A 56,177-nucleotide genomic window follows, 5' to 3' on the forward strand; every position below is an offset into this window, starting at 1 on the left:
ACACGGTTGCGTTTGCTGAAGAAAATGACATTTGCGTCGTGCATGATTTTGCCTATGGAGCAATTGGCTTTGACGGCAAAAAGCCGGTCAGCTTTCTTGAATCCGAGGGAGCAAAAGAGACTGGAATTGAAATTTATACGCTGTCTAAGACGTATAATATGGCAGGGTGGAGGATCGGGTTTGCAGTCGGCAATAAAAGCGTCATAGAGTCGATTAATCTTTTCCAGGATCACATGTTTGTCAGTGTGTTCAGCGGAATACAGGAAGCAGCAGCTGCTGCTCTTCTTGCCCCGCAGGATTGCGTCAGCGAGCTTGTCGCACGCTATGAAAGCAGGCGTGCGGCGTTTATAGACGCACTGAACGGCATCGGCTGGAAAGTGGAGGCTCCTCCGGGATCATTCTTTGCTTGGCTGCCTGTACCCGGGGGATTCACATCGGAATCATTCGCTGACTATCTGCTGGAACACGCTCATGTTTGCGTGGCGCCGGGCATTGGATTCGGGACGTTCGGTGAGGGGTATGTCCGTGCGGGACTTTTAACCTCTGAAGAGAGATTGAGAGAAGCAGCTGAAAGAATAAAATCTTTAAATCTCTTTTCACAGTCAGTTGACAGCTGAGGGAAAAGCTGTCATAATCCTAATTAATTTCAGGTTATTCAGAACATATACAATTCTTATCAAGAGCAGGTGGAGGGACTGGCCCGATGAAGCCCGGCAACCGACTTAAACGATGTTTAAGCACGGTGCTAAATCTTGCAGCAATTGCTGGCAGATAAGGATCTTACCCATTTCAGATAAGGTCTCTTCCGTCAGCGGAGGGGACCTTTTTTATTTTCTAATTCGAAAGGCAGGCATAATCATGAGCGGCGTTACAGCAACTTATCTCATCTATGATCAGAGCAGCATCCAAAAAAAAGCAGAAGGAATCGCCATAGGCCTTACGGTCGGCTCATGGACGGACCTTCCGGAGCTTACACAGCAGCAGCTGAAACAGCACAAGGGCCAAGTTGTATCAGTTGAAGAAACGGATGCTGAAGAACGCATTTCGGAGTTTCTCGGAAAAAAAGTGAAAAAAGGAATTGTAAAAATATTTTATCCTGGTCTTAATTACTCTCATGACCTTCCTGCAGTCCTTACGACGGTTTTCGGAAAGCTTTCCCTTGACGGCGAAGTGAAACTGCTTGATTTGGAGTTTACAGGAGATCTTCTTTCTTCCTTTCAGGGACCTGCATTTGGCATAAGCGGGATCAGGGAAAAGCTTGGAGTCTATAACCGGCCTCTTCTCATGAGCATTTTCAAAGGAGTCATTGGACGTGATCTCGCGTTTTTAAAAGAACAGCTCAGGCATCAGGTTCTTGGCGGCGTTGACCTTGTAAAGGATGACGAAATCCTGTTTGACAATCCTCTGACTCCGTTTGAGCAAAGAATTACAGCAGGAAAAGAAGTGCTTGGCAGCGTGTATGAGGAGACCGGCCATAAAGCTATGTATGCTGTTAATTTAACTGGAAAGACCTTCAGCCTCAAAGAGAAGGCTAGACGCGCTGCAGAGCTCGGGGCGGACGCCCTGCTGTTTAATGTTTTCGCTTATGGTCTTGACGTTTTGCAGGAGCTTGCAGAAGACAGGGAGATTCATGTCCCGATCATGGCGCACCCTGCTGTAAGCGGAGCCTTGTCTTCTTCCGCCCTATACGGGATTTCGCACTCTCTGCTGCTTGGAAAGCTGCTGCGGCAATGCGGTGCGGACTTTTCCCTCTTCCCGTCGCCATACGGCAGTGTGGCACTTGAAAGGGATGCGGCACTGTCCATCGGTGCAGCGTGCAAAGAGACTTCCGGCATAAAAGAAACGTTTCCGGTTCCATCAGCTGGAATTCATCCGGGCCTTGTTCCTGTTCTTATCCAGGATTTCGGCATCGACAGCGTCATTAATGCCGGCGGAGGGGTACACGGGCATCCAAACGGTGCGCAGGCGGGCGGAAGAGCTTTCCGCTCTGCAATCGATGCTGTGCTTGAAGGCATCTCATTATCTGAAAAAGCTAAAAGCGAACGCGACCTTCAGCTTGCACTTGATCTATGGGGTCAGGTGGAGGCGGGCCGATGAGCAAGCCGGTTATTATCTGTGATTTTGACGGCACCATTACAAACAATGACAATATTATCGCGCTCATGAAACGATTCGCTCCTTCTGAGTGGAACACTTTAAAAGATGATGTTTTAAGCCAGCGCATTTCAGTCCGTGAAGGCGTCGGAAGGATGTTTGAGCTGATCCCTTCAAAACTCAAGGCGGATATGATTCAGCACCTGCTGTTCACCGCACAGATCCGGGACGGATTCAGTGACTTTGTTCAGTTTGCAAAAGATCATGAAATACCGCTGTACATTGTGAGCGGAGGAATTGATTTTTTCGTTTATCCGCTGTTAAACGGGCTTGTAGAACATGACCGTGTCTACTGCAACGAATCAGATTTCAGCGGGGAATTTGTTCAAATCCTCTGGCCGAACTCATGTGATGACAGGTGCACAAATGACTGCGGATGCTGCAAGCCGAGCATCATCAGAAAGCTTGCTTCCTCTGATCAGGAGGTCATTGTAATCGGAGATTCGGTGACAGATCTTGAAGCGGCAAAGCTTGCAGATTTTGTGTTTGCCCGGGATTATCTTCTTGAAAAATGTGAAACTCTTCAGCTGCGGCATCAGGCATTTTCAACTTTTTATGACGTGATTGAAGGGCTGAAGAAAAGGCAGGAGGCGGCAGTATGAGCTTATATAAACAGCGCTGGAGTGAGCTTGCAGCTGTGAAAAGGGAACTTGCTGAACGGGACTGGTTTCCGGGAACAAGCGGAAATCTTGCGATAAAAGTTCATTCAGATCCGCTCTCATTTCTGGTCACATCAAGCGGAAAAGACAAGAGACTCCAAACAGATGAAGATTTTCTGCTTGTGGACGGTGCTGGAACACCCCTTGAAGATACAGCACAAAGACCTTCAGCAGAAACCCTTCTGCACGTAGAAATCTATAAGCGGACCAGTGCCGGCTGCAGCCTCCATGTCCACACTGTAGACAATAATGTGATCTCTGAATTGTATGGCGATGAAGGCGGAATCACCTTCAAAGGGCAGGAGATCATTAAAGCTTTCGGGCTGTGGGAGGAGGATGCCGAATGGCATATTCCGATTATTGAAAACCCTGCGGACATTCCTGCTCTTGCTGCTGACTTCGGCAGACATGTCAAAGGCAGCTCTGGTGCCGTTCTTATCCGGAACCACGGCATTACGGTTTGGGGAAAAGACGCGTTTGAAGCCAAAAAAGTGCTGGAAGCGTGCGAATTTTTATTTTCCTATCAAGTGAAACTGCTTGCTCTTAAACAGGCAAAATCGCTCGTGCGATAAATTTACCATACAGGAGGAATGAAGGATGGCGACGATCCGTTTTCAAGAAACGAATGAAAGATTAACAGATCAAAAGGAAGTTTCAGCATTTCTTAATGCGCAGGAGGTCATTTATGAGCAATGGGATATTGAGAAGCTGCCGGAGGCATTGAGAGAAAACTACAGCCTTTCTGATGAACAGAAAGAAGAAATTCTTCAGGTGTTCACAAATGAAATTGCGGATATCTCGGAACGCCGCGGCTACAAGGCACAGGACGTTATTTCTTTGTCTGAAAGCACGCCGAATCTTGAACAGCTTCTTCAAAATTTCCAGAAGGAGCACCATCATACAGATGATGAAGTCCGCTTTATTGTCAGCGGCCACGGTATTTTTATTATCCAGGCAAAAGACGGCTCATTTTTCGACGTTGAACTGAATCCCGGCGACCTGATCTCTGTTCCTCCGAACATCCGCCACTACTTTACGCTTCAGGAAGACCGCAAAGTAGTAGCAGTCCGCATTTTTGTAACGACTGAAGGATGGGTGCCTATCTACGAAAAAGAACAGCAGCAGGCATAAACGGTCTTAATCCCCCCTTCATTTTCAGGAAGGGGGTTTCTTGTGGGCTTAATAATTAGAATTTTCTTTACTCTTGTCCTGTTCTATGGTAAATTTTCAACAATATAAGAGGGGAGGATTGTCCGCATGAAAATTCGCTACAATTTTGTAAAAAAAGAAGATGTCAGGTACTGCAAGGCGGAGAGTACTGTAAAAGAAGCTTACGAATTGCTGAAAGAATCAGGTTACCGCAGCATTCCTGTTCTGAAAGACAACGGGACAGTTTTTGCAGGTTTGATCTATAAAGTTGATTTGCTCGATTATTATGTAGAAAAGCAGGGCAAGGATGAGGATTCAATTCAATCTTTGATTGTAGATAAGGATGCATTTGTTTACGAGGAGGATTCGTTTTTTAAAACGTTTCTGACAATCAGAAGGCTTCCATTTTTAGCTGTTCTGAATGAAAAAGATGAATTTTCCGGAATTATTACACATGGTAACATTATGGATGTCCTTGAAGATTCATTCGGCATGAAAACAGGAGGATATATCCTGACTGTCGGCACTAAGGAACACAAGGGTGCCATCAAGGAACTTGTTTCTGCGATCAAAGATGTAAATATTGAAGGGCTGCTCACTCTGGATAATGGTGATACATATTTAAGACGGATCATCGTCAATCTGTCCCATGATATTTCAGAAAAAAAGCTTCATAAAATCATTAAAAAACTCGAAGAAAAAGATTTCAGAGTGACCGCGGTGGATGATGTAAACAAGAGTGATAAAGTACTGATAAAATAACTGCTGAACCGGTAAATCCGGTTCTTTTTTATTATAAAAAAAGTTGGAAATATAGGTTTGAATGTGGGGGAATATGGGAAAAGAAAGGAAAACGAGTCGGTTCATACAAGTGTGTTAACAGAATTGTCAAAAAGTCCTGTAAAAAAGCTGTCGGATTTTGCTAATCTATTTACAAGTTTAGAAATATCTGTAATAATTTACTTGAATATTTATTCCCATTACAGATATTTTTGGATGAGGCGGAGGGAAGAAAATGTCAACTGTATCAGATAAGACCCAGCTGCTTGAGAGCATCGATACAAAAAGGAAAGAAATGATGGACTCTGCAAGGGCCGGAGGATATACGAGCAGCGAGGCCGTGAAGTGCAGCCAGGAACTGGACATGCTGTTAAACCAATACCAGCAGATTGTTTTTGAAGAAGAAAACCGGACAACCCCCCCTTTTATGCGGTTTATTCATTCTATGAAAAAATGGACAGATCGGGAAGGACTTACTATATAGAACCAAAAACGGCAGAGCTCGCAGCTCAGCCGTTTTTTTTTCGCTTTATTTAGCCGAAGGTCTCAATGAGCAGAATCATGAACAATATTCCTAAAATGAAGGAGTAGGTTGCATTCCGTTCATTTCCGTCCCCGTGGCTTTCAGGAATCAGCTCTTTATAAATAATGAACAGCATGGCCCCGGCTGCAAAGGACAGGCCGTAAGGAACGAGATTTTCCGCGAATGACGTCAAATAAAATCCCAGAAGCGAAGTTATGATCTCAACTGCGCCTGTCATAGTTGCAATGATCAGAGCTTTAAATTTGCCGATGTTCTGATTAAAAAGGAATAAGGCGACGAGAAATCCTTCAGGAGCGTTCTGCAGACCAATGGCGAAAGCAATCAGATTTCCTGTCTCTGACTGCTCTGATGCATAGCTGACACCTACAGAAAGTCCTTCCGGCAGATTATGCATCGTGATCGCAGCGATAATCAGGAACGCCTTTTCGTCAAATTGTATGCCGTATTTTGAATGCTCAAGGTCTATATGGGGGATTTTTTTTTCAAGTGTCGTCAGCACCAAAACACCGAGAAAGAGTCCGGCAAAGACCTCAAGAAACCCTCCCTGATTCAGCGCTTCAGGAAGCAGGCTCATCATGGATGCAGCCATCATGATGCCTGCGGTGAAAGCAAGCAGAATATCTCTCCACCTGTGTGTAATCGTATTTTGCAGGAACAGGATAGGAAGAGCCCCGAGTCCTGTAGCAAGGGCAGACAGTGTGCTGCCGAGTAAAACTTCTGTCATGTTACTGCTCCTTTTTTAAACGGATCTATGTTAGCCATATTATAGCTGATTTTGTCTGTGAAAAGATAGACTTTGCACCTGTTTGATGACGAAGCAGAGAAAAAATGAAGGAGAATGATTGATTTGAGGAGGGGGCGGTGTCAAATTGTGTCGCAAGGACGGCGATTCTCTCTCTTTACGATATTTGAAATTTCTGATAAGTTAAAGATAACGATATTGATCATGCACAACAGGGGGAATGGAGATGCAGTACCGGAGGCTTGGGAGATCGGGGTTAAAAGTTAGTGAAATCAGTCTTGGAAGCTGGCTTACATTTGGGAAAACAGTAGATGAGCGGGCAGCATCTGAAATTATCCATAGGGCCTATGAAGCGGGCATCAACTTTTTCGACAGTGCCAACGTATATGAACGCGGGAAAGCAGAATTCGTCATGTCAAGGGCGCTTAAATCATTTCCGCGCGACTCTTATGTCCTTACGACAAAAGCGTTTTGGCCGATGGGAGACGGGCCGAACGACAGAGGGCTTTCAAGAAAGCATATTATGGAACAGGTTCATGCGAGTCTAAAGAGAATGGACCTTGACTATGTCGATATTTTTTATTGCCACCGCTATGACCAGGAAACGCCTCTTGATGAAACGCTGAGGGCAATAGACGACTTGATCCGCCAGGGAAAAGTTCTTTATGCAGGGGTCAGCGAATGGACGGCTGCGCAAATTCAGGAAGCGCTCAGTGTATCAGACCGTTATCTTCTTGACAGAATCGTCGTCAATCAGCCGCAATATAATATGTTTCACCGGGATATTGAAGAAGAAATCATCCCTATGTGCGAAAATGCCGGTGTATCTCAAGTTGTCTGGTCACCGCTTGCTCAGGGAATCCTGACAGGAAAGTATAAAGAGGGGCTAATCCCGAAAGGCAGCCGTGCTTCAGGTGAAAACGTCAATTCATGGATGAAGCAGATCTTAAATGATATGGTGAACCGCAAAGTAGAGCTGCTCGATCAGCTCGCAAAAGAGCACGACATCACACTTGCCCAGCTTGCCCTTGCATGGACCCTGCGCCAGCATAACGTTGCAAGCACCCTTGTCGGTGCATCTCATCCTGATCAGATCGCTGAAAATGCAAAAGCATCTGATGTAGCTTTAGGCTACAGCACCCTGCAGAGGATTGAGGAAATTATTACAAGCTGACAGGATACATAGGCAAATGCAAATGAGAGTGACAGGCGATCCTGTCACTCTTTCTTTGTGTTTTAATGATGCCTCAGGCTTTTGGCTCTGTCAGAGGGAGCATAATTGTTACTTCGGTGCCTTTGTTTGGCACACTTTTAATTGATATCGTGCCTTTGTACATGGTGATGATGCGTTTGCATACGACAAGACCAAGTCCTGTTCCAGTATCCTTCATCGTAAAGAAAGGGTGGAAAAGTTTGGACTGAACTTCCTGCGGCATGCCTTTGCCTGTATCCGTTACTTTAATTTGCGCATTGCCATCGAACTTCCTGACAGCTATCGTCACTTTTCCTTCCTGCTTATCTATCGCTTCCAGAGCGTTTTTTACAAGATTCAGAAGGACTTGCTTTATGTGATCTTTTGTACAGAAAATATAAAGCGGTTCTTTATTCAGCTTTAAATCCAATTCTGTGTTGTATAAGTTGGCTTCTGATCCAAGGAGCGGAGACAATTCCAGGATGATCGCATTCAGATCATTTACAGCATGGTGATGGGCTGTTGGTTTTCCGAGGACTAAAAATTCACTTACAATTTCATTAATGCGCTGAATTTCGATGTCAATGACAGAAAAATAATATTGATCCTCTGAATCTTTGTATTTTTCCTGAAGCAGCTGGATAAACCCTTTGATTCCCGTAAGAGGATTCCGGATCTCATGTGCGGTGCTTGCAGCGAGTGTTCCGACAAGCTCGACTTTCTGTGCATCAATCTGGCTTTGTTCCAAGAGAGCACGCCTCTTCAGCAAGTAATTCTGAATGAGAATGTAAATGATGTTCATCAGACCGAAAACAATCAGCATGTACACCGCAATGTCTTTCGTATGATCAGCCGTGATGACGGTTTCAGGGAAGCCTTCAAGTTTCCAGGGGATCTGATCTAAATAAACGCGTACAGGTTCGATGCTGCCGGTCGGTTCTGAGCGGCCTGCAGTGAAAATCGTGTGATCGCTGCCATTTATGACACTTATCGTCAGTCTCGGGCTGATCACGTTCATGATGTTCTGAAGATAATCGACTTTAACCGCTGCTACAAGCAGACTCCTGACTTCTCCTTCATCATCAAGTACGGGAGTGCCGATGGAAACGATATAATCACCTGTTATGTTTCCGAAATAAGCATCTGAAACTTTCGACTGTTTTGTAGCCAGGGCACTTTGGAAGAACGCGCGGTTTGATATGTTGACAGATTTCATCAGTTTTGACGTTCCGGCTGTTATTTCACCGTTCTTTTTCACATAATAAAGACCGGAAAAGCGGGGTTCCTGGCTGTGCGCTTCATTCAGAATGCGCTGGATTTTTGCTGTGTCCGTTTCTTCTTCAAGAATGAGGGACATTGTTTCAAGCCTCGCTTTTGTATCCTGTATCAGATTATCAATTTGATTTTTGTGAATGGTAATTAAAAACGCTGCCTCTTCCCTGTGTTCATCCATGATTTTATCCTTTTGATACAAATAAATGCCTGTGTTGATCAAAAGGGAGGGGATAAGCACGATTAAAAAATAGACGGCAGCTTTTCTGTAGTGTGCAGAATCTTTCAGCAAGTTAATCGCCCCAGTTTGATATTGCCGATTAGGCATACTTTCAATTATATACCATTTACATGTTTTCTACTAGGAAGGAAGAATTGGGAAAAGCGTTGTGAGAACCTTGAAACCATCTATTGAAGAAATAGGACTTTTTATGTATGATGGAAAGAAAAGGGAAGAGTTTTCATGGAAAATGCTGCCTTATTAGAAGGAAATAATCCTTCTAAATTGCACGAATGAGCTCTTCTTGACAGCAGAAAACAAAGTCTGTATTATTAATAGTTAGAATTCAAGATATTTAGTTATCGAAGGATTGATGAAAAGTGGAAAATACACAAACAGATATTGAACAGTCACTAAAGCTATTTATCGTACTGTCACGTGCTCACCGTGCCATTAACGATCAAGTGAATAAACAGATTACAAGCTTTGGACTTAATCCGACGGAATTTGCCGTACTGGAGTTGCTGTATCACAAAGGCGATCAGCCCCTGCAGCAAATCGGCGGGAAAATTCTCCTTGCAAGCGGAAGCATCACCTATGTAGTCGATAAGCTGGAACAAAAACAGCTGCTGACTAGAAAGGCGTGCGAAAAAGACCGCCGTGTGACGTTTGCTCAAATCACCGAAAACGGAAAACAGCTGATTGAACGCATTTTTCCTGCTCATCAGGAACGGTTGAATGAGATTGTCGGCATATTATCGGAAGAGGAAAAGCAGACTGTCATTGATCTTATGAAAAAAGTCGGATATCATGCCCGCGACAGTCATGAGTGAAAATGCTGGGATAAAGTCAGATAGCCAAAGAAAAATCCGGACTGGGAGTTAATTAGTCCGGATTTTTTTCTGTTGGTATAAAAGCCTTTGTGATTGGCAATTGATGTCACAGACACTCGATTGAGACGGGAGAGTGCTACCACATTTGAGGTGAAGACCCCCGCAAAAGTGGCGCCATTCAGTAGAGTGCTGCCACATTTGAGGTGAAGACCCCCATAAAAGTGGCGCCATTAAGGAGAGTGCTGCCACATTTGAGGTGAAGACCGCTGGAAAAGTGGCGCCACTCACGAGAGTGCTGCCACATTTGAGGTGAAGACCCCCGTAAAAGTGGCGCCAATCGCAAGAGTGCTGCCACATTTGAGGTGAAGACCGCTGCAAAAGTGGCGCCATTCAGTAGAGTGCTGCCACATTTGAGTTGAAGACCCCCGCAAAAGTGGCGCCATTCAGTAGAGTGCTACAACTTAGAGTTGAAGACCCCCGCAAAAGTGGCGTCACTCACGAGAGTGCTGCCACATTTGAGTTGAAGACCCCGTAAAAGTGGTGCCACGCGCCTGAGTGCTGCCACGTTTCATATGAATACCCTGTAAAAGTGGCGGAACTCGTCGCAGTGGCGCCATTTCTCCTTAACCTTGCCTGTACGTTCAATCAATTAATATTTCAAACAAAAAAACGCCTGCAATCAGGCGCTTTTTACTGGTTTTGTTCAATTGGAAGAATCAGAATTTCAACACGGCGGTTTTTTTGCTGGCCGGCGTCTGTTGCATTGTCGGCAACGGGGTTATATTCACCAAATCCTTTGGCGGAAAAGGCTCTTGGATCAAGCTTTTCATTTTCGAGCAAGAGCTTCATGAAATTCACGGCTCTCATTACGCTCAAATGCCAGTTAGAATCATAGTCCGCATTGGAGATCGGAACATTGTCTGTATGGCCGCTCACGATAATATTTCTCGGAGGATTCATGACGAGCAGATTTGAAATTTCTTTTGCCAGTTTCTCATCTTTGCCTCGGATGGCTGATTCGCCTGAATCAAAAAAGATATCGTTCAGAATCGTAATCAGCAGACCTTCATCTGTAAGGGTCGTTTTGAGCTGGCTCTCGAGGTTGTTTGCTTTAATATATGCATTTACTTTTTCCTGAATTTCTTTAAGCTTTTTCTGTTCCATTTCTTTTTGTGCTTCCTGCTGATCCTCTTTTACTTCCTTTTTATCATCCAGCTGCTCCATATCCCCGTCCGGCACAGGGCTTGGATATTCAAGGACTCCTGTTCCGCCTGTAAATGTGCTGTTGAATGCGCGGGCAAGCATCTGGAATTTCTGCGCATCAACGGAGCTCATGGCAAACAGGACAATAAAAAGGGCAAGGAGCAGGGTCAGCAGGTCTGCATATGGCAGCAGCCAGGACTCATCAACATGCTCTTCTTCATGCTTCTTTTTTTTCTTTCTAGCCATCGAGCTTCTCTCCCTCAGCGAGCAGCCCGTCCCTTTCGTGAGCTGGAAGGTAGGTTGCGAGTTTTTGCTCAATCGCTTTTGGAGCCTGTCCTTCAAGCACTGACAGCACCCCTTCAATCATGACGTGCTTTACTTTAGCTTCCTGCTTTGATTTTCTCTTAAGTTTATTTGCGAATGGATGCCAGAGGACATAACCCGTAAAAATCCCCATTAATGTGGCAACAAACGCTGCTCCTATTGCTTTTCCGAGCTCATCTGTATTATCCATATGGGAGAGTGCGGCAATGAGGCCGACAACTGCTCCGAGCACTCCGAGAGTAGGTGCGTACGTGCCCGCCTGGGAAAAGATTGATGCGCCGGCAAGATGCCTTTCTTCCATTGCATCAATTTCCTCCGTCATGACGTCACGGATAAACTCAGCGTTCTGACCGTCTACAGCCATGCTCAGTCCATTCTTTAAAAACGGATCTTCCACATCTGCAATTTTTGCTTCAAGGGCAAGCAATCCTTCGCGCCGTGCTACTTGAGCCCATTCAGAAAACATAGGAATCAATTCCTGAATGCTGAGCGATTGCTGCTCTTTGAAAATAACCCCAAAGAGCTTTGGAACTCTTTTAATCTCGCTTGTCGGAAAAGCAGTGACAACCGTGGCAATTGTTCCTGCAATGATGATGAGCAGAGCTGCCGGATTGAGGAGTACAGCAGGACTGACCCCTTTCATGAACATGCCGACGCCGACTGCGATAATGCCTAACAATAATCCAATGAGGGACGTTTTATCCATAGAATTCACCAAATCCTTTTTCGAAACTAGTTCTTATTAGTAATATCGTCTGTTTTTCTTTAACTTTAAGGAAAGTTTCAAAAAGAGATAGAAAGGATTCAGCACTTTTTTCGCGAATAGTAAACCGTGGCAGGCAATAATTAATAGATGAAAGCGGGGACCATACATATGAAATTTCAGGATTATACATACAGCCGTCCTGTGAAAGAAGAAGTAGAAGCTTCCTTCCACGAAGCACTGGAGCTGTTCAAACAGGCGGAAACACTGGAGAAGCAGGAAGAAGCACTGGAGAAGATAGGAGAAATCAGGGGGCATGTTTCAACGGCATTCAACCTCTGTTCCATCCGTCATACGATTGATACGAATGATGAGTTCTATAAGGAAGAACAGGACTATCTGGATGAGCTGGATCCTCATATTAAAGCGCTGGAAACGGAGTTTTACAAAGCTCTTACAGGTTCAAAATTCAGAAACAATCTTGAAGAAAAGTACGGCAGACAGCTGTTCCTTCTTGCTGATGCCCAGCTGAAAACATTCTCCCCTGAAGTACTTGCAGATCTTCAGCAGGAAAATAAACTGGTGACGGAATATACAAAACTTGTTGCCTCTGCAAAAATTGATTTTGACAGCAAAGAGTATACACTCGCCCAGATTGAACCGCTTCTCGAAGCAAAGGAGAGGGACATACGGAAACGCGCTTCTGATGCCTATTTTGGATTTTTTGCAGAGAACGGTGAAAAGTTCGATGACATTTTCGATAAATTGGTTAAAGTCCGAACGTCGATTGCCAAAAAACTTGGTTTTTCCAATTTTACAGAGCTTGGGTATCAGCGCATGCAGCGTGTGGATTATAATGCTGAGATGGTGAAAAACTTCCGTGATCAGATTCAGGAATATATTGTTCCGATTGCAACGGATCTCCGCAAAAGGCAGCAAAAACGGCTTGGTTTGGACAAGCTTGAGTTTGCAGATGAAAAACTTGCATTCACAACAGGAAATGCAGCGCCAAAAGGCGATGCAGAATGGATCATTTCTCACGGGAAGAAAATGTATGAGGAATTATCACCTGAAACAAATGAGTTCTTTGATTTTATGATCGAGAAAAACCTGATGGATCTGCTTGCCCAAAAAGGCAAAGCCGGCGGCGGATACTGCACGTATATTGAAGATTACAAGTCCCCTTATATCTTTGCGAATTTTAACGGGACAAGCGGGGATATTGATGTGCTCACACATGAAGCAGGACATGCGTTTCAAGTTTATATGAGCCGTCATTTCAATCTGTCTGAATATCATTTCCCGACCTATGAAGCGTGCGAAATTCACTCAATGAGCATGGAGTTCTTCACATGGCCATGGATGGAATCCTTCTTTAAGGAAGATGCGGAGAAGTATAAGTTCAGCCACTTGAGTGCAGCTCTTCAGTTCCTTCCATATGGAGTAGCTGTAGATGAGTTCCAGCACTTTATCTATGAAAATCCGGAAGCTTCTCCGCAGGAACGCAAACTTGCCTGGAGAGATATGGAGCGGAAGTATTTGCCGCACCGTGATTACGGAGACAACGAATTCTTAGATGGCGGAGGCTTCTGGCAGCGTCAGGGCCATATTTACAACTCGCCATTTTACTACATCGATTATACGCTTGCTCAAATCTGCGCTCTTCAGTTCTGGAAAAAAATGCACGAAGATAAAGATGCCGCATGGGCAGATTACCTTCATCTCTGCAAGCAGGGCGGAAGCAAGTCGTTCCTTGAGCTGGTGGAGGATGCGCGTTTAATTTCTCCATTTGAAGATGGCTGTGTGCAGTCTGTTACAGGAGAGATCAGGGAGTGGCTTGATCAGGTGGATGATACGAAGCTGTAATCTTTAAACCGTCAGCGGTAAGCTGGCGGTTTTTTTAGTCTAATGAATGAAGTGAATTTCAGCACAAAGGCTGAGCAAAGATGAAGACAAAAAACCTATACTTGAAAAGGTGATTGATTAACCGCCGGCAGTAACCGAAAAATTCTGCCGCATCAGTTTATTACTATTAAGGGAATAGGTGGCCAAATGAAATTCCTCCACATTAAAATGCACGCAAAAAACCTTTTAAAGCTCAAAGAATTTTACACAGAACCACTGAGTATGAACTTAATCTCCGAAGACTCTGACTCCTTTACTGTTCAGTCTGGAAAAACGCTTTTGACGTTCACACATTCAGAGAAATCCGCATATTACCATCTCTGCTTTAGGGTAAATGAGTTCTTTTTTGACATGATGGCCGAAAGACTGCCTTTGCTTTCAAATGAACAAGGCGAAGAAATTATGGATTGGAAAGGGAAACAGGCTTACTTTTACGATTCTGAAGGCAACATACTGGAAATGGTTGTAAGGGAGGAGATCTGCGAAAAACGGAATGGCTGGTTTGATGTCTCTGAAGTAGGTATGCCATGCACCTGTGTCAAGAACATGCAGGAGGATTTAAATTTTTTGAAGGATATCCATAACGGGGAAGACCGCATGTTTTCATTCTATGGGGATCATTACGGTTCATTTGTTCTTGTGAATCAGGGGAGGCCGTGGTTCCCAACTCAAAGAGGGGCAGAAATCCACCCGCTTGAGATTGAAATAGAGGACCGGATAGAAATTGAATTCCTTCACCCGGTCTATCCATATAAGATTAAAGCAAAAAAAAGAGCTGAATTCCTGTGAATTCAGCTCTTATCAATGTTTAACCTTGTGTTACTGTCAGCGTATCATGGTCAAGCGTTAAAGTAAGTTCTGAGATTTGGCTGCCGTCAAGCAGTACATCGGCAATGGCATCTTCTACATGCTCCTGAATGACTCTGCGGAGCGGGCGGGCACCAAAGGCAGGATGGTAGCCGAGCTCTGCTATTTTTTCTTTTGCTTCATCTGTGATGTTCAGCTTAATGTGCTGTTCATTGAGCGTTTCCTGAAGCTCATCAAGCATAATGTCTACGATTTGCAGCAAATCTGTTTTTTCCAGAGACTTAAATTCGATGATGCTGTCAAAACGGTTGAGAAATTCAGGTTTAAAAAATGACCCAAGTGACTCAAGCAATGAGCTTTCGTTCAGTGCTTCGCTGTTTCCGAAGCCAACTGTAACTTTCTTATGGCCGGCTCCGGCATTGCTTGTCATAATAATGACGGTATCTTTAAAGCTTACCGTTCTGCCCTGGCTGTCTGTCAGGCGGCCATCCTCCATGACTTGAAGGAACATATGCTGCACATCGGGATGCGCTTTTTCAATTTCATCAAGCAGGATGATGCTGTACGGGTTGCGGCGGACTTTTTCGGATAGCTGTCCTGCTTCCTCATGGCCGACATAGCCCGGAGGTGATCCGATAATTTTTGAGACAGAGTGTTTTTCCATATATTCACTCATGTCCAGGCGGATCAGTGAATCACGCGTACCGAACAGCTCGGATGCAAGGGTTTTAGTCAATTCCGTTTTTCCGACTCCTGTAGGGCCGACGAACAGGAATGAACCGATTGGACGCTGTTTTGATTTCAACCCTGCCCGGCTTCTTCTGATTGCCTTTGCCACTTTCTTTACGGCTTCCTCCTGACCGATGACTTTACCGGAGAGCTTGCTTTCAAGGTTTTTCATTTGCGCCTGCTCATCTTCCTGCAGCTTGCCTATAGGAATGCCTGTTTTCTTTTCGATAATGGCCGCAATATCTTCTGCTTCCACTACTGCATGTGATGTTGTCTGCATGCTTTCAAGCTTTATCTCCTCGTCACGCAGTTTAGCTGCAAGCTCATAGTTTTCTTCTTTAGTAGCCTGTGCTTTCTTTCGTGCGATCTCAGCGAGTTTTTCGCTGATATCTTCACCGCCGCCTGACTGAAGGTTCTTTTTAGATCCCGCTTCATCAAGAAGATCGATGGCTTTATCTGGCAGGTAACGGTCCTGGATATAGCGGTGCGATAGCATAACAGTTGCTTTAATCGCATCTTCCGAATAAGAAACTTCATGGTATTTTTCGTATTTGTCCTGGATGCCTTTCAAAATCTCGATGGCTTTTTCCAGTGAAGGCTCTGTAACCATGACAGGCTGGAAGCGGCGTTCAAGAGCTGCATCCTTTTCAATCTGCCGGTATTCTTTCAGAGTAGTGGCTCCGACAACCTGCAGCTCTCCGCGCGCAAGTGCCGGTTTTAAAATGTTGCCTGCGTCCATTGAGCCTTCTGCTGAACCCGCGCCTACAAGCTGGTGTATTTCATCTATAAATAGAATGATGTTTTTCTTTTGCTGAAGTTCTGAGATCAGCTGCTTCATTCTCTCTTCAAATTGCCCTCTGACCCCGGTGTTTGCTACAAGTGAAGCAACATCAAGAAGATAGACTTCCTTGTTCTTAAGTTTCGCCGGAACATCGCCCTCTGCAATTTTAAGAGCAAAGCCCTCTACTACAGCCGTTTTGCCGACACCCGGCTCTCCAATCAAAACAGGGTTGTTTTTGTTTCTTCTGTTCAGTATCTCAACTAATCGTTCAACTTCCGCATCTCTGCCGATGACAGGATCAATCACGCCGGCTTTGGCCGCATGTGTCAGGTTGCGTGCCAGCTGATCAAGGATCCCGTTTGCGCCTTGTTTTTGTGCCGTTTGTTCAGCACGCGGACCGAATGGCTGTGATGGCGGAACATGATCGAATCCTCCGCTTGGAACGGCGCTTCTGTACTGAGCGTAGCAGTCAGAGCAGATCATGACTTGATGGCGCTCCTGGTTGATTTGCATAGTTAAATGAACAGATGCTTTCTTAGCTTGACAGTTTTGACATAGCATAGTGAAAACCTCCATACAGTAAATTTATGTTTGACTTTGACTATCTTTGACTTTTGGTTAGTAGAAAAATCATCTCAAGTGGATGATCTTGATTCTTATTATAGTTTGACCTATTTTGACTTTCAAGTATTTTGCTTTACCTTTTTTTTCATTTCAGGATTGAGCCATTCCTTTCCTCAAACAGTGACAATCTGTCCTTCTTTCCTGGCACCTTGTCTCATATACATATGAAAAGACCAGGGTTCGTATCGGAGGCATAACAATGAAGAAACAGTGGTTTCAGGTCGTGCAGATAGCAGCTGTATATGTTGGAACGGTAGTAGGGGCAGGATTTGCCACCGGCCGGGAGATTGTTGAATTTTTTACGCAGTATGGCGTTTATGGAATGTTTGGCATTCTTTTATGCGGTTATTTCTTTATGCATCTTGGCTCCAAAATAATGATTATTTCAAAACGGATAGGTGCAAATTCGTATCAGGACCTTAATTTTTTCCTGTTCGGAAAATCATGCGGTACAGTCGTGAATCTATTTATGCTTGTCGTTTTGTTCGGGGTTACGTCTGTCATGCTTTCAGGGGCGGGCGCTATTTTCGAAGAGCAGCTTAACCTTTCAAGCCGGTTTGGCGTTATGCTGACGATTGCGCTGACGCTGATTGCCATGTCATTTGGGTCAAAGGGTCTTTTCAGCGTGAATATCATTGTTGTGCCGATGCTGATTTTGTTCAGTGTTCTTGTGGCAGCCTCATCTTTTGATGCCCATTCGGCAAAGAGTCTCATGTCCGGTCATTCATCCTTTAAGTGGATCATCTCTGCCGTTTCGTACGCGGCGTTTAATCTTGCTATGGCGGAGGCTGTGCTTGTCCCGCTTGCAAAGGAAATTGAGGATGAACGAACGGCAAAATGGGGCGGGATTGCAGGCGGAGCCATTCTCACATTTATTTTGCTCAGCAGTCATTTTGCGCTGTCTTCATTGCGGGATGTCATCTCCTACGACATCCCGATGGCAGAAGTCATGAAGGCATCTGTGTTTTCGCTTTTTATCATTTATATTCTTGTGATCTACGGGGAAGTGTTTACATCTGTAATCGGGAACCTGTTCGGTCTCGAGCGCCATCTAGTAAGCGTCGTTCCTCTTCCTGGCATGTTGATTATTGCCTTGCTGCTGTGCGGTGCGTTTTTTATCAGCCTGATTGACTACAGCTCGCTGATTGCGGTCTTGTACCCGGTTTTCGGTTACATGAGCCTCATCTTTCTCCTCTTGCTAATGGTCAGAAAAGCTCCGCCTTCCGGGAACGAAAACAAATTTTAAATAGGCAGAATAATAAAACGATTCAAACATAATAGCTTGATTTTCGTCATATTTATGAAGAAAACAACACGTAGGATTGTTTGACTGGTGACAGTCTTCATATTATGATGGTTTATATTCAGAATTTTTTATATTTTTTCGGGAGAGGTGATTGATGGGGTAATACCTTCATGACAGGGTTTCACCATCTATTATTTAAAGATTGAACTTTTCCGGGAGGTGACTCCTTTTTCGTTTCTGCGAAAAAGGGAATTTATTTGGACATAGTCAATTTGTTCATAATTGCGGTTTTAATTGCTGCGACTGCCTTTTTTGTAGCGTCTGAGTTTGCCATTGTAAAAATCCGGAGTTCCCGTCTGAATCAGCTTATTGAAGAAGGCAACAAACAGGCCCTCTCAGCAAAGCGGGTGACGGATAATCTGGATGAGTATTTATCAGCCTGTCAGCTGGGAATCACGATTACCGCACTTGGACTTGGGTGGCTCGGGGAACCTGCGGTAGGGAAGCTTCTTCAGCCGGTTTTTGAAAAGCTGAATCTACCAAGTGCAGCTGCACACTTTTTTGCGATTGCTTTTGCTTTTGCCATTATTACCTTCCTGCACGTAGTTGTCGGAGAACTTGCTCCGAAAACAGTCGCGATCCAAAAAGCAGAAAGGGTCACCCTGGCTTTTTCAAAACCGCTTATTGCATTTTACAGGCTGATGTTTCCGGCGATCTGGCTTCTGAACGGCTCTGCCCGAATGCTCACTCAAGCCTTTGGACTTAAGCGGGTATCTGAACATGAACTCGCTCACAGCGAAGAAGAGCTCAGGATTCTTCTGTCTGAAAGCTATGAAAGCGGGGAAATCAATCAGTCGGAATATAAATATGTGAATAAAATTTTTAAGTTCGATGACCGCATTGCCAAAGAAATCATGGTGCCGCGCACACAGATTATATCGCTTGACAGTGATGAACCGCTGCAGGCACACCTTAAAATTATTAAAAGTGAAAAATATACAAGATACCCCGTTGTTGACGGAGATAAAGACCATATTATCGGGATGGTCAATATTAAAGAAATTTTCACCGATTTGTTTCAGTCAAAAAAACTTGAACAGTTCTCCCTAAGAACTTATATACGGCCTGTTATTCAGGTAACTCAGTCTGTACCTGTGCAGGAGCTGCTTTTAAAAATGCAGAGAGAGCATATTCATATGGCGATTCTTATTGACGAGTATGGAGGGACTGCAGGCCTTGTCACAGTAGAGGACATTCTCGAGGAGATCGTTGGAGAAATCCGTGATGAATTCGATGCGGATGAAGTGCCTCTCGTTCAAAAGATCAATGACGATCATTACATTATTGACGGCAAAGTCCTGATCAGTGAATTAAACGATCTTTTCGGCCTTGAGCTTGATGATTCAGATGTAGATACAATTGGCGGATGGATGCTGACTGAGAAATACGATATCCAAAAAGGAGAGCTTGTTGAACTCGGCTCTTACTCATTCAAGGTGAAAGATATGGAAAATCACCATATCCGCTATCTGGAAATGATCCGAAAAAAAAAGGAAGCTAGCGTGCCTGTCATTCAGGATGGAATCGCTGCCACCCAATAAAGATGCTGCGGCATCTTTTTTTTGTGCTAAATCACAAAGGCGGGGGCAAAATAAATAGTGAAATCTATTCAGCAAAGGAGCTGCGGGAGATGACTCAATCAAAAGGACAAAAACAGCGTCAATGGGACATCCGGAAGGAATCTCAAAATGAACACGGAAAAGTAAAATCCTTTAAAGAACTTGAACAAGAAGGAACTCAAAAAAAGCAGTAACGCAAAAAGGAATCCATTTAACGGATTCCTTTTCTTCTGTCTTAAAGCTGAAGTGACCGGTCATTTTTGCCGCATGCGAGCGCAAGTGATGCAAGCTCACGATTCAAGTGCTTTTTATCAAGGCTCAGCCAGTCTATCGTGTCAAGTCCTTCATAAATGTATTGAGAAAAAGACCAAATATCTTCTTTAATTTCCTCCCGGTTTGTTTCAGCAATCAGGATGAGCGCTTTTAAAATAGAGGCCATAACGGAAACATCCTCTTTTCCATAATGACGGATCTGATAAAAGCTTGTATACAGGTAATCATGAAAATCAGGCTTTGGCAGGATGACCCTAATTTTCCCTTCGCTGTCCCTGTGGTAGGGGGAAGGGGAATGATGTTTCCCGATTTTGATGAGGATCTGAGTAAGGTGCTCAATGCATGCAATGGCTGTTTCCGGGTCGTTTTTTCCTGGAGCGATGCCCCGCAAAGCGATTTCAGCAAGCTTCTGAATACCGAATTCAATGTCGTTTTTTGATTCATGATCGGCATTAAACGTGATGTATTTCAAGACATCTTCCGGGCGGATTTCTTTATTATCCGAAATAAGTGTCAAGAGTGGGATATCTTCATCTGCATACGCTCCCTGATCTCTGTGGAACTTTACGGCTGCTCCGTGTTTTGCGGCAAAGGAAACAAGTTCATCTACAGCGATGTCTTCAATATAGCCTTCATGTTCGCTTTTAACTTCAATCCCATCTTCGAAAGAGGGCTCTTTTTCAGTTCTTTTTTCTTCAGGTCTTTTCTTATCATCAATCGAGGCGAGTGTTTCTTTCGTGATGTTTGAAATCACGTTTCCTACTTTAATCCACTCAGTCATATGGTGAATCAGGAAGACGAACATGCCCACACATAAGAAGGCAACAAGAATTGCAAGGGTGGGTACTATAAAGTCGTTGCTCGTCTCATTTTCTCTCACCTGGTTGAGAAGCACGAGAGAATAAATATACCCTCCAACAAACACACCTAGCACCCGCTGTATTTTTGAATCGGTATTGAAATTATGCATGGTTCTTGGCGAGAAATTAGCCAAAAAGGTGGTCAGAACGACAAGGACAGATGAAAAGGTGATGGTTGTCATTGTAAGCAGCGAGGTGGAGGTTGCGCTCAAGATCGTGTGGGAGAGCTCTTTATCTGTCAGGAAGATGGAAGGGACATAGCTGAAATATCCTCGTGCAGCAAGGAATCTGTCAGCCGACATGCTGAGTATGGCAAGGATGAAGAAAAGGACGGCATAGGCAGCTGGCGTTATCCAGAAGTTTGATTTTACTTTTACAAGAGCAGGTTTGAGCGGCACGGCATTTCCTCCTTTAAAATAGATTGATGTAACAGACCGTTCGTGGTATAGTATGAACGGTAAAAAAAATGATAAAATCCGCGCATGTGCGTGCGGGAGAGGTTCTAGCACAACCCTCTATAAAAAACTAAGATCAAACAGCCAAATCTGCTGTTTTTTAGTTGAGGACTTACATGCTGGGCACTTCTGAACACTCAGGGTGTCTTTTCTTATGCCGATTTTTAGGAATCGGGTTGTGAAAGAATGCTCTCTTCTACTATGAGGAGGCAAAATATAATGAAAAATGAAAAAGCGCTTGTTGTCTTCAGCGGAGGACAGGACAGCACAACTTGCCTGTTCTGGGCGAAGAAGCAATTTAAAGAAGTGGAGGCCGTAACCTTCAATTACAACCAGCGTCATAAACTGGAAATTGATGTGGCCGAACAAATCGCAAAAGAGCTTGATGTGCGCCATCATCTGCTTGATATGTCTCTGTTAAACCAGCTGGCTCCAAATGCTCTTACAAGAGATGATATCGCCATTGAACATAAGGAAGGAGAGCTTCCGTCTACTTTTGTGCCGGGAAGAAACCTTCTCTTTTTAACATTTGCTTCAGTGCTTGCCAAACAAATTGGCGCAAAGCATATTGTGACAGGGGTATGTGAAACGGATTTCAGCGGATATCCAGATTGCCGTGATGTATTTGTAAAGTCATGCAATGTAACAATCAATCTGGCCATGGATGATCAGTTTGTCATCCATACTCCGCTTATGTGGATTGATAAGGCCGAAACATGGAAGCTTGCAGATGAGCTTTCAGCCCTTGAATATGTAAGGGATAAAACACTTACATGCTACAACGGTATTATCGCAGACGGGTGCGGAGAATGTCCAGCCTGCCGCCTCCGTAAAAAAGGGCTTGACGAGTATATTTCAGCCAAAGGGGGAGAGGCTTCATGATCCAGCAAATGTATCCGCAGACACTGCATCCCTATACGTTTGAACTTAACAAAGATATGCAGCTGTCAGCAGCACACTATGTGCCTAAAGAAGAAGCGGGCAAATGCCGGCGCCTTCATGGCCACACGTACTTTATCAATGTAACGGTAGCAGGAGACGAGCTTGACGAATCAGGATTTCTCATAAATTTTGCCCATATCAAGCAGCTTGTGCATGACCGTTTTGATCATACCATCTTAAATGAACATGACGTTTTTAATGATGAAGATCCAAATAAATTCCCTACGACAGAAGTGGTAGCGCGAACAATCTGCGAAATGATTCAGCAGCATTTGGACAGTCTTTCCCACAAACCGAAATGTGTTGGAGTATTTGTCCGTGAAACCCCGACAAGCTACGTCATGTATCGTCCAAAGCTGGTGAAAAAAGGATGAAGAAGTTTCCGGTTTTGGAGATTTTCGGCCCGACTATCCAGGGAGAAGGCATGGTCATCGGCCAGAAGACGATGTTTGTCAGAACGGCGGGATGCGATTATTCCTGCAGCTGGTGTGATTCTGCTTTCACATGGGATGGTTCAGCTAAAGATGACATCAGGCAGCTCACTGCAGAACAAATCTGGAACGAGCTGTCTGAACTGGGAGGAGATCTTTTTTCCCATGTTACGATTTCCGGCGGGAACCCGGCTTTGCTCGTTCACTTATCAGAGCTGGTTGACCTGCTGCATGAGAAGGAGATAAAGGTTGCCATCGAAACGCAGGGCAGCCGTCTTCAGCCATGGTTTTCCAAAATTGATGATTTGACCATTTCACCTAAACCTCCAAGCTCGGGAATGAGCACGGATTTCGATAAACTGAAGGAAATCATCGATTATCTGGACATAGAAAACAGGCTTGGTCATGCGAGTCTTAAAGTGGTCGTTTTTGATGAAGCAGACCTTGAATTTGCTAAAAAAGTGCACATCACGTATCCAGAGCTTCCATTCTACATTCAAGTAGGCAATGATCTTGTGCAGGAAACTAGCGACGACAAGCTGATTGGACATCTGCTGTCCAGATACGAATGGCTGATTGAACGGTCAGCAAAAGAAAAAGAGCTTAACAGTGCCCGTATTCTGCCTCAGCTCCATACGCTCGTATGGGGAAATAAAAGGGGAGTTTAACATAGAAAGGACGTATAAAATGGCTGGAAGAATAGATTCAGAACTGACAGATGTAACTTTGCTCGGAAATCAGGGGACAAACTATTTGTTTGAGTACAGCCCTGAGATCCTTGAGTCATTTGATAATAAGCATGTGAACCGTGATTACTTTGTAAAGTTCAACTGCCCGGAGTTTACAAGTCTTTGCCCGAAAACAGGACAGCCTGATTTCGCGACCATTTACATCAGTTACATTCCTGACAGGAAAATGGTGGAAAGTAAATCACTGAAACTTTATTTGTTCAGCTTCAGAAATCACGGAGATTTCCATGAAGACTGCATGAATATCATTATGAATGATCTGATTGAACTTATGGATCCGCGCTATATTGAGGTCTGGGGCAAGTTTACACCGCGCGGCGGTATTTCCATCGACCCGTACACAAACTATGGAAAACCAGGGACAAAGTACGAGAAAATGGCGGAGCACCGCATGATGAACCACGATATGTATCCGGAGAAAATTGATAACCGATAAAAAAAATTACCGAGAAAATTTGCTTTTTATTTTCATACATGGTATGGTTTAAAAGAATTATTTTTGTTCGGTACGCAAGGAAAGACAAAGTTTACAACTTTTCGCCTTTTGTTATCACAAGAGCAAGGATAGTAATACAAAGTATGCTAAAGCATACGAGGAGGCAACAACAATGGAACAAGGTACAGTAAAATGGTTTAACGCAGAAAAAGGTTTCGGATTCATCGAGCGCGAAGGCGGAGAAGACGTATTCGTTCATTTCTCAGCTATTCAAGGCGAAGGTTTCAAAACTTTAGACGAAGGCCAAGCAGTTACTTTTGACGTAGAGCAAGGTCAACGCGGACCTCAAGCAACTAACGTTCAAAAAGCTTAATTGTTAAGCTGACATATAAAAACAGTCTCTTTTAAAGAGGCTGTTTTTTTTGCGCATTTTTATAGGGTAAATAAAAATCCGCCCGTTTTGCGGGCGGGGGACTTGCTGATTTATGGCTTATTTGTCTGGTGGTTTGAAACGGGTGACTTGTTTGCCTTTGGCTTTAAATTTTTCAGCCTGCTTTTAATGTAATCCTTGATCATGTCGCGTTTGCGCTTCAGGCGCTTATCACGGTTTTTCATGCGAATCACCATCCCATGCAGAAGAATTACGTGCACACTTCTATTATAACCCGGATTTGCATTGCGCGACATGGCAGTCTTGTATTTTTTATATGCGCATTGCCCCGAAAAAAACTTGCCGGTTGACCAATCGGCTGTCATGATGTAATATACTACTACAAGCTGCATTGTGCGTAATGATAATTAAGTTTTAACCTTTAAGCTGTAATAGGGAGTTTTACATCGCACCCGGAATGTCATGCCTCCATTTGCAGAGGAAGACAGGAAGGCTGCTGCAAACACCCACTTTGAGAAGTGGTGGTTTAAAACTTTCTTACGTGACTTACGGCAATTGTGGCTTCTATTTTTACCATTAAAACCAGTTCCTGTCTCAGGAACTGGTTTTTTGCTTATTTAAAGAAGTATGCAAACCTCAGCAAATCTCCTGAATCAGATGCGGCCCATTATTTTTAACTGAATTCACCTCAGAAGAGACTTCAAAAGCCTCCATTTGAGCTTCGTCAAAAGGTTTTAAAAACTGTCTTAAATAGTCCGGATCAGTATGCTTCGGGTTCAGCCAGCTTGATTCGTCCTCTTCTTTAAGGATCACAGGCATTCTGTCGTGGATTGTGCTCATTAGCCTGTTTGGCTCTGTTGTGATAACAGAGCATGAGTGGACGACTTTGCCCTCTTTCGACTTCCAGGATTCCCACAGCCCTGCCATTGCGAATGGCGCACCTGATTTCAGCTTTATCCTCATTGGGGTTTTTGTCCCTTCTTCACGCTTCCATTCATAAAATGAGTCTGCAGGAATGATGCATCTTTTTTTCATAAAGGCATTTCTGAAGCTTGGTTTCTCAGATAGCGTTTCGGCTCGTGCGTTAATGGTTTTATAGCCGATTTTTTCATCTTTTGCCCACGGCGGGATAAGACCCCACCGCAAGTAGCCCATTCTGTTTTGCTTTCCGTCGTTAATAACGGCTGCAACATGCTGCGAGGGGGCAATGTTGTAGCTTATGACGTATTGATCTTCCTCTATGGCTGCGCCAATCTGAAACCGTTCTACAAGTTCTGCGTATTCAGCAAAGAGCGTGTATCTTCCGCACATGGGGGACCGCCTCCTTTTATATGAAAATGATACCGTTATCATTCCCTCTTAGACAATAAGAAAACCGTTATCGTATAATGAAAGAAAGCATGAGCGGGAGGGGATTGCAGCTGGTCCATTTAAAAAGAGTACATTATACTGCGGGTCATCAAAACGGGGGATATCCTTATCATCTTCCTCTCTTTAAAGAATCTTTTGAATTATCCTTTGAAGCACCGGTCACTATCCTTGCGGGAGAGAACGGCACGGGTAAATCCACACTGCTTGAGTCGATTGCCCAGCATGCGGGCCTCATCAGGATTGCTTCTGAGGAGGAACAGGATATGAATGCTGAAATCAGAGCATTCACTAACCACCTTAAGATTACCTGGAGAGCAAAAACGAAAAAAGGCTTCTATTTGAAAGCAGATGATTTTCTGACATATGCGCGGAATGTGTCCAGAATGAGAGCTGAAGCAGAGAAAAGGGTTGAAGAAGTGGAGGAGGAATACCGGGGGAAATCCATTCTCGCGCGTCAGCTTGCTGCGTCACCTCACAAAAAAGCGATGGCGGAAATTCAGTCCTTATATGGAAGGGGACTTGATAACAGGTCCCACGGTGAGAGATTTTTATCTTTTTTTCAGTCCAGATTCCGGCCGAATGGCTTTTATCTTCTGGATGAGCCTGAAGGGCCGCTTTCTCCTATGAAGCAGCTGAGCTTCATCAGTATGCTGAAGGATATGACGGATGAGGGCTCTCAATTTGTTATTGCCACGCATTCGCCGATATTAATGGCATTTCCCGGTGCCATTCTTTACTCGCTTGATGAGTACCCGGTTTTAAGTGTTTCCTACGATGAACTGGAGCATGTGAAGATGACAAGAGATTTTCTGAACGCACCTGAACGGTACCTTAGACACTTATGAGACATTTGTCGAAATAGGCACTAATCATTGCCATTTTTCTAGTTCAAATGCTTTGTTTTTACCTCATTGCACCTGTAATTCCAGGTTTTTGTCGAATAGTGTTATGTATAATCACTTTTCGAGGAGGAACACAATGAGGAAAAAGCTTATGGGATTAATTGGAGCATCAGTACTTGGCGTCAGTGTCATGTTTCCGCTGAGCGGGGAAGCTGCACTTGGTGACAGAACCCTTGCAGAAGGAATGAGCCATTCAGATGTGAAAGAACTTCAGGAGCATCTTTTATCAAAGAGTGTTTATCCTTATTTTGAGGAAACAGGCTACTTTGGCCCGATAACTAGAGAAGCGGTAAAAGATTTTCAGGAGAAAAGCAGAATCAAAGTGGACGGAATTGCCGGCCCGCAAACGCTGCAGAAAATAAAAGTGCTTCGCTACGGCGATATGGGAAAACCGGTTACAGATCTTCAGCTCTTACTGAAGGAATGGGGTTTTTACTCAGGCATTGCTGACGGCATGTATGGAAACGGAACCAAAAATGCAGTGGCAAGCTTCCAGCAGAACTACGGTCTTGGAAGCGATGGAATCGCCGGACCGAAAACCTTTGCAAAACTGAAGCAGAGATCATGCGGTGTTTCCGGAACAGTTAAAGAGCTCTCTGTTACGAGTACAGCATATACAGCATCGTGTGAAGGATGTTCAGGCGTGACGAAAATGGGTGTTGATCTGAACAAGTATCCGGAAGCAAAAGTGATTGCCGTAGACCCAAACGTTATACCAATCGGTTCAACAGTCGAAGTTGAAGGCTACGGAAAAGCAATTGCCGCTGATATCGGAGGAGCAATAGACGGAAATAAAATCGATGTTTTCATCGCCAGTCAAAGCAGTGCTGTTAACTGGGGAAGAAAAACGGTAAAGATTAAAGTGTATCAATAATTGTACATAAAAAAATCCGCTGTCTTTCAGCGGATTTTTTCTGTTTTTAACGCCAGTGTCATATAAAGCTCATCAACGTATTCTCCGTCTACCTTTAAAGCATTCGCATACTCTCCGTACTGGACAAAGCCGAGAGACCTGTATAAGGCGATGGCCCCTTTATTTTCAGCTCCCACTGCAAGGTCTGCTTTTTCAATAGCAGGGTTTTCTTTTATGCGGTCCAAAAGATACGTTAGCAGGCTTTTTCCCGCGCCGTTTCCTCTGGCAGAAGGGGATATGTACATGCTCAGGATCTGTCCTCTGTGTTTCATTTTATGAAGAGGCTCCTGCTTGAACGCGGTTATGCCGGTAAGCTCCCTGCCGGAAAACGCCCCTGCAATGAATTGAGAGCCGGATGGCCTGATTTCATCCATCAGTTCTTCAATTGATTTTTTCTTTTCAATTTCATAGGCAGAGGCAAAATGAAACGGCAGCTCCTCCAGTGCCTGCAGACGCAAACTTCTGTACTGTTCAGTGTCTTCCAGTGTCAGCAAACGGAAATCCATGGCGGTCACCTCATTTAGTCGTTACAGAGTAGTATTGGTTAAAAAGAGCTTCCTCATGAGCTCAAGCATAAAAAACAGCCTGAAAGAAAAAATTCTTCCAGGCTGCAAATTTTAAAGAGAAAAGATAGTATATCATTTTTGTGCTGTTGTAAAGCTCCAGCGCCTAACTCCTCGGCCAGAACGGATCCGGCGTAAAAAGCAACCCCGGCTTTTTACGCCGGATCCTTTTCTGTCCTTCGGAGCTGAGCAAGGCGCTTCCGCATTTCTTAGTGCAGTTGTTCTTTCACGATTTTATAATTTTTATGATTGACGACCGTACGTCTTTCAAGATCCAAATCACGGAAATTCTCCATATACGTCAAGTCTACAATCACTGAATTTTCATTAACTTTCTCTACGATTCCGCGTAAACCGTCTCTGAATTCAATCACATTGCCTACTTTAGCGATTTTCATTTCCTCTCTCCTTCTCTATACAGATCCCCCATTAGGACTATTTAACATTATTTTTACAGGTAAGTAAAGGCTTTCAGGCAAAATTGTGCAAGAATTTCGAAAAAACAGGCAGGCAGATTGGATGAACAGCAAGTGCCGAACATGTTATAGTAGTATAAAATCAGCATGGAAAGAGGCGGATCAACGTGGTTTCATCAGGACTTGTCCTAGAAGGGGGAGGCATGCGCGGTGTTTACACCGCAGGCGTGCTTGAATATTTTATGGAAAAAGAATTATATTTTCCTTATGTCATTGGAGTTTCTGCCGGGGCATGTATGGGCGCTTCTTACGTCTCCAGGCAAAGGGGAAGAAACAAAACAGTAAACATCGAGTATGTCAGCCACCCCCGCTATTTATCGCTCGGAAATTATATCAGACATAAGCAGCTGTTTGGAATGGATTTTATATTCGATGAAATCCCCAATAAGCTCGTGCCTTTTCATTATGATGCTTTCTTAAAAAGCAATCAGACATTTATAGTAGGAACAACGGATTGTGTGACGGGAGAAGCTGTCTATTATGATAAAAAAGACGCCGGAATGGACATTCTGACGCTGCTCCGGGCATCAAGCTCCCTTCCGTTTATCGCTCCCATGATTGAGTACGGGGGCAGAAAGCTGCTTGACGGAGGAATTGCCGATTCCATTCCGGTTAAAAAGTCTGAAGAGGACGGAAATGTGAGGAATGTGGTCATCCTTACGAGAAATGCAGATTACCGGAAGAAAAAAAGCAGCATGGAATGGATGGTCAGACGTTCATTTAAACAGTACCCGCTCCTTGCAGATGCGATGCTCGCCCGCTACGAAAAATACAACAGCACACTTGATTATATTGAAGAACAAGAGCAAAAAGGGAACGTATTTGTAATTAGGCCATCGCAAAAGCTTGAAGTGGACAGAATCGAGCGAAATCCTCTCAAGCTAGAAAGACTTTACAATCAGGGAATAAAGGATGCCGAAAAGCAGTTCGAACAGCTGACGGACTGGCTCAAACCCCATCACGTTCTAGTCTGAACAGTTTCATTGTTTAAACCTCCCTATACCCGGGAAAAGTACAAGCATACTACTTATAAAGGTGTTGGTTGGAATGAATGTACTTATAGCTGGAGCAAATGGAACAACAGGAAGACTTTTAATAGAACAAATTGCAAAAGAGGGCGAGCATCGGGCGATTGCCATGGTGCGCGATCCGAAACAGGAGCCGGAGCTTGAAAAGCTTGGGGCCCAAACGGTTGTCGGTGACCTTGAAGGTGACGTTTCGCACGCCGTACATCTTGCCGATGCGATTATTTTTGCAGCGGGCTCAGGGTCAAAAACAGGACCTGATAAAACAATTTCAGTTGATCAGGAAGGAGCCAAAAACCTGATTGATGAAGCTAAAAAGCATGGAATCAAACATTTTGTCATGCTCAGTTCGATGGGGACAGACAACCCGACGGCAGGACCATCAGATATGGAGCAGTATTTCATGGCAAAAGCCATAGCGGATGAGTACCTGCGAGGTTCAGATTTGTCCTATACAATCGTAAGGCCCGGCGCACTTACGGACGAACGCGGCACAGGCAAAATCGAAGCTGCGGATAAAATTAATCAAAATGAAGGAAGAAGCATTCCAAGAGAAGATGTGGCGGCTGTCCTTATTGCAGCCCTTACAAAAGATGAACTTAAAAATAAGACATTTGAAATCCTCTCAGGGGAAACGGAGATAGATGAAGCTCTGTCAAAAGTGTATGCATAAAGGCGCTGGACAAGCGCCCTCCTCCTTAGTAAACTTGCAATGATAAACGAACAGGAGGAATCAGGTTCTTATGGATAAGCAGCTCGCAAATGAAGTACTTGACTCGCTGAAGAGCGGGGAAATGAATGAATATCATGTACAAAAGGATTCATTTCTCCCTTTTCGCGAAGTTCTTGTTAAACGGGACGATTTCAAGCATTTCCGCGGTATTGCCCAGCAGGGCGGAAATGTTGTATACAAATATCTCGAGACCCCAAGAAGCTGAAAAAGCCGTCGCGCAAGACGGCTTTTTTTTGCTTATTTTGGCTGAACCCAAAATCTCTCTTTCCATTCTTCAGCACTCAGAGATCTGAGCTTCTTAACTGCGCCTCTTCTCCATGATTTGACACTTGCGGGAGTGGTATTTTCACTTGCGGCAATTTCACTGATTGTTTTTTCCTTCAGGCAATAGGATATCATCCAGATCTGCTGATGTTTGGTGAGGATGTCGCAGTTCGCCAAGATCATGGCTTCCATATCCTTTAAAGTTGATGGATCATCGGAAATCATCATGTGTTCCATCAAATCTGATTCGGTCAAATCCTTGTTTTTATTTTGCTTATTCATTTCATTCAGCATAGAGCCTTTAATACTTGTATAAAGGTACGTTTCAAATGATCCCTTTTCCGGATCATATGTTTTTGAAGCTTTCCAAATGGCAATAAGGCCTGCCTGATAAAATTCATCATGGTTACGGGTAATGCACAGCTTTTTAATATTGTGGTAAATCATTGGCTTATATTGTTTCTCAAGTTCTGAAAACGTGAAATCGTCCATGGTGCATCCATTTCTGAAGGGAGCGCTCTCTCAAGGGTATTCCGCGGTATCTTCATCATAGGAAATGGCTGCCGTCCGGTAAAATGCCGATACCGGCGAAATCATGCAAGAACAGAGACGGATGTGAACCGGATTCCTCTGTGATGTGCGGGGAATGAGGAGAATGGCATGACCATTAAAGGGGAAATGCCCTAATTTCTTTGGTGTGGAACCGGATTGGATGTATTTCCAGTTTTTTGGCAATGAAGAGCGTAAATAAACCTGTTAGGCTTATATATGTGCTTCACAGATTAAAATGTTCATCCGGCAAATTTGGATGCTATACAACTGGAGGTCTACATCATATGAAAAAATTAGCGTTCTTTACTTTAATTTCAGCGATGACTGTATCCCTATTCGGCTTCGAAAAGGCACAGGCTGCAGAAGGCCATAAAGTGCAGCACGGCGATACACTTTGGCTGATTGGAAAAAAACACGGAGTTTCTGTTAAAGATATTGAGTCTTTAAATCATAAAAGCGGACATTTATTATACGTTGGGGAAGAGCTTCAGATTCCTCAATCAATTTCAGATAAAGAGAAGGATCTGCTTGAACGCATTGTTCATGCTGAAGCAAAAGGTGAACCATATGCAGGCAAAGTGGCAGTTGCAACGGTCGTTTTAAACCGGGTAGAAGATGAGCGTTTCCCGGACTCTATCACAGATGTTATCTATCAGAAGGTATCAGGCATTTATGCATTCTCTCCTGTAGAAAACGGTGCAATTAACGAGCCGGCAGATGAAGAATCAAAAGAAGCTGTTCAGGAAGCGCTCGCTTATCAGGGAATGGACAATGAAGCTGTCTACTTCTACAATCCTGTCACGGCCGAAAGTGACTGGATCCGTTCAAGAGAAATTACGCTTACAATTGGTGACCATGTCTTTGCAAAATAAATTTTCTTCACTCCTTTCCTAAGCGGAAAGGAGTTTTTTTGCTCATTCGAATAAATCCTGCCGGGGGAGGAAATATAAGGGAAAGAATGAGCATGAAACGTGGTGAGACAAATGAACGAGATGATGAAGGAAAACGGAAAACCAAAACAATCGATGGCTGAACTGATCACCTGCTTTAAATCGTCATCTGATTTTGTTCAATTTGAGCACGATGCAAAAGAGCTGAAATTCTGGATTTCCTACATTAGGACAGTAGTGGATCCGACACTTTTGCATGAAAGTATATTAGGGCCGCTGCTTAAGGAAAAATGGACGAGTCTGCTTCAGCTCAAAGAGATTGTGCCAATAGAAGAAGTCATCATAACGATCGATACAGATGTTATATCAGAAAAGCTGCTTGAAGGGTATGTCATTATTTCCATGACAGAATACGGGACGCCCTGTGCGCTTCTTAGATCAACCCTGAATAAAGCAAGGGATATTTCTCTCCCTGAAGTGGAGTTCAGTGTAGTAGGGCCAAAGGAAGCCTTTGTCGAGGCGCTCGAGTTTAATATAAATCTTATCCGCAAACGGATACAGGTGCCGCAGCTGCGTGTTAAAGAACTGCAGATAGGTGACTTGTCAAAAACCAAAACAGCGGTTCTTTATATTGATAATATTGCAGATGAAGAAAACGTCAACACGATTATACAAAGACTGAAAAACATCCATTATGATCAGATTGGCGACAGCGGATATGTGGCGCAGTTCATATCTGACAACCATAACTCGCCGTTTCCGCAGGTGCTTGATTCTGAAAGGCCTGACCGGGTTGCAGCCGTACTCGCTGAAGGGAAGGTAGCTGTAGTTGTCGACGGATCTCCTCAGGTTCTGATTGGACCGACGACGCTTATCGAATTTTTCTCATCCTTTGAAGATTATTATTTAAACTGGGTGCTTTCATCCTTCTTCAGGCTTATAAGAGTTTTTGCGGTTGCCTTCTCCATATTGGTTACACCGGTATATGTAGCAACTCTGACTTTTCATTATGAACTGATTCCAAAAGATTTGCTCAGCACACTAGTAACATCCAGGAGAGAAATTCCGCTGCCTCCTATATTGGAAGCTCTCTTTCTCGAGCTGACAATTGAACTATTGAGGGAAGCAGGGGCAAGGCTCCCTACGAAAGTCGGCCAGACAATCGGCATCGTGGGCGGGATCGTTATCGGGACGGCTTCTGTTGAAGCGGGTCTTACAAGTAATGTCCTGCTTATTATCGTTGCCCTGGCAGCCCTCGCTTCTTTTACAACACCTGTTTATAAAATGGGCAATACAATCCGGCTTCTAAGGTTTCCGTTTTTACTTTTTGCGCAGGTATACGGGCTTTTGGGCATTGTATTGTGCTTTTGTTTTCTGGCGGCCCATCTTCTCAGGCTTACATCGCTCGGCCGTCCGTTCCTGGTGCCGATTTTCCCTGCAAGAGCAAGGGATTTGAAGGATGCGATCATCAGGTTTCCATTTTCAACATTAAGCAAAAGACCGCTTGCTCTCAGAACGAAAGAACCGGACAAATTCTCATCGAAACAGGCAAAACAGAAACACGACATTGACGAGTAGACTGCACAAAGGAGGTGTCCCGGACTTGAAAAAAATTGCCGAACGCTATCAGGTTTCGCCCTATATGGTTTTCTACCTGATACACGCCCTGCAATTCGGTGTAGGTGTACTCGGGTTTCAGCGCTTTATTTCTCTTGATTCCGGGCACGACGCATGGATTGCTGTCCTAGGATCAGGGCTTGCAGTCCATATCGCAGTGTTCTTGATCTATCAGATACTTAAAGATCAAGAAGGCAACATTCTTGATGTGCAGAAAAAGCTTTTTGGGAAATGGATAGGAAATGCTCTTAATGCTGTGGTCATCATTTACTTTACCTGTCTTGCCACCAATGTACTAAGAACGTTTATTGAAGTCATCCAGGTGTGGATGTTTCCAGACTTAAATGTCTGGCTCTACAGCTTCCTCTTTCTCGTCCTCGCTTATTACATATTAAGCGGCGGATTCAGGGTGGTGGCCGGCATCGCTTTTTTTGGGGTCGTTCTTCCCAGTTATTTAATTCTGACCTATCTTTTCACACTTAAATTTGCGAATTTTAACAATCTGATGCCGATATTTGACCACTCATTAACAGATTTATTAAAAAGCACAAAAAACATGTCTCTGACTGTTATTGGATTCGAAGCGCTGTTCATGTACTATCCGTTTATAAAAAACCCCGAAAAATCAAAAAAGTGGGCTCATATAGGTATAGCAGTAACAACCCTTCTCTATTTGATCATCATGCTGTTCAGCATTATTTACTTCAGTGAAGAACAGCTGCAGAAAAATGTGTGGGCAACCCTTACAATCTGGAAAATCGTTGAAATGCCGTTTGTAGAGAGATTTGAGTATATAGGCATCGCAAACTGGAATCTTGTCATTCTTCCAAATGTCTGTCTCACGCTTTGGTGCGCAAGCAGGGGAATGAAGCAGCTGATTAAAATTAAGCAAAAATACACGATCCTTATCGTTCTTGCTGTCACCTATGCCGGGATCAACTTCATGAATAGCCGTGAGCAGATCAATACGCTGAATTCATTTCTGGGGGAAGTCGGATTTTACGTTTTTATAGCCTATATTCCAATGCTTTATTTATGCACTCTTATATACAGGAAACTAAAAAAAGGGGGCAAAAAAAGTGGAAAAGCGTAAATGGCTGATAGTTCTTATTCCGCTGTTTTTGACAGGCTGCCTTGAAAAAGAAATTCTTGATGATGTGAACATTATTACAGTCGTCGGGTATGACATGGAGAGCTCAGACAGGATGAAAGGCACGGTCATTATTCCTGTTTACACACAGGATGCCCCCGTCGAAAGCGAGATTATTGAGGATACGTCCTCTACAGAAGTGAGCAAAGACATTCTGACCCATCTCCAGCGGAAATCATCTGATCCGCTTGTGCTCGGGAAGATATCGGTCGTCATATATTCAGAAGAGGTTGCAAAAAAGGGGATTACAAATCTTGTGGACACGCTTCAAAGGGATGCCAGCGTAGGCTCAAGGGTTTATCTCACTGTCGGCAGGGAGAATGCAAATGAAATCATGAAGTCGGAGTTTGGAAACAGAGGAGCGGCACCTTATATTTCAAATTTGATTAAGCATAACATTGAAAATCGGGATGTCCCCAAAACAAATCTTCATATTTTTCTGTATGATCTGTATTCAAATGACTCCGATCCGTACTTGCCGATATTAAAGAAAAATGAAGCAGGTTCTGTTGAAATTGATGGCCTCGCCCTGTTTAAAGAAGACAAAATGATCGGTGAAATTCCTAATGAAAAATTGTTCTTCTTTAAACTGATTGCTGATAAATTTACAGAGGGATCCTATGCTTTAAAGCTTCCGGACAAGAACCAGGTAGCTATTAAAACGATTTCTTCAGACAGGAAAGTGAAGCTTGATAAAGCTGACCCTTCAAAGATTACGATAGATGTAAAAATTAACGGCTTTGTCCAGCAGTATACCGGCAAAATGATTACGCCAAAAATTAAAAACCAGATGGAAAAAGCGTTTGAGAAGGTGGTTGCTGAAGAGTCGCTTGAGCTTATTGAGCAATTTAAAGAACAGAATGTCGATCCATTAGGATTGCACGATATTATCAAAAGCAAAGTAAGAGGATTTACTCAAAAAGACTGGAAAGAGACCTACCCTGAGCTTTCCGTGAAAATTAAGCCATCTGTCACCATCACAGAAACAGGCGTGATCGAGTAAGCGCCCTAAATACTAAAATAATTTCATGCCTTGTCTCATATCCTGTTAGCAGGGGGGAGCAGCATGAATTCTTTTTTTAAAGGAACATTGTTATTAATCGTCGCAGCCTTTTTCAGTGAATGCATCGAATTCTTCGTCAATATGATTCTTGCGAGGGAGCTTGGAGAAGAGGGCATGGGAAGGTATATGTCCATTTTGCCTGTTATCTTTTTGGTGATTGTTCTGGCAAGTCTTGAGCTTCCCATTTCAATTTCAAAATACATAGCAGAAAATAAGAAAGTCCTTCACTACAGCATGCTGCAGCATGCCCTGAAAATGACGGCTGCCGTCACATTCACCGTATTGGCAGGGACTTATATCCTCTTTACGGCCACACCGCTGCTGGATGGCTTTCATCCCGCAGTCAAATGGCTGTTTATCGGCCTCATCCCGATTGCCTCATTTTCATCCATTGCCCGGGGATACTTTATGGGTGTGCAGCAGATGGGGAAGATCGCGGTGTCCAATTTTCTGAGAAAAGCCGTCCAGTTCACCGTTCTGCTTTGCGTTTTCTCTGTATTTAACTTTAGCCAGCAGGCGCTTCTGATTGCTCTGTGTGCTTTTATAGGCAGCGAATTGATTGTCTTTCTCTACCTGACAAGCATGTTCATGATTCACATGCATGCACTCAGGCGGGGGAGCTTTACTCCAATTACAGGAACAGAAGCCCGGAAAAAACTGCTTTCTGTCTCCCTGCCGACAACAGGCTTGAGAATTTTTCATGCGATAACAAATGCCATCCAGCCTTTTCTGATTCAGACAGCCCTTGTGGCCGCCGGATTCGGGGCAGCAGCCGCAACAGAGCATTTCGGCATGCTGACTGGCGTTGCGATGTCGATTGGTTTTTTTCCGGCATTTATTGCCCATTCTCTTATGATCATGCTTATACCGACTGTTTCGGATGCTTATGCTCAAAAGGATACGAAAACATTGCGCAATCTTCTGCAGCAGTCCATGTCCTTTACTATGCTTTACGGGGTTCCGGCGGTTTTCATTATTTATCTGTTTGCTGAGCCCCTGACAAGTCTTTTCTTTTCATCTGATCAGGCAGCCTTTTATTTGAAACTGCTCTGGCCGTATTTCCTGTTTCACTTCTTCGTCATCCCCATGCAGGCTTATTTAATAGGTCTCGGGCTTGTAAAAGATGCTTTTTATCATACGCTCTGGTCGCATATCGTTTCGTTTGCGATGATGTTTTTCCTCGGTTCGAGAGAGTCGCTTCATATGACCGGCATCATACTCGGCATGAACACGGGCATTGTGCTCCTGACGTTCATGCACTATTTTACAATCTGCGAGAAAATAGGCATTACCGTGTGGCTGACAAAAAGAAGAGACAATGTTTACCGATGATTCGAAATAAACTTTCTAGTCTGCAAATAACGGAGCGGGTTGAAAAAGTCCTGTGTCCAACGTAAAATACAGAAATAACTTCATACGTTTTCCTTATATAATCATGGAGATATGGTCCATAAGTTTCTACCTGGCAGCCTTAAATTGCCGGACTATAGGGAAAGTAAGAACGGATCGTCCATTTATTGAGGCCATTGTTCAAGCTTTCTTTGTAGAGAGATGAACTGCGGTCTCTTTTTTTTTGGTAAAGAGGTCAGACATCCGACCGCCGAAATGATTCGCTAAGGAAAACGGCTGTTGATTACGAAAAATGGGGGCATACAACTTGAGCATTTTATATGGAATACTATCACTTGCAGGCATTCTGTTTCTTGGCTGGCTCCTCAGCAGCAGCCGCAAAAGCATTAACTGGAAAACGATCGGCATCGGACTATTGCTTCAGACTGTTTTTATCCTGTTTGTCCTTAAAGTAGAGGCAGGGGCCTTTATCCTTGAAAAAGCAGCTTTAGGCGTTCAGAAAATGATTGATTTCAGCTCTGAGGGAATTCAATTTGTATTCGGAGGATTCTACGGGGAAGAAACGAACATTACCTTTGTTTTTGCCATTAATGTTCTTGCAGTGATCATTTTTATTTCTGCCCTTATATCCGCACTTTATTATATGAGAATTATTCCTTTTGTCGTAAGAATCATCGGCCTTTCAATCGGCAGACTGCTTGGGACAACAAAGGTTGAGACGTTCAGCGCTGTCGGCAACTCATTTCTTGGCCTTGTCGAAGCGCCGCTTCTTGTCCGTCCTTACTTGAAGGATCTGACCCGTTCGGAGCTGTTTGCCGTCATGGTAGGCGGAACCGCATCTGCCAGCGGAGCCATTCTTGTCGGATATTCGTTAATGGGCATTGAGATGAAGTATTTGCTGATTTCGGTTTTCAGCGTTCCGTTTGTTTCTTTGATAACAGCCAAACTTCTTGAACCTGAGACAGAAGTTTCAAAAACAAATGACAATGTGATGATGGAAAAAACGAAGCATGCCAACGTATTTGAGGCCATTGCAGAAGGTGCAGTGAGCGGAGTGTCGCTAGCACTTAATATCGGGGGACTGCTGATTGCTTTTATCAGTATTCTTGCCCTTGTCAACGGGGGACTTGGACTTCTTGGAACGAACCTGTCCGAAATTTTCGGGTACGTATTTTATCCGCTTGCCCTGATGATTGGCGTTCCGTTTGATGATGCATTTAAAGCGGCTTCCATTATTGGAACAAAGCTGTCAGTCAATGAATTTGTCGCCTTTATGGATTTAAGCAAGTCGATGGAGGAGCTTTCGCCTAAAACAACAGCCATCCTGTCAATAGCGCTATGCAACTTTGCCAATCTTTCTTCAATTGGACAGCTGATTGTCGGACTGGGCTCGCTCGAACCTTCAAAACGCCCGCTCGTTTCAAAGCTCGGATTCAAGGCAATTATCGGCGGGACACTTGCAAGCTTCATCACAGCTGTGTTTGTGGGCATGTTCATGTAAAAATTGAAAAGGACAATTTCTAAAGAGGAAAAAGGTGCGTAAAGTTAGGAAGAAGTAACTCCAGGCAGGAGGTTTTAATATGGGAATCAAAACCATTAAAATTTCAGTGCTGTACCTGGCTGCCGGGCTGTTTCTCGGTTTGTACATGTCCATGGCCCATGATTATGTGCTTGCGCCGGTTCATGCACACGTGAATCTTCTCGGTTGGACGACGCTGACCATTGCGGGTATTCTGTATTATTTATTTCCTGAGCTGACGGACCACTTTCTTGCGAAGTCTCATTTTTGGCTGCACAACATCGGCCTGCCATTAATGATGATCGGCCTGGTGTTTGCTGTATCGGGAAACAGCAGCCTGCTTTTCCTGACCATCGCCGGTTCCTTTGCAGTTGTCGCGGGTTTGTTATGTTTTGTATGGAATGTGCTGGTCAATTTAAAGTAGAATGGAAAAAGGAAGCAAACTGCTTCCTTTTTTTGCTGTTCAGCTTTTGTATGTGAATTCCTGAAGTTTACCTGATCCGCTGCATGAACGGCATGTCCGGGATAAGGGAAGAACAGAATGGATCTTCACCTTGCCTGACCCGCTGCAGCTTCTGCAAACAACAACTAATGCCATCAAGCGTTCACCTCGCCAAGAAAATAGATAGAAACCACTATCTATTTTGGGAATCATGAAGAGGTATTATACATTTTTCAATGAAAATGACAGCCATTCTTCGCGCAGCATGCCCATCTTAATGGCATCATAATAAACGCCATTGTAATATCGGCACTTCCTGATCCTGCCTTCTTGCCGCATGCCTGTTTTTTCTGCCACCCTGATCATTCTTGTATTTCCCGACCAAGTGGATAAGCCAATCCTTATGAGCTTGTATTTTTCAAATAAATGCCGGACCCAGAGCTTTAAGGCCTCTGTGCCTGCTCCCCTGTGCCAGTCGGACGGCTCGTAAATGACGATCCCGACCTCAAGCCAGTTAGAAGGCTGATGCTCCCAGTAGTATGTCACCATTCCAATCAGGCGTCCGTTTACTTCAATATACATTTTATTTGAATACAAATCTTTTGCTTCTCTTTTTTTCTCCTTTTCAAAATCTCTTCTTGTCATAAAGCCGACAGGGAAATAGGGAGCGTCCCATTTCTTCCACTCTGGATCTTTTTCACCGTATATAAACTCCCATAATATAGGGATATCATCATGGTTCAGCCTTCTGAGAAGGACATTTTTTCCTTGAATCATACCATTATCCCGCCTCCTTTCTTCCTTTTTTCTCCACGTTTTACTGGAATCCTTTTCCAAAGTGAAGTTTTTTTAAAAAAAAGACCGGTTATCGGAACAATTTGCCTTAATTCATTTCCGGTGGGAATACGATTCAAATGATAATAATTATTAAATAGAAATAATAATAATTTTTAGTTGAGTTTCGGTGACATTTTGCTATAATAGAACATACACTAGTTCAAAACCTTTATATATAGGTTACTGTTGCTGCTCTGAGGGCAGCATTTGTGTTTTATACAGAGAATGATGATGATTATGATTCTCAATTAAGGAGGCTTACAATGAGCTTAAATGAAAATGCGATTGAACATGGCGGGAAATCAGTGATTAATAGAATAAAAGAAAACGGCGAACTTATAGCGGCACTTCTATCGGGATTGCTGATCCTTTGCGGATGGCTCCTGCAGACACAGCAGGGAGACACCCCATTTACAGCTGCCCTGTTTATATCGGCATTCATTATAGGAGGGTATGCAAAAGCGAAAGAAGGCATTGAAGAAACGATTGAAGACCGCAAGCTGAATGTTGAACTTCTGATGGTTTTTGCAGCCATCGGATCAGCACTTATCGGCTATTGGGTAGAGGGAGCCATTTTAATTTTTATCTTTGCGCTGAGCGGTGCACTCGAAACGTTTACAATGAACAAAAGTGAAAGAGAACTTTCTGCACTCATGGAACTTCAGCCGGAAGAAGCGTCACTGCTGAAAGACGGAAGAGAAATACGAGTGCATGTGTCAGAACTCAAAGTAGGAGACAGAATTGTTGTCAGACCTGGTGAGCGGATTGCAACAGACGGGGAAGTGGTCTCAGGAACAACAAGCATCGATCAGGCAGCGATAACCGGTGAATCCATTCCGGTCGAGAAAAAGACGGAGGATACCGTCTATGCAGGAACCGTTAACTTGAGCGGTTCCATCACAGTAGCTGTTACAAAAAACAGCGATGAAACACTTTTCAAGAAAATTATTGAGCTTGTGCAATCCGCACAGTCTGAGAAGTCACCATCCCAGCTTTTTATTGAACGATTTGAAGGCACGTATGTAAAAGGTGTTCTTGCGGCAGTTGCCCTCATGATGTTTGTGCCTCATTACCTGCTTGACTGGAGCTTCAGCGAAAGCTTTTACCGCGCCATGGTCCTGATGGTCGTTGCGTCGCCATGTGCTCTTGTTGCATCCATTACACCCGCAACACTGTCTGCCATTTCCAATGGAGCCAGAAACGGACTCCTCTTCAAAGGGGGCGTTCATTTAGAGCGCTTGAGCAAATTGAAGGTCATCGCTTTTGATAAGACAGGGACTTTGACAAAGGGAGAACCGCAAGTAACAGACGTGATGATCCTAAAAGAGATGAATGAGACAGATGTTCTGTCTGCAGCAGCTTCAATTGAAAAACAGTCAAATCATCCCCTGGCAAAAGCGATTGTCAAGCATGTTGAAAAAGAATATCCTCATGTAGAGACTGGTATGGCTGAAGTTCAGGAGCAATCAGGGTTTGGTGTGAGCGCTGTATGGAAAGGCGGTACATGGAGTATCGGAAAGCCTGACCAGAATGAACCGCAAAACAAGCTGACTGAATTTGGACTGAAAAAGGCACAAGAAGGGAAAACAGTCGTTTATGTAAAAAATGAGGAGACTCTTGCAGCCGTACTTTGTCTTCAGGATGGCTTAAGACATGACGCTGTATCGGCTATACGGGAACTAAAAGAAGCAGGAATCCATACCGTTATGCTTACAGGAGATAATGAATCTACGGCAAAATCAATTGCTGAAGCTGCAAATGTGGATCAGTATGTGGCGGAATGTCTGCCTGATGATAAGGTGTTTGAAGTGAAAAACCTCGGAAAAACATACGGACAGACCGCCATGATCGGCGACGGCATTAATGATGCCCCAGCCCTTGCAGCGGCTAATGTCGGCATTGCAATGGGGGAAGGCACGGATGTGGCACTTGAAACAGCAGATGTCGTTCTGATGAAAAATGACCTGACAAAGCTGAAAAAAGCGATTGAGCTTTCTAAAAAAATGGACCGGATCGTGAAGCAGAACATCGTCTTCTCCATGTCTGTCATCGCCCTGCTTATTTGTTCAAATTTTCTTCAAATCCTTGATTTGCCCCTTGGCGTCATAGGACATGAAGGCAGCACAATCCTTGTTATATTAAATGGTCTCCGCCTTTTGAAGGCATGAAAAAACGGACGAATTATTTTCGTCCGTTTTTTTGCGGAAAATTACTGTTCTCCGGCCGGTTCTTCATCCGGCCGTCTGCTTACGATGACGTAAGCGGATGAAATGCAGATAAAGCCAAGAATCCAGCCAATGAGCGAGCTGTAATAAAACCAATCTGTTAATTGAATAAAGATAAATGGCGAAGCAAAACCGGCAAGACATAATAGCAGGACTATTCTGCGTTTCATCCATTTCAGCAATGCGAACATCTCCTTAACTGGGTAAGAACATACTCCACCATTCATTATACATAAAAACATGTGCTGTGAAAAATGTGCATCCATCTTTAAACAATCGATCCCCTAGAGAAAGAAAAATCCAAGTGAAATGATGACACCGCTGATAAGGAGCACAAAAACGCAGTAGCCCATAATGTCTTTTGCTTTTAAACCTGCTATGGCAAGAGCAGGAAGCGCCCAGAACGGCTGAATCATATTCGTCCATGCATCACCCCAGGCAACGGCCATCGCGGTCTTTGGCATGGATACATCGAGTGCTTTGGCAGCTTCAATCATAACGGGTGCCTGTACCGCCCATTGTCCGCCGCCGGATGGGACAAAGATATTAACAAGTCCCGCACTCCAGAATGCAAGAACCGGGAATGTCTGCTGATTTGAAATGGAGACGAAGCCTTCTGAAATGACCGCAGCGAGTCCGGATGTGACCATCATCCCCATAATGCCTGCATAAAACGGAAACTGAATGATGATTCCAGAAGTGCCTTTAATGGCTTCTGCCACAGCATTCAGGAAATTCCTCGGAGTGCCGTGGAACAAGATGCCCAAAAATAAAAACATGAAATTTACTACATCCAGGTTCAGCAGAAATCCATTCTTCATAAAATAAGAAATAAGGTAGATCAGGCCCATTATGCCAATGACCATTGAGATGATTTTGCTGTTTTCAGCCTTTTCAGCCGGAGTGTGAGAGGCAAACTCGAGCGAAGCAGCTTCAGCGCCTGTCTCATTCAAAAGAGCAGGATCAATTGATATCGTCTCCTCTTTTCCCGGCATCATCAATCTGTTAACAAGCGGGAGTGCGATAAACAATACGGCAACAATGATCAGGTTGAACGGGGCAAAAATGGTTTCGGATGTCGGAATCAGTCCAATCAGATCCTGTGCAAAATGCCCTTCTGTTGCAATCGTCAGCGGAACAGAGCCTGAAATTCCTCCATGCCAAATAACAAATCCGCTGTATGCGCTTGCTATCAAAAGACGGTAGTCAACATTTGTTACCTTTTTAGCTAGCTCCTTAGCAAAAAGTGCTCCGATGACAAGGCCGAAACCCCAGTTGATAAAGCTTGCGATCATCGATACTGCCGTTACATAGACGATGGCCTGACCGGGTGTTCTAGCCGCGGAAGCCATTGCGCTGAGTCCCTTTTTAAAGAGGGGGCTGCTTGCGAGAACGTGGCCTGTTACAAGAACGAGCACCATCTGCATGGCAAAACTGAGCAGTCCCCAAAATCCTCCTCCCCAGAATTCCACCATTTGAAGAGGGGTGGACGGCGTAAAGATAAGACCAAGGAAGAAAACGGCAAGAGTTAGAATAATGACGAATAAATACGGGTCGGGCAAGTAGCGCTGCATAAGCCTGTTCGACAGTGAAATGACTGCTTTCATTCGTTTCCCTCCAATTTTAGTTCTTGTGTGCACTAAAATGTATTCGCTTTCAATGCGCAATCTCCTTTTTTACACCAGATTCTATGATGAGGTTTTAAAATGATGATAAACTAGTTAAAGAGTATGTATGTTGATGACAAATAAATAATCATTTGTTGTATTTACACAATATAGAAAATAGTGTAATATTACACCACGAACACAAATGATTGCTTTTCTGTGAAACGTGTACAAAGGAAGGGGCATGTAAGATGAAAAAAACGATCCCGCTTGGCTATGCAGCTTCAATTATTTTTATCCTCTCAGGCATCATCTTTTTCTTTGCATCAAACTGGGGAGGCTTTGAACGAACGGAAAAGACCGCCCTTGCAGCAGGTATTATGATTCTGTTTTATGGAGGAAGCTTTCTTTTTGGAAAATGGATGAAGAGACCGGATTTGACTAGATGGCTGCTGGTTGGCGGGGCAGTGTCCTTTGGGGCTGCCGTCGCTCTGATCGGGCAAATTTACAATTCACATGCAGACAGCTATCTCCTTTTTGTCATATGGCTGATTCCATCCCTGCTGCTTGCTGTTATTACCCGCTATCAGCCTTTTGCCATACTATCCTACGTGCTGTTTATGCTTTCTTACTGGTTTTATCTCTATCCGTCAAGCATCTTTCTTTACCGGACGGAATTTGAGCAGCTCCTCATTTATCTGGGCATCGTGGTGCTGAATGGCCTTGTCTTTTTTCTTGCAAGGTCACTGGGTCTGAAGGTGCTTGAATATTGTGCGTTTGCTGTCGTTCACCTCTTTTTGATCATCATGTCATTTTACTATGTATTTGAAACCTACAGTCTCTGGATGAATGTCATGTTCCTTGCCGTTCTTTTGTTGAGCTATTTTTCTTTCATGAAAAAAGCGGGGCATCAGGGCCTGACGTTTATTGGCTTCACAATGGCCGGCATCTATGTTCTGTCAAAATATATCGAGATGAGCATACGACTGTCAGATCAGCTTGGAGGACTCAGCTTTTACTTTTTCACCATTCTTCTGGCTCTTATCTTTTTAGGTGCCGGGATTTTTGCAGCAGTAAAAGCAGCTAAACAGGCATCAAGTGATTCGGCAGCGTTTAAAGTGTCTAAAAATATTCTGATTGTCATCATCACGTTAACATCTTCCATTTTACTGTCATCAAGCTTGGCGGGCTTGCTTTACCTTATATTTGAGTCCTCATATGCTTTGGCAATCGTGAGTATGGTGTTTCTGATTTTGGCTGCAGTGCTGAAAACAGTAAATCCTGCAGCAAGGTATACGCTTTTCATTACAGGATTTTTATCGGCTCTTGGGGTCATCACCATCATGGATACAGCGGCTGTTTATCTTTTTCTAATAGCGGGAGCAGTCATCCTCCTGATTGAAAGAGAAGGTTTCCTTCAATTTCTCGCATATTCATTCGTGCTCGCTTTATTGCTTAACCTGTTTTCCGTGCATTTTGAGTGGACGGATCATTTCAGAGTGATTCTTGCAGCTGTGTCACTCATCCAATTTGCCCTTTTGCTGATTCCGTTCAAGCCTCTGCGAAAGCTTGACAGTGTGTTTCTGGCATATGGGTTTCTGCTGTTGTATCCTGCAGCGTTCTGGGGGACGGACTGGCGGGAAACACTTGTCTATCAGATTTTGTATTTTGGACTGAATCTTGCGGCACTGGTCATTTATCAGCAAAAGGAGGAAGTGTTTAAGAGAAATGCAGCCTGGGTGTTTTTCATTCTGTTTTTGACAGGCTTATATTACGATTTTGCCTGGAAGCTTCTTCATAAATCGGTCACTTTCCTGATTATTGGCATCGTGCTGTTTGCAGCTGCCCGTTACTTTGACCGGGAAAAGAGAGCAGGGGAATCTGCATTTTCAAAAAAGAGATGGGCGATGATTGCAGCAGTAGTTCTTCTTCAGCTGGGATTTACGGGATATCAGTCTGTTGCCAATGAGACTGCCTTAAAAGAAGGAACGTCTGTCATTCTTGAGCTCGAACCGCTGGATCCGAGATCTGTGCTGCAGGGGGATTATGTTCAGCTTAGATATGAAGCCGGCCGTTTTGAAGGGGATGAAACCATGAAAAGCGGCACGGTTGTCACTGTTAAGGTGAAGAAGGACAGTACTGGGGTTTTCAGACCGGAAGGAAAGCCTGTCATTGGAAGGGCGGCCGACATGGGAGAGCCTGAACAGGACACCGTCTATCTCACCGGGAAATACAACGGCTATGACAGCGTGCATTTCGGCATAGAATCGTTTTTTGTGGAAGAAGGTACCGGTCTTGAGCTTGAACGCTCGGCGAAGTATGCAAAAGTAATCGTATCTGATGAAGGAAATGCTTTACTGACGGATGTAAAAAAGGATCTTTCTTCATTAAAATAGAAAACATCCATCCAGGCTTCCTGGATGGATGTTTTCTGTTTCTGTTAATTCGTTTCGTTGGCCAGTTTGACCAGCATGTGCGCAAGATAATGTCTTTCTTCATCATTTCCGACTTTCCAAAGCTGGTGGAGAAGATATTCTTCGCTGTTTTTAGGTTCTACGTTATTGGCAAGGTAACCGGCCACTTTTTCTGCGCCTTTGGCCAGCATCTCATCACTTAGTCCGAGACGTTTCCCGGCTTCCACTTTGTCGCCTAAGTACGATTTAAACTCTTCAAAGTCTCTTAGGATCGCGTCCATTTTTTCGTTGTTCATAGAATCCAGCTTGTTCTCAATCTTTTCGGTTTGAATTGACTCGTCTTTTACTTGATGATTTGACATGTTTCTTGCACCTCCTGGTAAAGTTACTTGTTACATTCCCTTATCACAGAGAGGTAAACCTTGGGAATGTGCAAAAGTGCGGAAGAATGCCTTTTTAATCATAGGTTCTTCCTTTCCAGGTATAGCCGGTTTTTTTGACAGAAGCAAACATGGACGCATAAAGGAGTAGCAGGAAGGCTGCAGCCGAAAATGGAATGGCAGGGGACAAAGCCAGTGTCTGCCTGCTGCGTAAGTCGATGTATGCTTTTTGCAGTACGATAAGCAAGTAGGGGACAAAAAAATGCAGGTTCATTTTCCCCTGAATCAGTTCTGTAATTCCATAGAGTGCTAGAAAAAAAGGAAACAGGTAGACCAATCCGTAAAACAGCGAAAAGAGAATAACAATTAAAATTGATCGCCCAAACCCCGGAAAAATGTTTTTTTTGAACCCTTCCCAAACAGCTTTATTGCTGTCATACATATAACAGGTGACATACTCCGTGACATTCGCAAGGACCGCGCGATATCCGTTTTGTTTCGTGATTTTTGCAAGAGCCACATCATCTACTATGGCGTCTTTAACCGCCTTATGTCCCCCGAACTTGCGGTATGCGTTTTTTTCAAACATGATAAAGGCTCCGTGTGCAGCGGATGCAGCTGCCATAGTTGTGTAATTGGCAAGGTAAAGGGGAAGATGAAAATAGATTAAGAGATGCTGCATGGGCACAAGCCATTTTTCCAGAATTGTTTTAACCGGAAAGCGGGGAAAACCGGAAAGCATGTTTGCTTTTTTTTGTTTCATTAAGGCGAGAGAACGTTCGATCGTATGTTTATGTACGCGAACATCTGCATCAAGAAATAAATAATAGTCGCCTGATGCCATGCTGCTGAGCTGGTGGCAGGCAAACACTTTGCCTGCCCAACCATCAGGCAGGTCTGAACCTGTCACAATTTTAAACCGGCTGTCATTCCTTGCTGCATTAGTCAGGATTTCTTTTGTCCGGTCTGTAGACTGATCATCAAGCATGATGATTTCAAGGTTTGGATAGGAAAGGTTTTTAAGGGATGCGGCAAGATCTTCTGCATTTTTTTCCTCATTGCGGAGGGGAATCAAGATTGATACTAAAGGTGCCGCACCTGTCGAACCTTTTTTTAAAGACGGCATGAAAAGTGAATTAAGTATGGTCCAGGCGAGAAGACAGGCTAGGAAAATCTCAAACAGGAGAAGCATGGAATCACATCCTTTTATATAGATAAAATAAGGGCAAAAGGCAAAAGAAGGATGAAGCTCAGTGCTTATCCTTCTTGCATGTTCAGGAAATTTCTTTGTCTTGATTGATTTGAGGCTTTTTGTCTTCATGTTCTGCTATTAAATCTGCGGTCAGCTGTCCGGATAGGGTGACCATTGGCACTCCGCCGCCCGGATGGGTGGATCCTCCGACAAAATACAGATTCTCAAGCAGCGTGCTTTTGCTCGGGATTTTAAATCCTCCATTTTTCTTCCGGTCTGTAGCAACTCCGTAAATCGAGCCGCCGTTCGCTCCGTATAAACTTTGAAGGTCGTTTGGTGTAAACGTATATTCAAATTCAATATGCTCTCTCAACCCGGTCATCCCCATGCGCTCAAGCTTATCAAGGATTTGTGCCCGGTACGTTTCTTTTCTGAATTCCCAGTTCTCACCCTCCTTAAGAGGAGGAACATGAGTAAGAACAAACAAGTTTTCTTTTCCGGAAGGTGCCTGAGTCGGATCGGATTTTGCCGAAATGCCGACATAAACCGTCGGGTCATCTGCAAGCTTGCCTTCATTAAAAATCTGATGAAATTCTTTTTCAGGATCTTCCGAGAAAAAGAAATTATGATGGGCAAGATTTTCGTATGTCCGGTCTACCCCAAGCAGCATGACCAGACCTGATACGGTAGGCTCATATTTTTGGAGATCTGACGCCTTCTGGCTGCTGCCGGCTTTGTCTTTAAGAAGCGTATTGTAGGCAGGAATGGCTTCCAGATTGGATACCACAATGTCTGCATGAAGGATTCTGCCATCTGCAAGCTCGACGCCGGCTGCTCTTGAGCCCTCAGTGACAATACGTTCTGCCTTTGTGTTCAGCAGAATGTCAGCACCTAGTTCATGAAGCAGTTTGTTCATGGCCAGTGCAATGTTGTACATGCCGCCTTCAACGTAGTAGACGCCAAGCCCGAGCTGCACATGAGTCAGCTGCGAAAGAACGGCAGGGGCATGGTAAGGTGAAGAGCCTATGTACATAATCAGAAAATTGAACAGCTGTCTGATTTTCTTGTTTTTAAAATGTTTGCGTGTGACGCCGTCCATTGATTTCAGCGGTTCCATCATCAGCAGTTCCTTCACGCTGTGAAGAGAGCGGAGGTCATTCAGGCCGGATAGGCTTTTGCTGTAAAAGCTCTTCATGCTGTATTCATACATTTTACTGCAATACTGCAGGTAATCAAAGAATTCGTTTGCATCTTCTTCGGAAACTTTTTTCAGTTCCTCAAGCATAACAGGCAAATCGCTTGTTAAATCAATCGTTGTCCCGTCTTCATAGAATGTTCTCCAGCCCGGCTCAATCCTTTTAATGGTCAGGTAATCTGATAGATTCCGCCCGGCGCTTTTAAATAATTTTTCAAGCACCCAGGGCATTGTCAAAATAGACGGTCCTGTATCAAAGGTATAGCCGAGTCCGCCGCGCATATTAAGCTTGCCGCCGACACGTTCTCCTTTCTCCACTACTGTGACATGATAGCCGTCTGAACGGAGCCTGATAGCCGCTGACAGCCCGCCAAGCCCGCCGCCGATAATGACTGCTTTCTTATTCATCGAAAACCCTCCTTATGAAATTCTTCTAATTTGACTAAACTAATGACCAGTCTTTACAGACATCCATTCTGCCCTGAAAAGCTTGTTTTAAACCAGTTTTGCAGGAGAATGGTGGGCTGTCCGCATGGAGGCGGGACGGATCATTCCATTAGGAAAGTGTGATGTGCATGTTTACGATTACAGCCGGTATAGCTGCCGGCGTATATCTTCTATACAGAATTCAGACTCTTGAAAAGCAAAACAGAGATACAAATTCTCTCCGCAGGCTTTCAATTATTATTCCTGCAAGAAATGAAGAACAGAATATCGGCAGACTGCTGCATTCGCTGAAAGGCCAATATCCAGCCGAAATCCTTGTTGTCGATGATGGTTCAGAAGACAAAACGGCCGAGATTGCGGCTGCATGCGGAGCAGAAGTCATGCATGCGGAGGAACCTCCGGAAGGTTGGCTCGGAAAATCATGGGCATGCTTTTCGGGGGCAAAGAAAGCTAAAGGAGAGTGGCTCATGTTTCTTGATGCAGATACTTTCTTTGAGGAGTTTGGCGCGGAAAAAACGGCCGCTGCCTTTCTTGATCAGGGAGCTTCCGGAATTCTGTCCATTCATCCGTATCACAGCATACAAAAGCCATACGAATCACTTTCTGCTTTTTTCCACTTGGCAGCTTTTTCGGCAATGGGCGCTTTTCGTTTCCTTCAGAGAAAAGGTGTTTCATACGGTGCGTTTGGACAGTGCATGATCTGTACAAAACAAGATTATTTTAATTGGGGCGGCCACGGCCTCATAAAAGACAAAGTCGCAGAAAATATGGAACTTGCCGTCCTTGTAAGCCGGACTGGAGCACCTGTCCGCTGCATGAGCGGAAAAGGCGCTCTTTCAATGAGAATGTATCCGGAAGGTCCCGCATCTCTTGTTGCCGGCTTTTCAAAAACATTTGCAAGCGGAGCGAAGGCAACAAATTGGAAGGTTCTGCTTCCATTTGTGCTCTGGATAGCCGGATGTTTATCCTTTTTGACTGAATTCCGGCTGGGTGAGTGGCGGGAGGTATATGCTCTTCTTTATGCTGCTGCTGTTCTGCATATTTGGATGACGGTAAGAAAGATTGGTTCTTTCGGCATCATCACCGCTCTGTTCTTTCCTTTTCATGCAGGTTTTTTCATGCTTGTTTTCATCACATCATTTTGGAGGACCTTCATCAGCAAATCAGCATCATGGAAAGGGAGAAAAATTATTGTAAAGGAAGATGCTAAGTGATCTTTCTGACAGGTGCAGAGGCGGTGGCCTTGAACATAGCGGCATGGGTGGGCATCCACCTTTCAGTTTCTTTGCTGACAAGCAGGATGGACGGCCGCTCCATTTGCCGGTTTAACTGGATGTGGAGTGAAAAAACCGTTGAGAAAAGCGGCAAACTTTATGAACGGCTGCTGATAAAAAGATGGAAAGACAGAATGCCTGAAGCTGGCGGTTTGTTTCCGGGCGGCATGTCAAAAAAACACCTGCATGCGGCAAAAGACATGGAACGTTTCTTCCTTGAGACAAAAAGGGGAGAGCTGTCCCACTGGATGCAGCTGTTTGCCTTTCTGCTGTTTTTTATTTGGAATACTCCTGGTTCAGTTCTTATCAATGGACTGTATGCAGCCTGCTTCAATTTGCCGTTTATCATGATTCAGCGGTATAACAGGATTCGTCTGAACCGGGCATTATCTAAAAGAAAGATGAAAAAAAGTCATACTCCGGCGGAGGAGGTCAAACCGCCTTCTTTAAGTTCTGATGAAATTGGCGTATGATAGAGAAGAGATATGCAGATGAAGGAGAGAGTGCGGATGAAGAAAGAAAGACTCCAAAAACTCGGCGATTGGCTTAACGAGCAGAACACAGATGCTGCGTTCATATCGTCAACAGAAAATATTTTCTACTTGACAAATTTTTACACGGATCCTCATGAGCGATTAATGGGGCTGTTTGTATTTAAAGAGGCGGAACCGTTTTTTATTTGTCCCGGCATGGAAGTCTCCCAGGCGAGAGACGCAGGTTTTGAAGGTGAAATCATCGGATATGCCGATCATGAAGATCCATGGGAAAAAGTAAAAACGGCCATTCATAAAAGAGGCCGGCAAAATATGAAGCAGGCAGCCGTGGAAAAGGAACTTCTTCCTTTTTCAAGAGCAGAAGAAATTCAGAAAATTCTTCCGGATGCAGCCTTAGTATCAGCTGAAGAGATTATGAATGAGCTTCGTCTTGTAAAGGATGAAAAGGAGCTTGCCGTTCTGAAGCAGGCAGCAGAACTTGCCGACTACGGTGTTGAAATCGGTGTTCAGTCCTTAAAAGAAGGCGTTTCTGAAATGGACGTCCTTGCTAGAATCGAATATGAGCTAAAGCGGAAAGGAATACGCGAAATGTCCTTTTCAACGATGGTTCTGTTCGGGAAAAAATCAGGCCAGCCTCACGGAAACCCTGGGCTTGCAGCCTTAAAAGAAGGAGATTTTGTCCTGTTTGATATGGGCGTTGTTCTTGATGGGTACTGCTCGGATATAACACGGACACTAGCTTACAAATCTGTCAGCAGTGAACAAAGAAAGATCTATCAGACCGTTCTTGATGCCCAGCTGCAGGCACTTGATGCAAGCAGACCCGGCACAAGAATCGGAGATCTTGACCAGATTGCACGAGATGTCATTACAAATGCCGGCTACGGCGAGTATTTCCCTCACCGGCTTGGCCACGGGCTAGGCATCAGCGTTCATGAGTACCCGTCTATAAGCCATACAAATAACGGCGTGCTTAAAGAGGGAATGGTTTATACGATTGAACCGGGCATCTATGTTCCTGAAATTGGCGGCGTCCGTATAGAAGATGATGTATGCATTACAAAAGACGGCCATGAAACGCTGACAAAATTTCCAAAAGACCTGCAAATTATTCAGTAAGACTAACAAACCGCACTGCATGTGCGGTTTGTTTATGCCGTTTGAAGGAACGGCCTGATTTTACAAAAGGGGAAGAGCGACATGAAAAAATGGATTGCACTCATGCTCGGAGCCATGCTCTCGGCTGGCTGCTCAGATGAGGCGGCAGAGCAGCCCGAAACCGGACAGCCTGCTGTTATGCAGGATGAAAAAGAAGAAGTAACAGAAGATGCCGCTGCACCTGCAGTCCAGGAAGAAAAACCGCAGGATAAACAAGAAAGCAGTTCCGAATCATTTATTGAGGCTGAAGTTATCAAAGTAATTGACGGAGATACCGTAAAAGTAATGACAGAAGGAAGAGAAGAAACGCTTCGCCTCCTGCTTGTTGACACACCCGAAACCGTCCATCCGAATAAACCGGTTCAGCCGTTTGGCCCTGAAGCCAGCCGCTTTGCCAAAGACGCGCTCTCAGGAAAAAAAGTCGAGCTTGAACTCGACGTTGGCGAGAGAGACAAGTACGGTCGGCTCCTTGTTTATCTTCACGTGGACGGGAAGATGTTTAATGAAATGCTGATAGAAAAAGGCCTTGCAAGAGTGGGATATGTGTATGCTCCGAACACAAAGCATGTAGACCGGTTTTATGAGCTGCAAAAGCAGGCTCAGCAAAGCGAGATCGGAATATGGAGCATTGAAAACTATGCAGCTGAAGACGAGGGGTTCAGGGATTTCCAGGAAAAAGAGGAAGCGCCTGCAGAAAGCAAGGATGAGTCATGCGCCATCAAGGGGAATATTTCTTTTTCAGGAGAGAAAATCTACCATCTTCCAGACGGCCAGTATTATGATGTGACGGAAGAAGAGGAACTGTTCTGTTCAGAAAAAGAAGCCGCTCAGGCAGGATACAGAGCGTCAAAAAGGTAAGCAGCGGGAGTTGATTCCGCTGCTTTTTATATTGCTAACCCGCTAAAATCATTGGAATAACCGGTTTTGCACTTGGCTTGCCTATAAGATAGCCCTGTATAAAATCAATCCCTTTCTCTCTGAGAAAAGCAAACTCTTCTTCTGTTTCAACACCTTCGCCAAGCACCTGAATGCCGAGCTTTTTGCCGATGGCTATGACATTTGACACGAAAGCCTGTTTTTCTGTGTCGCTGTGGCAGTTCGAGATATAATGCCTGTCAATTTTCACATAATCAGGCTGCAGTTCATGAAGCATATCAAGTGTGGCGTATCCGGCCCCTAAATCATCGAGAGCCACTTTCATTCCATTCTCCCTGTATACGTTAAGCACTTTTTTTAAATGAACGACATCCTCTATTTTTTCCGTTTCAACGACTTCAAAGACTAGATCCTGCGGAGAAACCCCGTATTTCTTTACGATATCAAAGGTATGCTTCAGACAATACTCCGGATTATAGATGGTGGAAGGCAGAAAGTTAATAAAGCTTTTAATGCCTGCAGGAATATGAGATGCCTTCGCTTTAATCGCCGCTTCTCTTGCCTTTTTATCCAGGACTGACTGCATGTTCGTTTCGACGGCTGTTTGAAAGAGCCGGTATGGGGAGATTTCCTGATCCATCGCACGCAGCAGTGATTCATAGCCGTAAAGCCTGCCGCTTTGTGCATGGATGATAGGCTGCAGATGGCTGACAAATGTTCCGTTTTGTATAAGATGGACAGTCTCCTCGTTCAAAATATGGGCACAGACTAACTGGAGATCATGAAAAGATGTTTTTTCTTCTTTCATGCCTGAATGAATGGCGGCAAGCCATGGTTTATCTGCAAAAAAAGGAGCTAACGGCAGGATTTTCTCTTTGAGTTCATGTTTAGTTGAATAGGCCAGGTGGAAGCTTCCGTCAGCTTTGAACGTAAAACCGGATGATTCCAGGAAGCTCATATAGGCTGAGTCTGTATTTTTTAGAGTTAAGAAACCAGCCGGGCTGATTGGAAATGACTGATAACAAAACGAACACGGATGCATGAACAAATCCCCTTTATTTCATAATAAATCCATTATACCAAAATACTAGAATGATATGAATAAAAAGGCCTATGAAAATAGACTTATTGGAAGGTTAAACATTTCCTATCTGCCTCCGATAGTAAACGTAGATAAAGAATAAAGGGGTTAAAAATATGAAAAAAGCGGTCATGTTCTGGAGAAATATCAAAATTGGCTGGAAGTTCAGCTTTTCTGTTATGATGTGCATTCTTCTCTTTGCGATCTCTATGATGGTAACGTTTGCACAGCTGAGCAGAGTGGACGGGCATATTTCAGAAATGGACAAATTGAGCACCAGCGCAAGCACAATCACTGAGATGGGTTCAATTTTCCGGTCGATGGATATTGCCATTGCTGATTACATCATTAATCCTACAGATGAAAACAAAGAAAACTATCTTGAAAAGAGAAAGAAATTGCTGGATGCAGGAGACAAAAGCAAAAAAGAATTCAATGATCCGGAAGAAACGGCCCTGTATTTAAAGATGATTCAAAATGACAAAATGTTAAATGATCTTTTTTACATAACGATCATGCCGGCGGTTGAACAAAACAATTCTCAAACGTTAAGTCAGGCGAGAGAGAGAGCCAATGTACTCAGAGATGAGACCATTACAGCCCTCTATGAGCTCAGGGACTTGAAAAACAAAGAAAGAACAGATGCAGCTGAAGATTCCCGCAGCAGCATGGAACAGATTGCTTTCACTTTGCTTTTAGCCTTAGTTGTCTCTATTGTTCTCTCGGCGGCGATTACGTTCGTCGTTCAAAGAATGATCATCAGGCATTTCAACCGGGTCATCCGCTTCTCACATGAGATATCAGCCGGGAATCTAGCTGCGCAGGACCTTGAATATGGTGGAAGGGATGAAATCGGTCAGCTGACCGCTTCCCAAAATGAGCTGAAATCAAAGATGAACAACATGGTCCGCCAAATTAAAAAAGCATCTGAAGAACTTCAAGTGCGAAGCAGAGAGTTAAACAAAGCTTCCGGCGAAGTCAACGAAGGAAGCCAGCATGTATCTGCAACAATGCAGGAGCTTGCTGCAGGTTCATCCGCGCAGTCCAATGCTTCATCAGACATCGCATCTCAAATGGATGACTTCTCAAGGCAGCTCGAAAAAGCGAATGAAGAAGGCGCCTTTATGAGAAAGTCATCAAATGAAGTCATGCATCTAGTTTCACAGGGATCAGTTCAGATGAACTCATCCTCTGCCAGAATGAATGACATCATGGGTGTGATGAATACATCTGCAGCAGAAGTCATGAATCTTGATGGAAAAACAAAAGAAATTGCAGCGCTTGTTACGGTCATTGAACAAATTGCCGAACAGACAAATCTTTTATCTCTCAATGCTGCGATTGAAGCTGCGAGAGTAGGAGAGCACGGGAAGGGATTTGCCGTTGTTGCGGATGAAGTAAGAAAACTCGCTGTAGGGGTATCGGCTTCTGTATCTGATATTACAAGGATTGTTGAAGACTTCAGAAACGTTTCCAAAAATGTAGCAGCCACGTTAAACAGCGGACAGCTCCGTGTGAAAGATTCTGCTTCATCTATTAAACAAACAGGTGAATCATTTGAGATGATCACAAAGTCGATCCGAAAGCTTGATGAAAAGATAGCCAATGTGGACGATTACTTGAAAACAATTGCAGGCGGTATGGTGCTGGTCAACAGGGCGGCAGAAGAAGTTGCTGCTGTGTCTGAAGAGTCAGCAGCTGGAATTGAAGAAGTCTCCGCTTCTGTGCACCAGTCTTCTGAAAACATAAGAGAAGTAGCAGCCTCCTCCGACCGTCTGAAAGATCTGTCTGATGAACTCTCAAAGCTTGTTGGAGAATTTCAAGTATAAGCACGAAACCTGATCATAATTGGTCAGGTTTTTTATATCCCAAAAATAAAATAAGGAAAAAAATACCGTCATCCAATCAGGACATTTTTCCGTTATCTTTTCATGAAAGCATATTCCTGCTTGAATCCGCGTCAGGTTAATAGCATCATGAAGAGAGGATGACCCTTAAAGGAGGATAAAATGAAGCCATTTTTATTGTTTTTAGTTCTGTTAGTAGCGGCAGCCGGATGCTCCCAGTCGTCTGCTCAAAATGAAAACCGGGAGTCACTTGATCAATCATGGGAAGAGATTGAAAACAAAGCAGATGGAACGACA

At 44.0% G+C, this 56,177-nt stretch carries 57 protein-coding genes, 1 other RNA gene and 3 riboswitches (2 of these 61 running past the window's edge); of the genes, 40 read left to right on the plus strand and 18 right to left on the minus strand.

Translation table 11 applies throughout. The annotated features are described in order from the left end of the window. The 7 genes from AZ46_RS02485 to AZ46_RS02515 all read left to right on the plus strand — a co-directional run. Positions 1 to 617: the 3' portion of a pyridoxal phosphate-dependent aminotransferase gene (locus AZ46_RS02485; protein ID WP_029281773.1), read on the plus strand. Its footprint begins 574 nt before the window's first position; the window shows 617 of its 1,191 coding nt (coding positions 575-1,191); its start codon lies off the left edge, out of view; it ends in the stop codon at positions 615 to 617. A 53-nt stretch (positions 618 to 670) separates the two neighbouring features. After that, positions 671 to 778, plus strand: a riboswitch (SAM riboswitch). 80 nt (positions 779 to 858) lie between these two features. After that, a complete protein-coding gene (gene mtnW, locus AZ46_RS02490; protein WP_029281771.1) occupies positions 859 to 2,097 on the plus strand; it encodes a 2,3-diketo-5-methylthiopentyl-1-phosphate enolase in 1,239 nt (412 codons plus the stop codon). Continuing rightward, a complete protein-coding gene (locus AZ46_RS02495) occupies positions 2,094 to 2,756 on the plus strand; it encodes a 2-hydroxy-3-keto-5-methylthiopentenyl-1-phosphate phosphatase (protein ID WP_029281768.1) in 663 nt (220 codons plus the stop codon). Before mtnW ends, AZ46_RS02495 begins: the two co-directional genes overlap by 4 nt. Beyond that, positions 2,753 to 3,385: a methylthioribulose 1-phosphate dehydratase gene (locus AZ46_RS02500; protein ID WP_029281766.1), complete on the plus strand. Its 633-nt coding sequence runs from the start codon at positions 2,753 to 2,755 to the stop codon at positions 3,383 to 3,385. The genes AZ46_RS02495 and AZ46_RS02500 overlap by 4 nt, the downstream gene beginning before the upstream one ends. Before the next feature lie 25 nt (positions 3,386 to 3,410). After that, on the plus strand, positions 3,411 to 3,944 hold the full coding sequence (locus AZ46_RS02505; protein ID WP_029281764.1) for a 1,2-dihydroxy-3-keto-5-methylthiopentene dioxygenase: 534 nt from the start codon (positions 3,411 to 3,413) through the stop codon (positions 3,942 to 3,944). Positions 3,945 to 4,070: 126 nt separating this feature from the next. Further along, a complete protein-coding gene (cbpA, locus tag AZ46_RS02510) occupies positions 4,071 to 4,724 on the plus strand; it encodes a cyclic di-AMP binding protein CbpA (protein ID WP_029281762.1) in 654 nt (217 codons plus the stop codon). A gap of 253 nt (positions 4,725 to 4,977) precedes the next feature. Further along, positions 4,978 to 5,226: an aspartyl-phosphate phosphatase Spo0E family protein gene (locus AZ46_RS02515; protein ID WP_035206479.1), complete on the plus strand. Its 249-nt coding sequence runs from the start codon at positions 4,978 to 4,980 to the stop codon at positions 5,224 to 5,226. A 49-nt stretch (positions 5,227 to 5,275) separates the two neighbouring features. Here the strand turns inward: AZ46_RS02515 and AZ46_RS02520 are convergent, their stop codons facing one another. After that, on the minus strand, positions 5,276 to 6,010 hold the full coding sequence (locus AZ46_RS02520) for a ZIP family metal transporter (protein ID WP_029281758.1): 735 nt from the start codon (positions 6,008 to 6,010) through the stop codon (positions 5,276 to 5,278). 244 nt (positions 6,011 to 6,254) lie between these two features. Here AZ46_RS02520 and AZ46_RS02525 point away from each other — a divergent pair, with 244 nt between their 5' ends. Then, the gene (locus tag AZ46_RS02525) at positions 6,255 to 7,202 is read left to right on the plus strand and encodes an aldo/keto reductase family protein (RefSeq protein WP_029281756.1); all 948 of its coding nucleotides are present in this window, start codon (positions 6,255 to 6,257) and stop codon (positions 7,200 to 7,202) included. Positions 7,203 to 7,275: 73 nt separating this feature from the next. On the opposite strand, the gene AZ46_RS02530 is transcribed toward AZ46_RS02525, so the two are convergent. Next, a complete protein-coding gene (locus tag AZ46_RS02530; protein ID WP_051827042.1) occupies positions 7,276 to 8,784 on the minus strand; it encodes an ATP-binding protein in 1,509 nt (502 codons plus the stop codon). A gap of 308 nt (positions 8,785 to 9,092) precedes the next feature. On the opposite strand from AZ46_RS02530, the gene AZ46_RS02535 reads away from it, so the two are divergent. Then, the gene (locus AZ46_RS02535) at positions 9,093 to 9,545 is read left to right on the plus strand and encodes a MarR family winged helix-turn-helix transcriptional regulator (RefSeq protein WP_029281751.1); all 453 of its coding nucleotides are present in this window, start codon (positions 9,093 to 9,095) and stop codon (positions 9,543 to 9,545) included. Between the two features lie 690 nt (positions 9,546 to 10,235). On the opposite strand, the gene motB is transcribed toward AZ46_RS02535, so the two are convergent. Both motB and motA read right to left on the minus strand, forming a co-directional pair. Further along, on the minus strand, positions 10,236 to 10,994 hold the full coding sequence (motB, locus tag AZ46_RS02540) for a flagellar motor protein MotB (RefSeq protein WP_029281749.1): 759 nt from the start codon (positions 10,992 to 10,994) through the stop codon (positions 10,236 to 10,238). Then, positions 10,987 to 11,778 carry a flagellar motor stator protein MotA gene (gene motA / locus AZ46_RS02545; RefSeq protein WP_029281746.1) on the minus strand — a complete coding sequence of 264 codons (792 nt, stop codon included), beginning with the start codon at positions 11,776 to 11,778 and terminating at the stop codon, positions 10,987 to 10,989. Before motA ends, motB begins: the two co-directional genes overlap by 8 nt. A 168-nt stretch (positions 11,779 to 11,946) precedes the next feature. On the opposite strand from motA, the gene AZ46_RS02550 reads away from it, so the two are divergent. Both AZ46_RS02550 and AZ46_RS02555 read left to right on the plus strand, forming a co-directional pair. Beyond that, a complete protein-coding gene (locus AZ46_RS02550) occupies positions 11,947 to 13,641 on the plus strand; it encodes a M3 family oligoendopeptidase (RefSeq protein ID WP_029281745.1) in 1,695 nt (564 codons plus the stop codon). 390 nt (positions 13,642 to 14,031) lie between these two features. After that, a complete protein-coding gene (locus AZ46_RS02555; RefSeq protein ID WP_152554701.1) occupies positions 14,032 to 14,469 on the plus strand; it encodes a hypothetical protein in 438 nt (145 codons plus the stop codon). Positions 14,470 to 14,488: 19 nt separating this feature from the next. Here AZ46_RS02555 and AZ46_RS02560 read toward each other — a convergent pair whose 3' ends face one another. After that, on the minus strand, positions 14,489 to 16,558 hold the full coding sequence (locus AZ46_RS02560; protein ID WP_029281741.1) for an ATP-dependent Clp protease ATP-binding subunit: 2,070 nt from the start codon (positions 16,556 to 16,558) through the stop codon (positions 14,489 to 14,491). Between the two features lie 262 nt (positions 16,559 to 16,820). Here AZ46_RS02560 and AZ46_RS02565 point away from each other — a divergent pair, with 262 nt between their 5' ends. The 3 genes from AZ46_RS02565 (at position 16,821) to AZ46_RS22275 (ending at position 19,680) form a co-directional block, all read left to right on the plus strand. Continuing rightward, entirely contained in the window at positions 16,821 to 17,867 is a 1,047-nt protein-coding gene (locus tag AZ46_RS02565; protein ID WP_029281739.1) for a YkvI family membrane protein, read from the plus strand. Between the two features lie 257 nt (positions 17,868 to 18,124). Next, complete coding sequence (locus AZ46_RS02570) at positions 18,125 to 19,468, plus strand: hemolysin family protein (RefSeq protein ID WP_029281738.1); 1,344 nt, start codon at positions 18,125 to 18,127, stop codon at positions 19,466 to 19,468. 89 nt (positions 19,469 to 19,557) lie between these two features. After that, positions 19,558 to 19,680 (plus strand): DUF6254 family protein, encoded by a 123-nt coding sequence (locus AZ46_RS22275; protein ID WP_234703361.1) that lies wholly within the window; start codon positions 19,558 to 19,560, stop codon positions 19,678 to 19,680. A gap of 41 nt (positions 19,681 to 19,721) precedes the next feature. Here AZ46_RS22275 and AZ46_RS02580 read toward each other — a convergent pair whose 3' ends face one another. Then, entirely contained in the window at positions 19,722 to 21,017 is a 1,296-nt protein-coding gene (locus tag AZ46_RS02580) for a DUF2254 domain-containing protein (protein WP_158001603.1), read from the minus strand. A gap of 92 nt (positions 21,018 to 21,109) precedes the next feature. Further along, positions 21,110 to 21,154, plus strand: a riboswitch (PreQ1 riboswitch). A 121-nt stretch (positions 21,155 to 21,275) separates the two neighbouring features. Here AZ46_RS02580 and queC point away from each other — a divergent pair. The 5 genes from queC to AZ46_RS02605 all read left to right on the plus strand — a co-directional run bounded on the left by queC (position 21,276) and on the right by AZ46_RS02605 (position 24,005). Beyond that, positions 21,276 to 21,956 (plus strand): 7-cyano-7-deazaguanine synthase QueC, encoded by a 681-nt coding sequence (queC, locus tag AZ46_RS02585; protein ID WP_139015483.1) that lies wholly within the window; start codon positions 21,276 to 21,278, stop codon positions 21,954 to 21,956. Next, on the plus strand, positions 21,953 to 22,390 hold the full coding sequence (gene queD, locus AZ46_RS02590) for a 6-carboxytetrahydropterin synthase QueD (RefSeq protein ID WP_029281732.1): 438 nt from the start codon (positions 21,953 to 21,955) through the stop codon (positions 22,388 to 22,390). Before queC ends, queD begins: the two co-directional genes overlap by 4 nt. Further along, positions 22,387 to 23,115: a 7-carboxy-7-deazaguanine synthase QueE gene (queE, locus tag AZ46_RS02595; RefSeq protein WP_029281731.1), complete on the plus strand. Its 729-nt coding sequence runs from the start codon at positions 22,387 to 22,389 to the stop codon at positions 23,113 to 23,115. Before queD ends, queE begins: the two co-directional genes overlap by 4 nt. Positions 23,116 to 23,134: 19 nt before the next feature. Then, a complete protein-coding gene (gene queF / locus AZ46_RS02600) occupies positions 23,135 to 23,632 on the plus strand; it encodes a preQ(1) synthase (RefSeq protein WP_029281729.1) in 498 nt (165 codons plus the stop codon). Positions 23,633 to 23,804: 172 nt separating this feature from the next. Continuing rightward, the gene (locus AZ46_RS02605; RefSeq protein ID WP_029281727.1) at positions 23,805 to 24,005 is read left to right on the plus strand and encodes a cold-shock protein; all 201 of its coding nucleotides are present in this window, start codon (positions 23,805 to 23,807) and stop codon (positions 24,003 to 24,005) included. Between the two features lie 110 nt (positions 24,006 to 24,115). On the opposite strand, the gene AZ46_RS22420 is transcribed toward AZ46_RS02605, so the two are convergent. Further along, positions 24,116 to 24,247, minus strand: a complete 132-nt coding sequence (locus AZ46_RS22420) for a hypothetical protein (RefSeq protein ID WP_267881634.1) — start codon at positions 24,245 to 24,247, stop codon at positions 24,116 to 24,118. A 156-nt stretch (positions 24,248 to 24,403) separates the two neighbouring features. Here AZ46_RS22420 and ssrS point away from each other — a divergent pair. Next, positions 24,404 to 24,591, plus strand: a non-coding RNA gene (ssrS, locus tag AZ46_RS21370) — 6S RNA. 68 nt (positions 24,592 to 24,659) lie between these two features. Here the strand turns inward: ssrS and AZ46_RS02610 are convergent. Then, positions 24,660 to 25,334, minus strand: coding sequence for an SOS response-associated peptidase (locus AZ46_RS02610; protein WP_029281725.1), 675 nt, complete (start codon positions 25,332 to 25,334; stop codon positions 24,660 to 24,662). A 104-nt stretch (positions 25,335 to 25,438) separates the two neighbouring features. Here AZ46_RS02610 and AZ46_RS02615 point away from each other — a divergent pair, with 104 nt between their 5' ends. Both AZ46_RS02615 and AZ46_RS22485 read left to right on the plus strand, forming a co-directional pair. Beyond that, complete coding sequence (locus tag AZ46_RS02615) at positions 25,439 to 26,239, plus strand: AAA family ATPase (protein WP_235728194.1); 801 nt, start codon at positions 25,439 to 25,441, stop codon at positions 26,237 to 26,239. A 133-nt stretch (positions 26,240 to 26,372) separates the two neighbouring features. Next, positions 26,373 to 27,170: a peptidoglycan-binding protein gene (locus AZ46_RS22485; protein ID WP_029281721.1), complete on the plus strand. Its 798-nt coding sequence runs from the start codon at positions 26,373 to 26,375 to the stop codon at positions 27,168 to 27,170. 26 nt (positions 27,171 to 27,196) lie between these two features. On the opposite strand, the gene AZ46_RS02625 is transcribed toward AZ46_RS22485, so the two are convergent. Further along, on the minus strand, positions 27,197 to 27,715 hold the full coding sequence (locus AZ46_RS02625) for a GNAT family N-acetyltransferase (protein ID WP_029281720.1): 519 nt from the start codon (positions 27,713 to 27,715) through the stop codon (positions 27,197 to 27,199). Between the two features lie 266 nt (positions 27,716 to 27,981). Then, positions 27,982 to 28,170 carry a YkvS family protein gene (locus AZ46_RS02630; RefSeq protein WP_029281718.1) on the minus strand — a complete coding sequence of 63 codons (189 nt, stop codon included), beginning with the start codon at positions 28,168 to 28,170 and terminating at the stop codon, positions 27,982 to 27,984. A gap of 185 nt (positions 28,171 to 28,355) precedes the next feature. On the opposite strand from AZ46_RS02630, the gene AZ46_RS02635 reads away from it, so the two are divergent. From AZ46_RS02635 to AZ46_RS02645, 3 genes are all read left to right on the plus strand, one after another. Further along, the gene (locus AZ46_RS02635) at positions 28,356 to 29,222 is read left to right on the plus strand and encodes a patatin-like phospholipase family protein (protein WP_029281716.1); all 867 of its coding nucleotides are present in this window, start codon (positions 28,356 to 28,358) and stop codon (positions 29,220 to 29,222) included. A gap of 73 nt (positions 29,223 to 29,295) precedes the next feature. Continuing rightward, positions 29,296 to 29,946: an SDR family oxidoreductase gene (locus tag AZ46_RS02640; protein ID WP_029281714.1), complete on the plus strand. Its 651-nt coding sequence runs from the start codon at positions 29,296 to 29,298 to the stop codon at positions 29,944 to 29,946. A 70-nt stretch (positions 29,947 to 30,016) separates the two neighbouring features. Further along, complete coding sequence (locus tag AZ46_RS02645; RefSeq protein WP_029281712.1) at positions 30,017 to 30,211, plus strand: hypothetical protein; 195 nt, start codon at positions 30,017 to 30,019, stop codon at positions 30,209 to 30,211. Between the two features lie 32 nt (positions 30,212 to 30,243). Here AZ46_RS02645 and AZ46_RS02650 read toward each other — a convergent pair whose 3' ends face one another. After that, positions 30,244 to 30,762: a sigma-70 family RNA polymerase sigma factor gene (locus AZ46_RS02650; protein WP_051865124.1), complete on the minus strand. Its 519-nt coding sequence runs from the start codon at positions 30,760 to 30,762 to the stop codon at positions 30,244 to 30,246. Between the two features lie 344 nt (positions 30,763 to 31,106). On the opposite strand from AZ46_RS02650, the gene AZ46_RS02655 reads away from it, so the two are divergent. The 7 genes from AZ46_RS02655 (at position 31,107) to AZ46_RS02685 (ending at position 38,835) form a co-directional block, all read left to right on the plus strand. Continuing rightward, a complete protein-coding gene (locus AZ46_RS02655) occupies positions 31,107 to 31,694 on the plus strand; it encodes a cell wall hydrolase (protein WP_029281709.1) in 588 nt (195 codons plus the stop codon). Positions 31,695 to 31,814: 120 nt separating this feature from the next. Further along, complete coding sequence (locus AZ46_RS02660; RefSeq protein ID WP_051865179.1) at positions 31,815 to 33,290, plus strand: spore germination protein; 1,476 nt, start codon at positions 31,815 to 31,817, stop codon at positions 33,288 to 33,290. 25 nt (positions 33,291 to 33,315) lie between these two features. Beyond that, on the plus strand, positions 33,316 to 34,422 hold the full coding sequence (locus AZ46_RS02665; RefSeq protein ID WP_029281705.1) for a GerAB/ArcD/ProY family transporter: 1,107 nt from the start codon (positions 33,316 to 33,318) through the stop codon (positions 34,420 to 34,422). Continuing rightward, complete coding sequence (locus tag AZ46_RS02670; protein ID WP_029281703.1) at positions 34,409 to 35,482, plus strand: Ger(x)C family spore germination protein; 1,074 nt, start codon at positions 34,409 to 34,411, stop codon at positions 35,480 to 35,482. The genes AZ46_RS02665 and AZ46_RS02670 overlap by 14 nt, the downstream gene beginning before the upstream one ends. 63 nt (positions 35,483 to 35,545) lie before the next feature. Then, positions 35,546 to 36,874 carry a polysaccharide biosynthesis protein gene (locus AZ46_RS02675; protein ID WP_029281701.1) on the plus strand — a complete coding sequence of 443 codons (1,329 nt, stop codon included), beginning with the start codon at positions 35,546 to 35,548 and terminating at the stop codon, positions 36,872 to 36,874. A 73-nt stretch (positions 36,875 to 36,947) separates the two neighbouring features. Continuing rightward, positions 36,948 to 37,049: riboswitch (purine riboswitch) on the plus strand. 150 nt (positions 37,050 to 37,199) lie between these two features. Continuing rightward, positions 37,200 to 38,393 carry a NupC/NupG family nucleoside CNT transporter gene (locus tag AZ46_RS02680; protein ID WP_029281699.1) on the plus strand — a complete coding sequence of 398 codons (1,194 nt, stop codon included), beginning with the start codon at positions 37,200 to 37,202 and terminating at the stop codon, positions 38,391 to 38,393. A gap of 79 nt (positions 38,394 to 38,472) precedes the next feature. Next, on the plus strand, positions 38,473 to 38,835 hold the full coding sequence (locus tag AZ46_RS02685; protein WP_029281698.1) for a hypothetical protein: 363 nt from the start codon (positions 38,473 to 38,475) through the stop codon (positions 38,833 to 38,835). 240 nt (positions 38,836 to 39,075) lie between these two features. On the opposite strand, the gene AZ46_RS02690 is transcribed toward AZ46_RS02685, so the two are convergent. Continuing rightward, positions 39,076 to 39,630: a GNAT family N-acetyltransferase gene (locus tag AZ46_RS02690; protein WP_029281696.1), complete on the minus strand. Its 555-nt coding sequence runs from the start codon at positions 39,628 to 39,630 to the stop codon at positions 39,076 to 39,078. Between the two features lie 323 nt (positions 39,631 to 39,953). On the opposite strand from AZ46_RS02690, the gene AZ46_RS02695 reads away from it, so the two are divergent. Next, the gene (locus AZ46_RS02695) at positions 39,954 to 41,858 is read left to right on the plus strand and encodes a heavy metal translocating P-type ATPase (protein ID WP_035318989.1); all 1,905 of its coding nucleotides are present in this window, start codon (positions 39,954 to 39,956) and stop codon (positions 41,856 to 41,858) included. Between the two features lie 41 nt (positions 41,859 to 41,899). Here AZ46_RS02695 and AZ46_RS02700 read toward each other — a convergent pair whose 3' ends face one another. Beyond that, the gene (locus tag AZ46_RS02700; protein WP_051827047.1) at positions 41,900 to 42,097 is read right to left on the minus strand and encodes a hypothetical protein; all 198 of its coding nucleotides are present in this window, start codon (positions 42,095 to 42,097) and stop codon (positions 41,900 to 41,902) included. A gap of 102 nt (positions 42,098 to 42,199) precedes the next feature. After that, complete coding sequence (locus AZ46_RS02705) at positions 42,200 to 43,522, minus strand: short-chain fatty acid transporter (RefSeq protein WP_029281691.1); 1,323 nt, start codon at positions 43,520 to 43,522, stop codon at positions 42,200 to 42,202. A 251-nt stretch (positions 43,523 to 43,773) separates the two neighbouring features. Between AZ46_RS02705 and AZ46_RS02710 the strand changes: the two genes are divergently transcribed. Beyond that, positions 43,774 to 45,918, plus strand: coding sequence for a GDYXXLXY domain-containing protein (locus AZ46_RS02710; protein WP_029281689.1), 2,145 nt, complete (start codon positions 43,774 to 43,776; stop codon positions 45,916 to 45,918). Positions 45,919 to 45,962: 44 nt separating this feature from the next. On the opposite strand, the gene AZ46_RS02715 is transcribed toward AZ46_RS02710, so the two are convergent. The 3 genes from AZ46_RS02715 to AZ46_RS02725 form a co-directional block, all read right to left on the minus strand. Next, positions 45,963 to 46,298, minus strand: coding sequence for a DUF3243 domain-containing protein (locus tag AZ46_RS02715; RefSeq protein WP_029281687.1), 336 nt, complete (start codon positions 46,296 to 46,298; stop codon positions 45,963 to 45,965). A 94-nt stretch (positions 46,299 to 46,392) separates the two neighbouring features. Beyond that, on the minus strand, positions 46,393 to 47,508 hold the full coding sequence (locus AZ46_RS02720; RefSeq protein ID WP_029281685.1) for a glycosyltransferase family 2 protein: 1,116 nt from the start codon (positions 47,506 to 47,508) through the stop codon (positions 46,393 to 46,395). Between the two features lie 82 nt (positions 47,509 to 47,590). Then, positions 47,591 to 49,111: a phytoene desaturase family protein gene (locus AZ46_RS02725; protein ID WP_029281683.1), complete on the minus strand. Its 1,521-nt coding sequence runs from the start codon at positions 49,109 to 49,111 to the stop codon at positions 47,591 to 47,593. 167 nt (positions 49,112 to 49,278) lie between these two features. Here AZ46_RS02725 and AZ46_RS02730 point away from each other — a divergent pair, with 167 nt between their 5' ends. The 4 genes from AZ46_RS02730 (at position 49,279) to AZ46_RS02745 (ending at position 52,934) form a co-directional block, all read left to right on the plus strand. After that, entirely contained in the window at positions 49,279 to 50,364 is a 1,086-nt protein-coding gene (locus AZ46_RS02730; RefSeq protein ID WP_051865127.1) for a glycosyltransferase family 2 protein, read from the plus strand. Beyond that, positions 50,361 to 50,897, plus strand: coding sequence for a glycosyl-4,4'-diaponeurosporenoate acyltransferase CrtO family protein (locus AZ46_RS20915; RefSeq protein ID WP_051865129.1), 537 nt, complete (start codon positions 50,361 to 50,363; stop codon positions 50,895 to 50,897). Before AZ46_RS02730 ends, AZ46_RS20915 begins: the two co-directional genes overlap by 4 nt. A 36-nt stretch (positions 50,898 to 50,933) precedes the next feature. Next, positions 50,934 to 52,037: a M24 family metallopeptidase gene (locus AZ46_RS02740; RefSeq protein WP_029281678.1), complete on the plus strand. Its 1,104-nt coding sequence runs from the start codon at positions 50,934 to 50,936 to the stop codon at positions 52,035 to 52,037. Positions 52,038 to 52,118: 81 nt separating this feature from the next. After that, entirely contained in the window at positions 52,119 to 52,934 is an 816-nt protein-coding gene (locus tag AZ46_RS02745; protein WP_029281676.1) for a thermonuclease family protein, read from the plus strand. 34 nt (positions 52,935 to 52,968) lie between these two features. On the opposite strand, the gene AZ46_RS02750 is transcribed toward AZ46_RS02745, so the two are convergent. Beyond that, positions 52,969 to 53,994: an EAL domain-containing protein gene (locus AZ46_RS02750; RefSeq protein WP_029281674.1), complete on the minus strand. Its 1,026-nt coding sequence runs from the start codon at positions 53,992 to 53,994 to the stop codon at positions 52,969 to 52,971. A 155-nt stretch (positions 53,995 to 54,149) separates the two neighbouring features. Here AZ46_RS02750 and AZ46_RS02755 point away from each other — a divergent pair, with 155 nt between their 5' ends. Continuing rightward, positions 54,150 to 55,862: a methyl-accepting chemotaxis protein gene (locus AZ46_RS02755; RefSeq protein ID WP_029281672.1), complete on the plus strand. Its 1,713-nt coding sequence runs from the start codon at positions 54,150 to 54,152 to the stop codon at positions 55,860 to 55,862. A 180-nt stretch (positions 55,863 to 56,042) separates the two neighbouring features. Further along, positions 56,043 to 56,177, plus strand: the beginning of a protein-coding gene (locus AZ46_RS02760) for an ABC transporter substrate-binding protein (RefSeq protein ID WP_029281670.1). Its footprint extends 1,098 nt past the window's final position; the window shows 135 of its 1,233 coding nt (coding positions 1-135); its start codon is at positions 56,043 to 56,045; its stop codon lies beyond the right edge, outside the window.

Origin of the sequence: Metabacillus indicus LMG 22858, assembly GCF_000708755.2 — a bacterium.
Taxonomy (GTDB): domain Bacteria; phylum Bacillota; class Bacilli; order Bacillales; family Bacillaceae; genus Bacillus_P; species Bacillus_P indicus.

What these genes read in the sequence shown, in the direction of transcription:
- mtnW (WP_029281771.1), top strand. Translation starts at nt 859, where the DNA reads ATGAGCGGCGTTACAGCAACTTATCTCATCTATGATCAGAGCAGCATC.
- AZ46_RS02495 (WP_029281768.1), top strand. Translation starts at nt 2,094, where the DNA reads ATGAGCAAGCCGGTTATTATCTGTGATTTTGACGGCACCATTACAAAC.
- AZ46_RS02500 (WP_029281766.1), top strand. Translation starts at nt 2,753, where the DNA reads ATGAGCTTATATAAACAGCGCTGGAGTGAGCTTGCAGCTGTGAAAAGG.
- AZ46_RS02505 (WP_029281764.1), top strand. Translation starts at nt 3,411, where the DNA reads ATGGCGACGATCCGTTTTCAAGAAACGAATGAAAGATTAACAGATCAA.
- cbpA (WP_029281762.1), top strand. Translation starts at nt 4,071, where the DNA reads ATGAAAATTCGCTACAATTTTGTAAAAAAAGAAGATGTCAGGTACTGC.
- AZ46_RS02515 (WP_035206479.1), top strand. Translation starts at nt 4,978, where the DNA reads ATGTCAACTGTATCAGATAAGACCCAGCTGCTTGAGAGCATCGATACA.
- AZ46_RS02520 (WP_029281758.1), bottom strand. Translation starts at nt 6,010, where the DNA reads ATGACAGAAGTTTTACTCGGCAGCACACTGTCTGCCCTTGCTACAGGA.
- AZ46_RS02525 (WP_029281756.1), top strand. Translation starts at nt 6,255, where the DNA reads ATGCAGTACCGGAGGCTTGGGAGATCGGGGTTAAAAGTTAGTGAAATC.
- motB (WP_029281749.1), bottom strand. Translation starts at nt 10,994, where the DNA reads ATGGCTAGAAAGAAAAAAAAGAAGCATGAAGAAGAGCATGTTGATGAG.
- motA (WP_029281746.1), bottom strand. Translation starts at nt 11,778, where the DNA reads ATGGATAAAACGTCCCTCATTGGATTATTGTTAGGCATTATCGCAGTC.
- AZ46_RS02550 (WP_029281745.1), top strand. Translation starts at nt 11,947, where the DNA reads ATGAAATTTCAGGATTATACATACAGCCGTCCTGTGAAAGAAGAAGTA.
- AZ46_RS02555 (WP_152554701.1), top strand. Translation starts at nt 14,032, where the DNA reads ATGATGGCCGAAAGACTGCCTTTGCTTTCAAATGAACAAGGCGAAGAA.
- AZ46_RS02560 (WP_029281741.1), bottom strand. Translation starts at nt 16,558, where the DNA reads ATGCTATGTCAAAACTGTCAAGCTAAGAAAGCATCTGTTCATTTAACT.
- AZ46_RS02565 (WP_029281739.1), top strand. Translation starts at nt 16,821, where the DNA reads ATGAAGAAACAGTGGTTTCAGGTCGTGCAGATAGCAGCTGTATATGTT.
- AZ46_RS22275 (WP_234703361.1), top strand. Translation starts at nt 19,558, where the DNA reads ATGACTCAATCAAAAGGACAAAAACAGCGTCAATGGGACATCCGGAAG.
- queC (WP_139015483.1), top strand. Translation starts at nt 21,276, where the DNA reads ATGAGGAGGCAAAATATAATGAAAAATGAAAAAGCGCTTGTTGTCTTC.
- queD (WP_029281732.1), top strand. Translation starts at nt 21,953, where the DNA reads ATGATCCAGCAAATGTATCCGCAGACACTGCATCCCTATACGTTTGAA.
- queE (WP_029281731.1), top strand. Translation starts at nt 22,387, where the DNA reads ATGAAGAAGTTTCCGGTTTTGGAGATTTTCGGCCCGACTATCCAGGGA.
- queF (WP_029281729.1), top strand. Translation starts at nt 23,135, where the DNA reads ATGGCTGGAAGAATAGATTCAGAACTGACAGATGTAACTTTGCTCGGA.
- AZ46_RS02605 (WP_029281727.1), top strand. Translation starts at nt 23,805, where the DNA reads ATGGAACAAGGTACAGTAAAATGGTTTAACGCAGAAAAAGGTTTCGGA.
- AZ46_RS22420 (WP_267881634.1), bottom strand. Translation starts at nt 24,247, where the DNA reads ATGAAAAACCGTGATAAGCGCCTGAAGCGCAAACGCGACATGATCAAG.
- AZ46_RS02610 (WP_029281725.1), bottom strand. Translation starts at nt 25,334, where the DNA reads ATGTGCGGAAGATACACGCTCTTTGCTGAATACGCAGAACTTGTAGAA.
- AZ46_RS22485 (WP_029281721.1), top strand. Translation starts at nt 26,373, where the DNA reads ATGAGGAAAAAGCTTATGGGATTAATTGGAGCATCAGTACTTGGCGTC.
- AZ46_RS02625 (WP_029281720.1), bottom strand. Translation starts at nt 27,715, where the DNA reads ATGGATTTCCGTTTGCTGACACTGGAAGACACTGAACAGTACAGAAGT.
- AZ46_RS02630 (WP_029281718.1), bottom strand. Translation starts at nt 28,170, where the DNA reads ATGAAAATCGCTAAAGTAGGCAATGTGATTGAATTCAGAGACGGTTTA.
- AZ46_RS02640 (WP_029281714.1), top strand. Translation starts at nt 29,296, where the DNA reads ATGAATGTACTTATAGCTGGAGCAAATGGAACAACAGGAAGACTTTTA.
- AZ46_RS02645 (WP_029281712.1), top strand. Translation starts at nt 30,017, where the DNA reads ATGGATAAGCAGCTCGCAAATGAAGTACTTGACTCGCTGAAGAGCGGG.
- AZ46_RS02650 (WP_051865124.1), bottom strand. Translation starts at nt 30,762, where the DNA reads ATGGACGATTTCACGTTTTCAGAACTTGAGAAACAATATAAGCCAATG.
- AZ46_RS02655 (WP_029281709.1), top strand. Translation starts at nt 31,107, where the DNA reads ATGAAAAAATTAGCGTTCTTTACTTTAATTTCAGCGATGACTGTATCC.
- AZ46_RS02660 (WP_051865179.1), top strand. Translation starts at nt 31,815, where the DNA reads ATGATGAAGGAAAACGGAAAACCAAAACAATCGATGGCTGAACTGATC.
- AZ46_RS02675 (WP_029281701.1), top strand. Translation starts at nt 35,546, where the DNA reads ATGAATTCTTTTTTTAAAGGAACATTGTTATTAATCGTCGCAGCCTTT.
- AZ46_RS02685 (WP_029281698.1), top strand. Translation starts at nt 38,473, where the DNA reads ATGGGAATCAAAACCATTAAAATTTCAGTGCTGTACCTGGCTGCCGGG.
- AZ46_RS02690 (WP_029281696.1), bottom strand. Translation starts at nt 39,630, where the DNA reads ATGATTCAAGGAAAAAATGTCCTTCTCAGAAGGCTGAACCATGATGAT.
- AZ46_RS02695 (WP_035318989.1), top strand. Translation starts at nt 39,954, where the DNA reads ATGAGCTTAAATGAAAATGCGATTGAACATGGCGGGAAATCAGTGATT.
- AZ46_RS02705 (WP_029281691.1), bottom strand. Translation starts at nt 43,522, where the DNA reads ATGAAAGCAGTCATTTCACTGTCGAACAGGCTTATGCAGCGCTACTTG.
- AZ46_RS02710 (WP_029281689.1), top strand. Translation starts at nt 43,774, where the DNA reads ATGAAAAAAACGATCCCGCTTGGCTATGCAGCTTCAATTATTTTTATC.
- AZ46_RS02715 (WP_029281687.1), bottom strand. Translation starts at nt 46,298, where the DNA reads ATGTCAAATCATCAAGTAAAAGACGAGTCAATTCAAACCGAAAAGATT.
- AZ46_RS02720 (WP_029281685.1), bottom strand. Translation starts at nt 47,508, where the DNA reads ATGCTTCTCCTGTTTGAGATTTTCCTAGCCTGTCTTCTCGCCTGGACC.
- AZ46_RS02725 (WP_029281683.1), bottom strand. Translation starts at nt 49,111, where the DNA reads ATGAATAAGAAAGCAGTCATTATCGGCGGCGGGCTTGGCGGGCTGTCA.
- AZ46_RS02730 (WP_051865127.1), top strand. Translation starts at nt 49,279, where the DNA reads ATGTTTACGATTACAGCCGGTATAGCTGCCGGCGTATATCTTCTATAC.
- AZ46_RS02740 (WP_029281678.1), top strand. Translation starts at nt 50,934, where the DNA reads ATGAAGAAAGAAAGACTCCAAAAACTCGGCGATTGGCTTAACGAGCAG.
- AZ46_RS02745 (WP_029281676.1), top strand. Translation starts at nt 52,119, where the DNA reads ATGAAAAAATGGATTGCACTCATGCTCGGAGCCATGCTCTCGGCTGGC.
- AZ46_RS02750 (WP_029281674.1), bottom strand. Translation starts at nt 53,994, where the DNA reads ATGCATCCGTGTTCGTTTTGTTATCAGTCATTTCCAATCAGCCCGGCT.
- AZ46_RS02755 (WP_029281672.1), top strand. Translation starts at nt 54,150, where the DNA reads ATGAAAAAAGCGGTCATGTTCTGGAGAAATATCAAAATTGGCTGGAAG.